At 71.2% G+C, this 51417-nt stretch carries 44 protein-coding genes (1 of these 44 cut by a window edge); 31 read left to right on the top strand and 13 right to left on the bottom strand.

Translation table 11 applies throughout. The annotated features are described in order from the left end of the window. The coding region (locus H5411_RS47685) for a hypothetical protein (RefSeq protein ID WP_246369101.1) at positions 1–756 on the bottom strand (756 nt) is incomplete at its 3' end. Here H5411_RS47685 and H5411_RS20815 point away from each other — a divergent pair. From H5411_RS20815 to H5411_RS20775, 9 genes are all read left to right on the top strand, one after another. Beyond that, entirely contained in the window at positions 721–1305 is a 585-nt protein-coding gene (locus H5411_RS20815) for a tetratricopeptide repeat protein (protein ID WP_246369100.1), read from the top strand. The two genes, H5411_RS47685 and H5411_RS20815, sit on opposite strands and share 36 nt — an antisense overlap. Then, a complete protein-coding gene (locus tag H5411_RS20810; RefSeq protein ID WP_183124729.1) occupies positions 1298–2275 on the top strand; it encodes an HAD-IIA family hydrolase in 978 nt (325 codons plus the stop codon). The genes H5411_RS20815 and H5411_RS20810 overlap by 8 nt, the downstream gene beginning before the upstream one ends. A 16-nt stretch (positions 2276–2291) precedes the next feature. Then, positions 2292–2498, top strand: a complete 207-nt coding sequence (locus H5411_RS20805; RefSeq protein WP_009079580.1) for a hypothetical protein — start codon at positions 2292–2294, stop codon at positions 2496–2498. A gap of 5 nt (positions 2499–2503) precedes the next feature. Beyond that, the gene (locus H5411_RS20800; protein ID WP_312878486.1) at positions 2504–3331 is read left to right on the top strand and encodes a TlyA family RNA methyltransferase; all 828 of its coding nucleotides are present in this window, start codon (positions 2504–2506) and stop codon (positions 3329–3331) included. Continuing rightward, positions 3328–4248 (top strand): NAD kinase, encoded by a 921-nt coding sequence (locus H5411_RS20795; protein ID WP_183124728.1) that lies wholly within the window; start codon positions 3328–3330, stop codon positions 4246–4248. Before H5411_RS20800 ends, H5411_RS20795 begins: the two co-directional genes overlap by 4 nt. Before the next feature lie 96 nt (positions 4249–4344). Then, positions 4345–6129: a DNA repair protein RecN gene (gene recN, locus H5411_RS20790; protein WP_167442064.1), complete on the top strand. Its 1785-nt coding sequence runs from the start codon at positions 4345–4347 to the stop codon at positions 6127–6129. 10 nt (positions 6130–6139) lie between these two features. Then, positions 6140–7288 (top strand): DUF1266 domain-containing protein, encoded by a 1149-nt coding sequence (locus H5411_RS20785; RefSeq protein WP_183124727.1) that lies wholly within the window; start codon positions 6140–6142, stop codon positions 7286–7288. A 102-nt stretch (positions 7289–7390) separates the two neighbouring features. Continuing rightward, positions 7391–8575: a putative cytokinetic ring protein SteA gene (gene steA / locus H5411_RS20780; protein ID WP_101439400.1), complete on the top strand. Its 1185-nt coding sequence runs from the start codon at positions 7391–7393 to the stop codon at positions 8573–8575. Continuing rightward, positions 8572–9519: a copper transporter gene (locus H5411_RS20775; protein ID WP_183124726.1), complete on the top strand. Its 948-nt coding sequence runs from the start codon at positions 8572–8574 to the stop codon at positions 9517–9519. Before steA ends, H5411_RS20775 begins: the two co-directional genes overlap by 4 nt. Before the next feature lie 341 nt (positions 9520–9860). On the opposite strand, the gene H5411_RS20770 is transcribed toward H5411_RS20775, so the two are convergent. Then, on the bottom strand, positions 9861–11738 hold the full coding sequence (locus H5411_RS20770) for a glycosyl hydrolase family 18 protein (protein ID WP_183124725.1): 1878 nt from the start codon (positions 11736–11738) through the stop codon (positions 9861–9863). A 382-nt stretch (positions 11739–12120) separates the two neighbouring features. Between H5411_RS20770 and H5411_RS20765 the strand changes: the two genes are divergently transcribed. Continuing rightward, positions 12121–13239, top strand: a complete 1119-nt coding sequence (locus H5411_RS20765; protein WP_183124724.1) for an acyltransferase — start codon at positions 12121–12123, stop codon at positions 13237–13239. 4 nt (positions 13240–13243) lie between these two features. On the opposite strand, the gene H5411_RS20760 is transcribed toward H5411_RS20765, so the two are convergent. Together H5411_RS20760 and H5411_RS20755 are read right to left on the bottom strand one after the other, a co-directional pair. Beyond that, a complete protein-coding gene (locus H5411_RS20760; protein ID WP_183124723.1) occupies positions 13244–13954 on the bottom strand; it encodes an aspartate/glutamate racemase family protein in 711 nt (236 codons plus the stop codon). After that, on the bottom strand, positions 13954–15381 hold the full coding sequence (locus tag H5411_RS20755; protein ID WP_101439405.1) for an NCS1 family nucleobase:cation symporter-1: 1428 nt from the start codon (positions 15379–15381) through the stop codon (positions 13954–13956). The genes H5411_RS20760 and H5411_RS20755 overlap by 1 nt, the downstream gene beginning before the upstream one ends. A gap of 136 nt (positions 15382–15517) precedes the next feature. On the opposite strand from H5411_RS20755, the gene H5411_RS20750 reads away from it, so the two are divergent. Next, the gene (locus tag H5411_RS20750) at positions 15518–16198 is read left to right on the top strand and encodes a GntR family transcriptional regulator (protein ID WP_101439406.1); all 681 of its coding nucleotides are present in this window, start codon (positions 15518–15520) and stop codon (positions 16196–16198) included. Between the two features lie 58 nt (positions 16199–16256). Here the strand turns inward: H5411_RS20750 and aroA are convergent, their stop codons facing one another. Then, positions 16257–17543, bottom strand: coding sequence for a 3-phosphoshikimate 1-carboxyvinyltransferase (aroA, locus tag H5411_RS20745; protein WP_183124722.1), 1287 nt, complete (start codon positions 17541–17543; stop codon positions 16257–16259). A 97-nt stretch (positions 17544–17640) separates the two neighbouring features. Between aroA and H5411_RS20740 the strand changes: the two genes are divergently transcribed. The 9 genes from H5411_RS20740 to H5411_RS20700 all read left to right on the top strand — a co-directional run bounded on the left by H5411_RS20740 (position 17641) and on the right by H5411_RS20700 (position 27077). Further along, positions 17641–19341, top strand: coding sequence for a CTP synthase (locus H5411_RS20740; RefSeq protein WP_183124721.1), 1701 nt, complete (start codon positions 17641–17643; stop codon positions 19339–19341). Beyond that, positions 19338–19970, top strand: a complete 633-nt coding sequence (locus tag H5411_RS20735) for an NUDIX domain-containing protein (RefSeq protein WP_101439409.1) — start codon at positions 19338–19340, stop codon at positions 19968–19970. The genes H5411_RS20740 and H5411_RS20735 overlap by 4 nt, the downstream gene beginning before the upstream one ends. Positions 19971–20010: 40 nt before the next feature. Beyond that, the gene (gene xerD, locus H5411_RS20730; RefSeq protein WP_183124720.1) at positions 20011–20943 is read left to right on the top strand and encodes a site-specific tyrosine recombinase XerD; all 933 of its coding nucleotides are present in this window, start codon (positions 20011–20013) and stop codon (positions 20941–20943) included. Between the two features lie 132 nt (positions 20944–21075). Next, positions 21076–22107 carry a ParA family protein gene (locus tag H5411_RS20725; protein ID WP_183124719.1) on the top strand — a complete coding sequence of 344 codons (1032 nt, stop codon included), beginning with the start codon at positions 21076–21078 and terminating at the stop codon, positions 22105–22107. Then, positions 22104–22520 (top strand): cobyrinic acid a,c-diamide synthase, encoded by a 417-nt coding sequence (locus H5411_RS20720; protein ID WP_101439412.1) that lies wholly within the window; start codon positions 22104–22106, stop codon positions 22518–22520. The genes H5411_RS20725 and H5411_RS20720 overlap by 4 nt, the downstream gene beginning before the upstream one ends. After that, complete coding sequence (locus H5411_RS20715) at positions 22520–23551, top strand: segregation and condensation protein A (protein WP_220817206.1); 1032 nt, start codon at positions 22520–22522, stop codon at positions 23549–23551. Before H5411_RS20720 ends, H5411_RS20715 begins: the two co-directional genes overlap by 1 nt. Further along, positions 23548–24402, top strand: coding sequence for an SMC-Scp complex subunit ScpB (gene scpB, locus H5411_RS20710; RefSeq protein WP_183124718.1), 855 nt, complete (start codon positions 23548–23550; stop codon positions 24400–24402). The genes H5411_RS20715 and scpB overlap by 4 nt, the downstream gene beginning before the upstream one ends. After that, entirely contained in the window at positions 24392–25144 is a 753-nt protein-coding gene (locus H5411_RS20705) for a pseudouridine synthase (protein WP_101439414.1), read from the top strand. Before scpB ends, H5411_RS20705 begins: the two co-directional genes overlap by 11 nt. 88 nt (positions 25145–25232) lie before the next feature. Further along, positions 25233–27077, top strand: coding sequence for a Xaa-Pro dipeptidyl-peptidase (locus H5411_RS20700; RefSeq protein WP_220817205.1), 1845 nt, complete (start codon positions 25233–25235; stop codon positions 27075–27077). A gap of 57 nt (positions 27078–27134) precedes the next feature. Here the strand turns inward: H5411_RS20700 and H5411_RS20695 are convergent, their stop codons facing one another. From H5411_RS20695 to H5411_RS20685, 3 genes are read right to left on the bottom strand one after another with little or no spacing between them, the layout of a single operon-like run. After that, positions 27135–28325: a cation:proton antiporter gene (locus tag H5411_RS20695; RefSeq protein WP_183124717.1), complete on the bottom strand. Its 1191-nt coding sequence runs from the start codon at positions 28323–28325 to the stop codon at positions 27135–27137. Beyond that, complete coding sequence (locus H5411_RS20690; protein WP_183124716.1) at positions 28325–28807, bottom strand: cation:proton antiporter regulatory subunit; 483 nt, start codon at positions 28805–28807, stop codon at positions 28325–28327. The genes H5411_RS20695 and H5411_RS20690 overlap by 1 nt, the downstream gene beginning before the upstream one ends. 36 nt (positions 28808–28843) lie before the next feature. Next, positions 28844–29212: a DUF4267 domain-containing protein gene (locus H5411_RS20685; RefSeq protein ID WP_183124715.1), complete on the bottom strand. Its 369-nt coding sequence runs from the start codon at positions 29210–29212 to the stop codon at positions 28844–28846. 193 nt (positions 29213–29405) lie between these two features. On the opposite strand from H5411_RS20685, the gene cmk reads away from it, so the two are divergent. From cmk to H5411_RS20655, 6 genes are all read left to right on the top strand, one after another. Beyond that, on the top strand, positions 29406–30131 hold the full coding sequence (cmk, locus tag H5411_RS20680; protein ID WP_183124737.1) for a (d)CMP kinase: 726 nt from the start codon (positions 29406–29408) through the stop codon (positions 30129–30131). Then, positions 30128–30784 carry a lysophospholipid acyltransferase family protein gene (locus H5411_RS20675; RefSeq protein WP_183124714.1) on the top strand — a complete coding sequence of 219 codons (657 nt, stop codon included), beginning with the start codon at positions 30128–30130 and terminating at the stop codon, positions 30782–30784. The genes cmk and H5411_RS20675 overlap by 4 nt, the downstream gene beginning before the upstream one ends. Before the next feature lie 15 nt (positions 30785–30799). Next, positions 30800–32281: a ribosome biogenesis GTPase Der gene (gene der, locus H5411_RS20670; RefSeq protein WP_183124713.1), complete on the top strand. Its 1482-nt coding sequence runs from the start codon at positions 30800–30802 to the stop codon at positions 32279–32281. Between the two features lie 309 nt (positions 32282–32590). After that, complete coding sequence (locus H5411_RS20665) at positions 32591–36442, top strand: Pls/PosA family non-ribosomal peptide synthetase (RefSeq protein WP_246369106.1); 3852 nt, start codon at positions 32591–32593, stop codon at positions 36440–36442. A gap of 76 nt (positions 36443–36518) precedes the next feature. Continuing rightward, positions 36519–37880 carry a M1 family metallopeptidase gene (locus tag H5411_RS20660; RefSeq protein WP_183124711.1) on the top strand — a complete coding sequence of 454 codons (1362 nt, stop codon included), beginning with the start codon at positions 36519–36521 and terminating at the stop codon, positions 37878–37880. Between the two features lie 500 nt (positions 37881–38380). Continuing rightward, a complete protein-coding gene (locus H5411_RS20655; protein ID WP_416333119.1) occupies positions 38381–38794 on the top strand; it encodes a hypothetical protein in 414 nt (137 codons plus the stop codon). Between the two features lies 1 nt (position 38795). Here H5411_RS20655 and H5411_RS20650 read toward each other — a convergent pair whose 3' ends face one another. The 5 genes from H5411_RS20650 to H5411_RS20630 all read right to left on the bottom strand — a co-directional run bounded on the left by H5411_RS20650 (position 38796) and on the right by H5411_RS20630 (position 45139). Then, complete coding sequence (locus H5411_RS20650; RefSeq protein ID WP_183124710.1) at positions 38796–40526, bottom strand: FAD-dependent oxidoreductase; 1731 nt, start codon at positions 40524–40526, stop codon at positions 38796–38798. Positions 40527–40543: 17 nt separating this feature from the next. Then, complete coding sequence (locus H5411_RS20645) at positions 40544–42451, bottom strand: maleylacetate reductase and hydroxyquinol 1,2-dioxygenase domain-containing protein (RefSeq protein ID WP_183124709.1); 1908 nt, start codon at positions 42449–42451, stop codon at positions 40544–40546. 94 nt (positions 42452–42545) lie between these two features. Further along, positions 42546–43427, bottom strand: a complete 882-nt coding sequence (locus tag H5411_RS20640; protein WP_183124708.1) for a helix-turn-helix domain-containing protein — start codon at positions 43425–43427, stop codon at positions 42546–42548. A gap of 41 nt (positions 43428–43468) precedes the next feature. Continuing rightward, positions 43469–44293, bottom strand: a complete 825-nt coding sequence (locus H5411_RS20635; protein ID WP_183124707.1) for an NAD-dependent epimerase/dehydratase family protein — start codon at positions 44291–44293, stop codon at positions 43469–43471. Positions 44294–44341: 48 nt separating this feature from the next. Then, positions 44342–45139: an IclR family transcriptional regulator gene (locus H5411_RS20630; RefSeq protein ID WP_101439424.1), complete on the bottom strand. Its 798-nt coding sequence runs from the start codon at positions 45137–45139 to the stop codon at positions 44342–44344. Between the two features lie 129 nt (positions 45140–45268). Between H5411_RS20630 and H5411_RS20625 the strand changes: the two genes are divergently transcribed. The 5 genes from H5411_RS20625 to H5411_RS20605 all read left to right on the top strand — a co-directional run. Then, complete coding sequence (locus tag H5411_RS20625) at positions 45269–46201, top strand: 5-dehydro-4-deoxyglucarate dehydratase (protein WP_183124706.1); 933 nt, start codon at positions 45269–45271, stop codon at positions 46199–46201. Continuing rightward, complete coding sequence (locus tag H5411_RS20620; protein ID WP_183124705.1) at positions 46201–47457, top strand: glucarate dehydratase family protein; 1257 nt, start codon at positions 46201–46203, stop codon at positions 47455–47457. Before H5411_RS20625 ends, H5411_RS20620 begins: the two co-directional genes overlap by 1 nt. Positions 47458–47461: 4 nt before the next feature. Beyond that, positions 47462–48610: a cupin domain-containing protein gene (locus H5411_RS20615; RefSeq protein WP_183124704.1), complete on the top strand. Its 1149-nt coding sequence runs from the start codon at positions 47462–47464 to the stop codon at positions 48608–48610. A 22-nt stretch (positions 48611–48632) separates the two neighbouring features. Beyond that, complete coding sequence (locus H5411_RS20610; protein ID WP_183124703.1) at positions 48633–50087, top strand: aldehyde dehydrogenase (NADP(+)); 1455 nt, start codon at positions 48633–48635, stop codon at positions 50085–50087. A gap of 78 nt (positions 50088–50165) precedes the next feature. Next, a protein-coding gene (locus H5411_RS20605; RefSeq protein ID WP_183124702.1) for a polysaccharide lyase 8 family protein crosses the window boundary here: on the top strand, positions 50166–51417 show its 5' portion. It continues 1067 nt past the right edge of the window; only the first 1252 of its 2319 coding nucleotides appear in the window; it begins with the start codon at positions 50166–50168; its stop codon lies off the right edge, out of view.

The following is a 51417-nucleotide window of genomic DNA, read 5'->3' as shown; positions in this document are numbered from 1 at the left end:
GAGGGCGGTTACCGCGGGGATCGTCGCGACGACCGCTCCGGCGGGTTCCGCAATGACCGTCGCGACGAGGGAGGCTACCGAGGCGAACGGCGGGACGACCGGTCCGGCGGAAAGCGGCCTGGCGGGGACCGTCGGGACGAGCGTTCGGGCGGGTTCCGGAAGGACCAGCGCGACGGTGGTTTCCGGAACGACCGTCAGGACGAGGGCGTCCGCGGGCGGCGTGCCGAGGTCGAGGAGACTTCGTCGGCTGCGGTCGAGGAATCCGCGGTAGTAGAAGAGGTGGCTGCGGGCGCTGAGCAGGGCGTCGCTGACGTCCAGTCGGGTGCGGGGGACCGGGCCGGGCAGGACGAAAGCGTCGAGGCCGCTGAGGGCCGGGAACCACGTGACCCGAGTGGCGAGCGCGCTGAGCGGGAAGACCGTCGGCAGCGCGACGACCGTGGCGATCGCGGTGACCGCGACAGCCGCGGAGACCGTGGCGGCCGCGAGAACCGGGACAGCCGTGGTGACCGTCGCGAGCGCAGGGACGACCGTCCCCGCGGCAAGCGGCCGGTGACCGTCGAGGAACAGGACGCTGCCCTCGCCCGCGAGCTGCTCGAAGCGCCGGAACTGCCCGAGGACATCGAGTTCTCCGACCTCGACGAGGAGGTCCGCCGGGAGCTGCGGACCCTGCCGAAGGGGCTCGCGGAAACCGTCGGGAAGCACCTGGTCGCCGCGGGCGGCTTGGTCGACGACGACCCGGAGGCCGCGCTCGAGCACGCTCGCTACGCGAAGACCAAGGCGTCGCGCGTGCCGATCGTCCGCGAAGGGCTCGGGCTGGTCGCCTACCACGCGGGCAACTGGCAGGAAGCGCTGTCCGAACTGCGCGCCGTCCGGCGGATGACGCGCAGCGACGAGCACATCGCGATCATCGCGGACGCCGAGCGCGCGCTCGGCCGTCCGGAGCGAGCCCTGGACCTCGCCAAGGAGACCGACAAGGAACGGCTCACCAAGGCGACCCAGGTCGAGCTGGCGATCGTCGCGGCCGGTGCGCGGCGCGATCTCGGGCAGCTGGACGCGGCGGTCGTGTCCCTGCAGGGGCCGGACCTCCAGGCGGGCAAACGCGACCCGTGGAGCGCGCGCCTGTTCTACGCGTACGCCGACAACCTCGACGCTGCCGGACGCAAGGAAGAGGCCGTGCAGTGGTTCCTCAACGCCGCCGAGGCCGACGCCGAGGACGAGACCGACGCCGCCGAGCGGGCCGCGGACCTGGCGAACGAGGCGAACGAGTCGAATGGTTCCAGCGAGCCGAACGAGTCGGATGACTGACCAGGCCTACGACGCACTGCTGTTCGATCTCGACGGCACCGTGTACCACGGGCCGCAGGTGATCGAAGGTGCCGCGGAAACCGTGACCGCCGTGCGCGAGCAAGGCACGGCGGTCCGGTTCGTGACCAACAACGCGTCCAAGGCCCCGTCGGCGGTCGCGGAGCACCTGCGGGACCTCGGGATCTCCGCGGACACCGAAGAGGTGCACACGAGCGCTCAGGCGGCTGCCGCGCTCCTTCAGGACCGGCTGCCCGCCGGGGCGAAGGTGCTCATCGTCGGCACCGCCGCGCTCGGCGACCAGATCGCCGCGGTCGGGCTGGAACCGGTGCGGACCGCGGGCGACGGCGTTTCCGCGGTGGTGCAAGGACATTCGCCGGAAACCGGATGGGCGGACCTCGCCGAGGCGAGCATCGTGATCCGGGCGGGCGGGCTGTGGGTCGCCACGAACACCGACAGCACGCTGCCCACCGAGCGCGGGCTGATGCCGGGCAACGGATCCATGGTCGGGGCGCTGCGGATCGCCACTGACGCCGAGCCGGTCGTCGCGGGAAAACCGCAGCCGTTGTTGTTCGAGACGGCCGCGCGGTCGGCGGAGGCGAAGCGTCCGCTGGTGGTCGGGGACCGGCTCGACACCGACATCGCCGGTGCGGTCGCGGCGGGGCTCGACTCCCTGTGCGTCCTCACCGGCATCGCGACTCCGGCGACGCTGCTCACCGCGATTCCGGCGGAACGGCCCACGCATCTCGGTGCCGACATCACCGCGCTGGCGCAGCCGATCGACGAACTGCGCGTCGGCAAGCGGTCCGGCTGGGAGATCAGCGAAGGAGACACGCTCACCGTCCGCGGCGAGGGCGACAAGTTCGACCTGCTGCGCGCGCTGTGCGATTCGGCGTGGCGCACCGGGGTCTCGCAGGTGCGCGCGGACGGCGACGCGGCCGCGGCGGCGGTAGCCGGGCTCGGGCTGGCCTGACTGGTAGTTTGGGGCTGTGCACCCGAACGTTCCGCGGCCGGTTCCCGGACCCCCGCCGATCCCCGGACCCGGCCCACAGCAGACTGACCCGCGGGCCGGCATCGACGAGGCCGTCGCCGGGCTCGACGACCTCGACACGCTGCCGCCCGCCGAGCACGTGGACCGCTTCGAGGCCGTGCACACCGAGCTGACCGTGGCCCTGTCCAGCATCGACAAGGTCTGACCGGCGTGGCCAAACGGGCCAGGCTCGACGCGGAACTCGTGCGGCGCGGACTCGCCCGCTCCCGCGAACAAGCCTCCGCGCTCATCACCGGCGGAAAAGTCACCGTGCGCGGCATGGTCGCCACGAAACCCGCCACCGGCGTGGAAAACGACGCGCCGATCGTCGTGAAGGACGAGGACGACCCGGGCTGGGCGTCGCGCGGCGCGCACAAACTCCTTGGCGCGCTTGACCGTTTCGGTCCCGAAGGGCTGACCGTCGAAGGCCGCCGCTGCCTCGACGCGGGCGCGTCCACCGGCGGGTTCACCGACGTGCTGCTGCGGGGCGGCGCGGACAAGGTCATCGCCGCCGACGTCGGCCGCGGGCTGCTCGACTGGAAGCTGCAGACCGACGACCGCGTCGTGGTCCTGGACCGCACGAACGTCCGCAACCTGACGCCGGACGTCCTGGGCGGCCAGGTCGACCTCGTCGTCGGCGACCTCTCCTTCATCTCGCTGAAGCTCGTGCTGCCCGCCCTCGCGGAATGCGCGCGCGACGGCGCGGATCTGCTGCCGATGGTCAAACCGCAGTTCGAGGTCGGCAAGGACCGGCTCGGCAGCGGCGGCGTGGTGCGCGATCCGGAACTGCGCGTCGAATCCGTGCTGGGCGTGCTCGCTGAAGCCGCGAAGCTCGGCCTGTCGCTGCGCGGGGTCGTGGCGAGCCCGTTGCCCGGGCCGTCCGGGAACGTCGAATACTTCGTGTGGCTCCGCAAAACGGGGCCGGAAGAAGCGGGCGGTGAAGCCGCCGGGGACGCCGAACCGCTCGTGCGCGCCGCAGTCCAGGAAGGACCCCAGTGACCGCCGAACGTGAAGTGCTCCTCGTGGTGCACCCCGACCGGGACACCACCCGGGAGGCTGCCCGCGAGGTGTCCCAGCGGTTCGCGAAGGCCGGGATCCGGCTGCGCGTGCTCGACGAGGACGTGCTCCGGCTGATCGACCCGGACGGCTGCATGGCCATGCCGTGCACGGTCGTCGCGCCCGAGCACAATCCGGCCGAGGGGGCCGAGCTCGTGTTCGTGCTCGGCGGCGACGGAACCCTGCTGCGCGCGGCGGAACTCGCCCGTCCGGCCGAAGTCCCGGTGCTCGGCGTGAACCTCGGCCGCGTCGGCTTCCTCGCCGAGGCCGATTCGGACGCGCTCGCCGACGCCGTGCAGCGCGTGGTCGACCGCGAGTACCACGTCGAGGACCGGATGACGGTCGACGTCACAGTCACCGCCGACGGCGCGGAGATCTACCGGACGTGGGCGCTCAACGAGGCCAGCGTCGAGAAATTCAGCCGCGAGCGGGTGCTCGACGCGCTGATCGAGGTCGACGGCCGCCCGGTGTCGTCCTTCGGCTGCGACGGCGTGCTCTGCGCGACGCCGACCGGCTCCACCGCGTACGCCTTCTCTGCGGGCGGGCCGGTGCTGTGGCCGGACGTCGAGGCGCTGCTGGTGGTGCCAAGCAACGCGCACGCGATGTTCTCCCGGCCGCTGGTCGTGTCACCCGAGTCGGTGATCACCGTCGGCATCGACCCGACCGGTCCGAAAGCCGCGCTGACCTGCGACGGACTGCGGACGTTCGACCTGCCGCCGGGTGCGCTGGTGCGCGTGGTGTGCGGCAAGCGGCCGGTGCGGCTGGTGCGGCTGTGGGACGGCGTGTTCACCGACCGGCTGGTGTACAAGTTCGGCCTGCCGGTCCGCAGCTGGCGCGACCGGCGCTCGGGAGACCGCTGAGCGCGACGCGCCCGCACAAGTGTTCGACCAGCGAAAAGAAGAGTTAGCGGACCTCGAACGCACAGAACGTCGGTGCGGGCCGCTACCGTATGCGTCGTGCTGGCCGAGATGCGCATCCAGGGCCTCGGAGTCATCGAGGAAGCCCTGCTGGAACTGCACCCGGGCTTCACCGTTGTCACCGGTGAGACGGGTGCGGGCAAGACCATGGTCGTCACCGGGCTGCACTTGCTGTCCGGCGGACGGGCCGAAGCGTCGAAGGTCCGGAACGGGATGCTGAAGGCATTCGTCGAGGGCCGGTTCACCGTGGGCGACGACGACGCGGCCGCCCGCATCGTCACCGACGCGGGAGCCGACGTCGACGAGGACGGGAGTGTCATCGCCCTGCGCACGGTCGCGGCCGACGGGCGCTCGCGGGCGCACCTCGGCGGCCGGTCGGTGCCGGTCGGGGTGCTGTCCGAGCTGTCCGAGCAGGTGATCGCCGTGCACGGGCAGAACGACCAGCTGCGGCTGCTGCGCCCGGCCGAGCAGCGCGCGGTGATCGACCGGTTCGCCGGCGAGGACGTCGGGCGGCCGCTCGCGGCGTACCGCCAGGTCCGCGAGGAATGGCTGGCCGTGCTCACCGAGCTGAGCGAGCGGTCCAACCGCTCCCGCGAGATGGCGCAACAGGCGGACCTGCTGAAACACGGGCTGAACGAGATCGACGCGGTCGCGCCCGAACCCGGCGAGGACGTCGAACTCACCGAGCAGATCAAGCGGCTCGCCGCGGTCGACGAACTCCGCGCGATGGCCACCGAAGCGCACGCGGCGGTGTCCGGCGCGCAGGACGGCGATCCGGACGCGCCGGGCGCGCTCGGCCTGGTCGGCGAGGCGGTGCGGCGGCTGGTGTCGGCGGAGGACTCCGCGCTGCGCGACCTCGTGCCGCGGCTGGAGGAAGCCTCCACGCTGCTGAGCGACGTCGGCGCGGAGCTGGGCAGCTACGTCGAGAATCTGGACGCCGACCCGGCGCTGCTGGAAAAGGTGCTCGCGCGCCAGGCCGATCTCAAACGGCTCACCCGCAAGTACGCCGCGGATGTCGACGGGGTGCTGGCGTGGGCCGAGGACGCGCGGCGGCGGCTCGAATCGATGGACACCTCCGAAGAAGCCTTGGCCGCATTGGCGTTGCGCCGGGACGAGCTGGCCGTGCAGCTGGTCGCGCACGCCACCGAGGTTTCCGCCGCACGCGGCAAGGCGGCCGCCGAACTCGCCACGGCGATCACCAAGGAACTGTCCGGCCTCGCGATGGGCCAGGCGGAGCTGGAGATCACCGTCGAACAGCGTCCGGCCGAACACGGCGACCGGCAGGCGCTGGCGATCGACGGACACGCGGTGCACGCTGGCCCGGACGGCGTGGACGACGTGGAACTGCTGCTGCGCGCGCACAACGGAGCGCCGCCTCTCCCGGTGCACAAGGCGGCTTCGGGCGGCGAGCTGTCGCGCGTGATGCTGGCGATCGAGGTCGTGCTGGCGCACGCGGACACCGTGCAGACGCTGGTGTTCGACGAGGTCGACGCGGGCGTCGGCGGCCGGGCCGCGGTGGAGATCGGACGGCGGCTGGCGCGGCTCGCGCGCACCCACCAGGTCCTGGTGGTCACGCACCTGCCGCAGGTCGCCGCGTTCGCCGACCAGCATCTGGTGGTGGACAAGGGAACCAGCGGCGGCGTCACGCGCAGCGGCGTGAAGACGCTCGACCAGAACGACCGGGTGCGCGAGCTGGCCCGGATGCTCGCGGGCATGGACGGCACCGAGACCGGCCGCGCGCACGCCGAGGAACTGCTTGCCACGGCGGAGAAAGACAAAGCGAAGAACGCCGGTGCGAAGCGCAAGCGCGCGAAGAAGGGCTGAGGCGGATCCCATGACCTGGGCCACGCTGGCCGATGTCGAAGCCGAACTCGCCCGCGCGCGGCGGGAGGACGATCTCGACCGTTTCCTCGAACTCCTCGGCGACGAGGAGCTGTTCGTGCCGATCCACCGGGACGAGGCGCAGCAGCTCGCGCAGGAACGGACCTGGTCGCCCGCGAAAGTGTGCTGCGCGCACGACGGCGAACCCTCGTTGCAGGTGTTCACCCGCGGCGCGCTGCCGGATTTCGGCGCGGACGTGGTGTTCCTCAGCGGCGACCTCGACTGGGCCACGCACGGTCTCGGGCCGGGGGAGCAGGTCGTGTTCAACCGCGGCACGCTCGGCGAATGGCGGGTGAGCGCGGCGGACGTGCTGCCCTGGGTCGACGCGAACCCGCACCGGGTCACCGCGGTGGAGCAACAGGTCGAGCGGCTGTACACGGCCCGGTACGGAGTTCTCGACGGTCCGGTCGCGCACGCGCTCGCGTGCGGCGCGCATCAGGCGGTGCTGTCGGCGGAACCGTGGAACGTCCTCGACGCGCGCTATCACGATTACGTCGCCGAGGTCCGCGGCCTGCGCGACTGGTGGGGCGTCGCCGACGCGGCGGGCTGGCGGGCCGCGATGGACCGGCTGCTCGGCGATTCCTACCAGCTCACCACCGGAAACCTGGTGCTCGTGCTGCGCGCCCGCAGCGGGCTGGCGCTCGACGTGTACGCGTGGGTCGGCCTGGTCCGGCAGTGGTGCGCCGAAAACGGCGCCGACGACCAGGTCGGGCCGCTCGTCGACGCGGTGCGCCGGATCGTCCGGTACGAGCAGCGGTTCCGCGCCGACGGCCTGCTCGCGCCGGACGGCGTGGTGGACAGCATCATCGGCTGGGACGTCGGGCGCGCGGTCGAACTCGCCCGCTGGGGCCTGGCGGTCGGGTACTGCGACGCGCTCACCGCGGAGCTGATGGTGCTGGAGGCCGGCGCGATCGCCCGCCGCTACCACGGTTCGTGGGCGGAATTGTCCACCGGCTACGTCCTGGGCAGGCTGCTCGCGCTCGACGGCGAGGAATTCGGGCCGGAATACGCTTCGGCCGCCCGGGTCCGGCACCGGCTGCTGAACGATCCCGCGAGCCCCTGGTCGACCCTCGATTTCGAGGCGGGCGGACCGCACAGTTAACCCCGGCTCGCCGCGCCGCGCGACACGGCTCACCACAACGAGTCATGTCCGCTTCGGCGCGTCGGCTCCGTACCCACGCACAAATTTGTCACCATCAGCCACATGAAGCTCACTGGTCTTCTCGCGCGGAACCAAGAAGCCCTCCCCGGCGTCATCGGTGTCGCGCGGGTCGACCGGCGCACGCGGGAGCTGCTGCGCCGGGTCAGCCCGGGCGACATCGTCGTGCTCGACCAGCTCGACCTCGACCGGGCCACGGCCGACGCGCTGGTCGCCGCCGAGGTCGCCGCGGTGGTGAACGCGTCGCCGTCGATCTCCGGCCGGTTCCCCAACCTCGGCCCCGAAATCCTGGTGGCGGCGGGCATCCCGCTGGTCGATTCGGTCGGTGGCGAACTGCTGCGCACCGTCAAGGACGGCACGAAGCTGCGCGTGCACGAGGGCGCGGTCTACCTGGGGGAGCGGCAGCTGGCGACCGGGGTCGAGCAGACCTCCGAAAGCGTCGCCGACCAGATGATCGAGGCCAAGGCCGGGATGTCGACCCAGCTGGAAGCCTTCTCCGCCAACACGATCGAGTTCCTGCGCCGCGAGCGGACGCTGATCCTCGACGGCGTCGGCGTGCCGGAGCTGAAGGTCCCGGTGCGCGACCGGCACGTGCTGGTCGTCGCCGCCGGGAACGGGCACGCCGAGGACCTCAAGAAGCTCAAGAAGTACATCGGCGAGCACCGGCCGGTGCTGATCGGCGTCGACGCCGGCGCGGACACCCTGCGCGCGCAGGGCTACCAGCCGGACGTCATGGTCGGCGACCCGACCGGGATCGGCACCGCGACGCTGCGCAGCGGCGGCGAGGTGGTCGTCCCCGCGCAGCCGGACGGGCACGCGCCGGGCGTCGAGCGGATCCAGGACCTCGGCATCGGCGCGGTCACCTTCCCCGCGTCGGGCAACGCCGAGGACCTCGCCCTGCTGCTGGCCGACGCGCACGGCGCGAGCCTGGTGGTCACCGTCGGGTTCCAGGCCACGCTGCGGGAATTCCTCGACCACGGCCGGTCCGGGTCGAACCCGTCCACGTTCCTCACGCGGCTCAAGCTCGGCACGAAGCTGGTCGACGGCAAGGCCGTCGCGACGCTGCACCGGGCCCGGGTTTCGCTCGGCGCGGTCGCGCTGCTCGTCCTCGCCGCCATCGTCGTCGTCATCGCCGCGCTGCTCGTCTCCGACGTCGGCTCCGTCTATCTCGAGTGGATCCAGCACACCTGGTCCACGTTCGTCGCCTGGGTGAAGGGTCTCTTCACGTGATTTCCCTGCGGTACCACATCGTTTCCATCACCGCGTGCTTCCTGGCGCTGGCCGTCGGCGTGGTGCTGGGCTCGACCGCGCTCAACGGTTCGCTGCTGTCCGGGCTCGCGGACCAGAAGAAAGACCTCGGCACCCAGGTGTCCGACCTCGAGGCGCAGCGCAACGCGCTCAACGCGCGGCTGTCCGACGCGGACGCGTTCGCCGGGACGATGGGCCCGAAGGTCGTCGCGGGCGCGCTCGACAAGCGCAGCGTCGTCATCGTCACCACGCAGGACGCGCGCCCGGCCGACCGCGACGCGCTCAAGAAGCTCGTCGGCCAGTCCGGGGCCTCGGTCACCGGCGAACTGCAGCTCACCAACGCGTTCACCGACCCGGCCAAAGCCGACCAGCTGCGCGACGTCGTCACGCGGCTGCAGCCCGCCGGGGCGAAGTTCCCGACCGCGGGCGATTCCGGCACGCTCGCCGGGGCCCTGCTCGGTTCGGTGCTGCTGCTGGACAAGGCGACCGCGAAACCGCAGTCGAGCGGCGACGAGCTCGCCGCCGCGCTCGGCGGGCTGACCGACGGCGGTTTCGTGAAGCCGAGCCAGGGCGTGCAGCCCGCGCAGCTGGCGATCGTGCTGACCGGAGCCCAGCAGACCGGCGACGGCGCGGGGGACCGGGCCGCGACGATCGCGCGGTTCGCCGCGCAAATGGACCGTTCCGGCGCGGGCACCGTGCTCGCCGGGGACCCCGGTTCGGCCGAGGGCACCGGTCCGATCGGCGTGGTGCGCGCGGACACGTCGGCGACGTCGATTCTGTCCACTGTGGACAACGCGGATTCGGCGGCGGGCCGGGTGGCGACCATTCTGGCGCTGCAGGAACAGCTCAACGGCGGTTCGGGCCGCTACGGCATCGCGGGCAACGCACAGTCGATCGCGCCGGGTGTCGCCGCGCCGAGGAACTGAGACTTTCGCCTCCCGCACAACAGCCGGCGGCGGCACCGGATTCCCTTCGTGGGTGAGGGGATCCGGTACCGCCGCCGGCTTGTGTGCGTCGTGGGCGGTGAGACACGGTGTGCGCCGGTTCTGTCCGTTGTGGACGATGCGGATCGGCGACCGGGCTGGCGTTGGCGGGAACAGCTCGACGGCGGTTTCGGCCGCTCCGGCATCGCGGACACCGCGCCGGGCGTGGTCCGCTTCGGGGAACTGAGACCTTCCGCCTCCCGCACAGCAGCCAGCGGCGGCACCGGGACCCTCGGGGTGGGATTCCGGTGCCGCCGCCGGTATTCACGCGCCTGCCGCGGGGGTCAGCAGGTGCCGTTGTCGGCCCAGACCGCCGCGCTGCCGGGTGTTTCGCCCCGGGTCCACCACTTGGCGGACCAGCGGTGGCCGATGTAGGACACCACCGCGCCGCCGTTGTAGGACTGGGAGGCGCTCCACGCCGCCGGGCACGCGGTCGTCGGACCGCCGCCGCCGGAGCAGGCTCCGTTGTCCGTCCAGACGTCCGAGGTGCCGGGCTGCTCGCCCTGCGTCCACCACTTCGCCGTCCAGGTGTGGTCGTTGTACGACACGACCGCGCCGCCGTTGTACGCCTTGCCGGAGTCCCAGGCCGCTGCCGTGCACTGGCCGCCGGGCGGGGTCGTGGGAGTGGTGGGCGTGGTCGGGGTCGTCGGAGTGGTCGGGGTCGTCGGCGGCGTGGTGGGTGTCGTCGGGGTCGTCGGCGGCGGGCCGGAGCAGCCCTCCGTCGGCGCGGCGAGCCCGTCCACCACGGCGTGGAACAGCGTCGAGTCGGGATCAAGGTCGTAGAGCGAAAACATCATCGCTCCGCCGAGGCCGTTGCAGTGGATGTAGTCCGTGCGCGCCTTGATCGACTGTTTCGACGAACCGCCGTAGAAACTCGTACCGTCGTAGAACCACGCGGATTGCGTTGTCGGGTCCCAGAACGTGTCCGCCGGGTTGTCGACCACGCCGGAGAGTTCCTTGTACATCGCGACGCCGGGCACGTTGCCGCTCAACGGATGCGGAGCGGACGGACCGGTCGCCGTTTGGTACAGCCCGTGGTTCGAGCCGGCGGGCACGCCGGTCCAGCCGCGGTAGTAGAACGGGATGCCCAGGGTCAGCTTCGACGCCGGGAACCCGCCGGGGATGCCGTACGCCGGATCGCCTTGCGTGTACGCCTTCATCACCTGGTCGATGGTGTACTTCTCGGTGCCCGGCGGGACGTTCGAGGACGGGTCGTTCGGCGAGGGGTAGAGCGGGTCCTGGAAGTTCGTCGGGCCGGTCTTGTCCCACGCGCCGTGCATGTCGTAGGTCATCGGGTCGGCGAAGTCCATGTACTGGTGGATCTTGTCGGTCTGGATCTTCGCGATCTTGTCCTGGCCGCCGGGCAGGGCGGCCGAGAGCGCGTAGTGCTTGCCCAGCGCGTCCAGCTGGCCGCGGAACTCGGCGAGCAGCGCGGTGAAGTTCTGGGTGTCGTTCGGGCTGTAGTGGTTGCCCGTGTGCCCGCCGGGGTGCGCCGGGTACTCCCAGTCGATGTCGAACCCGTCGAAGATGTTCGCGGCGGTGCCGGGGCCGCCGAAGCCGCCCGCGGCCGGGATGTTGCCCTTGATGAACATGTCGATGCAGGAGCTGACGAACTTCTTGCGCGAGGCGTCCGTGGCCGCGGCGTCGGAGAAGTACTTCGAGTAGGTCCAGCCGCCGAGCGACAGCAGCACCTTCAGGTTCGGGTGCCGCGCCTTGAGTTCCTGCAGCTGGTGGAAGTTGCCGACGATCGGCATGGTGTAGGCGTCGGCGGTGCCGTCGACGCTGATGTCCGAGCCGAACGACTTCTGGTAGTCGGCGAACTGGTCGCCCGCGCCGTCGCCGGCGTTCGGGTCGTCCTCGCCGCCCGGGTCCGGCGTCGTGGCCTTGGTCGTCTCGAAGCAGGTGAGGTTGTTCGGGTCGATGTTCTCGAAGTCGTAGAGCAGGTAGTCGATGTTGTCGGCGATCTTGTCGACGTTCTTCAGGTAGTACGCGTTCTGGTAGATGCTCCATTGGTCGAAGTAGGCGATGCGCATCCCTCCCGAGGAGGGCGCGGGCGTCGCGGTGGCCGGGGCGGGCCGGGCCAGGATGGCGAGACCGGCCACGACCACGGCGGCCAGGGCGGCGCAGGCCACGGCCAGCGGTCTCAAGGTCCGGTGGGGCATGAGCGTTTCTCCCTCGCACAAGCGAAGTCCGCTCGCCGCACCGGAATGCGCGGCAAGCGTCGGACTTCGGGTGATCACTGCAGGAGCGGGGGCCGGCCCGGGTTCGAATGTGAACCAGCGCACAGCCGGAGTCAAGACTGTGGACTAGACCAATTTCCCGGCGTGGGCGGATTGCGGTGAAGTGTCCGGAAAGGCCCGACGAACGGCCTGTTCCAGGCGGGGCGAGTGGTCCGGACCACAGGTTCACCCGGACGGGTGTGGCTGACCCGACATCCGCGCCGCACGGCATCAGCCGGGTCTCAGGAAGATCATGGGTGGCTCACAGCCGCGGACGAGAGCCTGGCACCATGAGCGCCAACGACCCCGGGAGCACGGCCGAACGATGACCACTACCGAGATCCCGCTCGTCCGTGCGGACGAGCCGGCGCCCGCCAGATCGCCGCACCTGCGTCAGCTCGATCTGTACCGGGTGATCACCTTCGCCCTGGTCATTCTCATCCACGTGATCGGCTCCACGACGTTGCCGCAGGACGTCGTCGCCGACGCGTTCCAGACGCCACTGCACCTGACCCGCGAAGCCTTCTTCGCGCTGACCGCGTTCGTGCTCGTGTTCCAGTACCGCGACCGGCCGGTGCAGCCCGGGAAGTTCTGGCGCAGGCGGTTCCCGCTGGTCGCCGTTCCGTACGTGGTGTGGACGGTGATCTACCGCGTCTATTCGCTGATCACCTCGGACCAGCCGTTCGGGTCGATCAATGCGCAAGTGCGCACGCTCGGGCTGGACCTGCTGACCGGGAACGCCTGGTACCACATGTATTTCATGCTGGTGACGCTGCAGGTGTACCTGCTGTTCCCGCTGCTGCTGAAGCTGATCGGCCTGATCCGCCGCCGTCCGTGGACCGTGCTGGCGTGCTCCGGCGCGCTTCAGGCGGCGGTGGCGGTCTTCATGAGCTATCCGCCCGCCGCGCTGGGCTACGGCTTCGTCAGCAAGTTCTTCGCGACCTTCGTCGTCTACCAGTTCTACATGCTGCTCGGCACCGCGGCGGCGGTGCACTTCGAGGCGATGCACGCTTGGCTGCGCACGCATTCGCGCTGGGTGCTGCTGGCGATGGCGGGCGGGCTGGCCGTCGCGGAGACCGGCTATTTCGTGAGTGTCCACTTCGGAGAGTGGCCGGAGATGGCGTCGGACGCCTTCCGCCCGTACCTGATCCCGTGGTTCGTCGCGGTGATCGCCGGGATTTACCTCGCGGGCGCGCGCTGGGCGGAGGGCAGGCAGCGCGGCGGGCGGTTCGTGTCCTGGGCGGTGAACCGGTCGTTCGCGGTGTTCCTGACCCACCCGATCGCGATCGCGCTGCTGGACCCGCTGTTCGTCTTCGTCGGCGACCGGTACGGCGCGCCGTGGACGACGCTGGTGGCGTACCCGGCGACAGTGGCGCTGACCTTCGGGATCGTCGAGGTGCTGAGGCGGCTGCCGTGGAGCAAGGCGCTGACCGGGCGCGCCTGAACGGTCATTCGCCGGGCCAGGCCCGGTGTTTCTCGATCGGACGGGCGTAGGACCCGGCCCGGCTGGTGCGCAATCCCAGCGCCACCAGCGATTCCGCGAGCCGGACCGCGGCCGCGACGCCGTCGACCACCGGAACGTCGAGCATCGCTGACATCTTGCGGTCCAGCCCGGTCATCCCGGCGCAGCCGAGCACGAGCACCTCGGCTCCGGCGTCGCGGGCCCGCAACCCGGCGGTGAGCAGCGCGGATTCGGTTCGTTCCTCGTCGCGAAGCTCCAGCACGCTCAGCCCGGTCCCGACGACCGCGACGCAGTTCCGGTCCACTCCGGCGGAGTGCAGGCTGTCCTCGATCAGTCCGCAGGTGCGGTCGAGCGTCGTCACCACTCCGTACCGGCGGCCGAGCAGCCCGGCCAGATGCGCCGCGGCCTCGGTGATGTCGACGACCGGCACGTCCAGCAGTTCCCGCGCGCCCTCTCGGCCGTGCTCGCCGAACCCGGCGAGCACGACCGCGTCGAACGTTTCCTCGGTGGTGCGCAACAGGTCCAGCACCGCCGCGGCGGACAGGAAGCTGTCCAGCCAGCCTTCGGCCGATTCCGGGCCCCACTTCGGCGTCCGGGCGACGATCTCGGTGCCGGGGCTGGCCGCCGCCCGTGCCCCGGTCTCGATCTCCTTAGTCATGGCCTCGGTGGTGTTGCAGTTGGTGACGAGGATCCGCATCAAGCCCTCCGCTGGCGGTACGAAACGGCGTAGTAGAGCAGCCCGGCGCTGGCGGTGCCGAGGAACCAGGAGTACGGCGCGGCCGGCGCGAAGAACGGCACCAGCGCGACTACCGCGGACAGCACGGCGCACGGGAAGAAAGCCGCCATCGCGCGCGGATTCACCTTGGGGTACTTGCCGTCGCGCACGAACAGTTGCTCGACGTCGACCTTGCCGCGGCGGATCAGGTAGTAGTCGACGATCATGATCCCGAACAGCGGCCCGAGGAACGCACCGAGCCCGCCGAGGAAATAGTTGACCACCACCGGCGACGAGTAGAGCTTCCACGGCAGCACGCACAGCGCGGCGACGGCGCTGATCATGCCGCCGACGGTGAACGAGATCCGCTTGGGCCAGATGTTGGCCAGGTCGTAGGCGGGGGAGACGAAGTTCGCGACGATGTTCACGCCCATGGTGGCGATGGCGAAGGTCAGCGCGCCGATGATCAGCACCGGGGTGTTGTGCACGCGGGCGAGCAGTTCGGCCGGGTCGGTGATCGCCTCGCCGAACACCTGCAGGCTGCCCGCGGTGACGATCACCGACAGCAGCGCGAACGCTGTCGAGTTCACCGGAAGGCCCCAGAAGTTGCCGCGCCGCACCGTTTTCTGGTCGGGGGCGTTGCGGGAGAAATCGCAGAAGTTGAGCATCAGCGTGCCGTAGGTGGACAGGATCAGCCCGGCCGCGCCGAACCACTGCCGCACCTGCTCGCCGCCGGACAGGTGCCGCGGGCTGCTGGTGAACGAGATGTGCCAGTGGCTCGCCGCGAGGATCCACACCGCGAGCGCGATCATCACGATCCAGATCAGCGGGCCGCACCAGTCCTGGAACTTCCGCACCGCCTCCATGCCTCGGGTGAGCACGAGCGCCTGCACCAGCCACAGTGCCACGAAACAGATCCAGCCGAGCGCGTGCAGGCCGAGGAAACTGTGCTCGGTCAACGGTTTCAGACCGGGGTCGATCGCCAGCACGAGCAGTGTGATGGCGACGCTGGCGAGATAGGTCTGGATGCCGTACCAGAAGATCGCGATCACCGCGCGGATCAGCGCGGGCAGGTTCGCGCCGAACGTGCCGAAGCTGATCCGCGCGACCACCGGGAACGGGACGCCGGTGCGCTGCCCGATCCGGCCCATCAGGTTCATCCCGAAGAAGATGATCACGAACCCGAACAGCAGCGCGGTGAACACCTGCCAGGCCGACAGCCCGAGCACGAACAGCCCGGCGGCGAAGGTGTAGTTGCCGAGGTTGTGCACGTCCGACATCCAGAGCGCGAAGATGTCGTAGACCTTCCAGCGCCGCTCCTTCGCGGGCGCGAGGTCCTCGTTCCACAGCCGCGGGTCGGGTTCCCGCTGGACGGTTGCGCTGGTTTCGGTGGACGGGGCGTGCGTCATTGCAGACCTCCGGTCGACGTGCCGGCAGCTTTGGTATCCCAAACTTGGAATCCCAAATATCGCCCCGCGCGGCTGCTGAGTCAACCCTCTTGCCGATAAACTCGGCGATTGTCCGGTACCGGCGAGAGGGGGACAGGTGGACGCCACGCAGCAGCGGCAGCCGCTCGCGGCGACGCGCCGCCGGGTGCTCGACGAACTGCGGGAGCGGATCCTGACTGGGCGGCTGAAGCCGGGAGACCGGCTGGTCGAGCGCGAATTGGCCGAGGATCTCGGGGTGTCGCGGGTGCCGGTGCGCGAGGCGATCCGCAGCCTGGAAGCCGAGGGGTTCGTGGTCGTGCCCTCGCCCCGGCGGGTGGTGGTGCGGCAGCTGGCGCGGACGGACGTCGAGGAGCTGTTCGACGTCCGCGAGGCGCTGGAGAGCCTCGCCGCCGCGCGCGCCGCCGAGCGGGCTGGGAAACCGGAGATGCGCCGGCTGGAGCGGCTCCTCGCCGAGTCCGCGCGGGTCACCAAGGGCGGCGACGGCGCGCGGATCTCCGAGGTCAACAGCAGGCTGCACGACGAGATCATCGCCATCGCGGGCAACCGCCTGCTCACGACGATGCTGCATCCGCTCGAAGGTCAGCTGCGGTGGCTGACCAGCCAGAACGAGCATTGGGACGAACTGCTGGAGGAGCACCGCCGCCTGGTGGAGGCGATCGGGTCCGGCGAGGTGGAGCGGGCGCGCGAGTACGCCGCCGAGCACGTCCGGGTCAACCGCGAGGTCACCCTGCGCGACCTGTTCGGGGACGACGAGCAGGACGAGCGTCCGGCGGGCTGAGCGGTGCGTCGTGAGCGTTCAGCCCGGGGAGCAGCAGCACTCGCCGGGCGCGGATCGCTCAGCTGACGACGTCGCTCCACGTCTCGACGAACTTCGGGAACGTCTTGCCGACCGTCTCCGGGTTCTCGACGAGCACGCCGGGCACGCGCAGGCCCAGCACCGCCGCGGCCATCACCAGCCGGTGGTCCTCGTAGGTGTGGAAGACGCCGCCGTGCATCGGGGCCGGGGTGATTTCCAGGCCGTCCTCGAGTTCGGTGACGCGCGCGCCAAGACCGGACAGCTCGGTCGCCAGCGCGGTGAGCCGGTCGGTCTCGTGGCCGCGCAGGTGCGCGACGCCGGTGATGCTCGACGGGCCCTCGGCGAAGCACAGCATCGCCGCGATGACCGGCGTCAGCTCGCCGACCTCGTGCAGGTCGAGGTCGATGCCGGGGAACGCGCCGCCGCCGGTGACTACCAGGCCGTCGTCGTCGAGCGTCGCTTTCGCGCCCAGTTCGGCGACCAGGCCGCGCAGCCAGTCGCCCGGCTGCGTGGTCTGCTTCGGCCAGCCGTGCACCCGGACCGTCCCGCCGCCGACCACCGCGGCGGCCACGAACGGGGCCGCGGTGGACAGATCCGGCTCCACGACGTACTCCGGGCAGGACAGTTTCGCCGGCTCCACGCGGAATTCCGTGCCGGAACGGTCCACTGCGGCCCCGAACCGGCGCAGCATGTCGAGCGTCATCGCGATGTGCGGTTCGCTCGGCGGGGCGCCGCCGACCAGCCGCACCGTCACGCCCTGCCCGAACGCCGGACCGGCGAGCAGCAGCGCGGACAGGAACTGGCTGGAGGCCGACGAATCGAGGTCCACCCGGCCGCCGCGCAGCCCGCCGGTGCCGTGCACGGTGAACGGCGGCGCGCCGCGTCCGCCGTCGTCGATCCGAGCGCCGAGCTTGCGCAGCGCGTCCAGCAGCGGGCCGATCGGACGGCGGCGGATCGCCTCGTCGCCGTCGAACAGCACGGAGGCGTCGCCGAGAGTGGCGAGCGCGGGCGTGAAGCGGGCGACGGTCCCGGCGTTGCCGAGGGTGACGGTCGTCGCGTCGCCGCGGCCGCCGATGGTGCCGAGCGGGTGGACGAGGAAGCCGTCGATGGTCTCTTCGGAAAGCGCGCCCAGCGAGGCGAGCGCGGCCAGCATCAGGCGGGTGTCGCGCGAATCGAGCGGATGGCGCACCCGGGTGGGGGCGCTCGCGAGCGCGGCGAGCACATAGGCCCGGTTGGTGATCGACTTCGATCCGGGGACGCGCACCGCGGCGTCCAGCGAGGCGCCCGCGACCGGGGCGGTCCAGTGGTCATCGCGGAGGTTCGGCACGCCGCGAAGCCTAGCGCGAAGCGGGTGAACCGATTCCGCCGCGCCGGGAAGAGGCGTCGGCGAGCGATCTGCCCGGAGTGGGATATGCTGGCGGCCCGTGGGACTTCAGTCGCGGGCTACCAAGTATGTCTTTGTCACCGGAGGCGTTGCCTCCTCTCTGGGTAAGGGTCTGACGGCGTCCAGCCTCGGACAGCTCCTCACCGCGCGCGGACTTCGCGTCACGATGCAGAAGCTCGACCCGTACCTCAATGTCGACCCCGGGACGATGAACCCGTTCCAGCACGGCGAGGTGTTCGTCACCGACGACGGCGCCGAGACCGATCTCGACATCGGGCACTACGAGCGCTTCCTCGACCGCTCTCTCGACGGCAAGGCGAACGTCACCACCGGCCAGGTGTACTCGGAGGTGATCGCCAAGGAACGCCGCGGCGAGTACCTCGGCGACACCGTCCAGGTGATCCCGCACATCACCGACGAGATCAAGGCGCGGATCACCGCCGCGGCCGGGCCGGACGAGAACGGCGTCGCGCCGGACGTGGTGATCACCGAGGTCGGCGGCACGGTCGGCGACATCGAGTCGCTGCCGTTTCTCGAGGCGTGCCGCCAGGTGCGCCACGACGTCGGCCGCGACCAGTGCTTCTTCCTGCACGTGTCGCTGGTGCCGTACCTCGCCCCCTCCGGCGAGCTCAAGACCAAGCCGACCCAGCACTCGGTCGCCGCGCTGCGCAACATCGGCATCCAGCCGGACGCGCTGGTGTGCCGCGCGGACCGGGAGATCCCGGACGACCTCAAGCGCAAGATCGGCCTGATGTGCGACGTCGACACCGAGGCGGTCATCGCCTGCCCGGACGCGCGCTCGATCTACGACATCCCGAAGGTGCTGCACGGCGAAGCTCTCGACGCGTACGTCGTGCGCCGGCTGGGCCTGCCGTTCCGCGACGTCGACTGGACGGTGTGGGGCGACCTGCTCGACCGCGTGCACAACCCGAGCGAGATCGTCCGGGTCGCGGTGGTGGGCAAGTACATCGACCTGCCGGACGCGTACCTCTCGGTCACCGAGGCGCTGCGCGCGGGCGGGTTCGCGCACCGCGCCAAGGTCGAGATCGTGTGGGTCGCCTCGGACGACGCGCAGACCGAATCCGGCGCCGCCTCCGTGCTGTCCGATGTGGACGGTGTGCTGATCCCGGGCGGGTTCGGCATCCGCGGCATCGAGGGCAAGGTCGGCGCGATCCACTACGCGCGCACGCACGGCGTGCCGCTGCTCGGGCTGTGCCTCGGCCTGCAGTGCATGGTGATCGAAAGCGCCCGGAACCTGGCCGGCATCGAGGGCGCCAACTCGGCCGAGTTCGACGAGGCCACCCGGCACCCGGTGATCTCGACGATGGCCGACCAGCGCGACGTCGTGGCGGGCGAGCGGGACATGGGCGGCACGATGCGGCTCGGCGCGTACCCGGCGAAGCTCAAGCCGGGCTCGCAGGTGGCGAAGGCGTACGGCACCACCGAGGTGTCCGAACGGCACCGGCACCGCTACGAGGTGAACAACGCCTACCGCAAGCAGATCGGCGACGCGGGCCTGGTGTTCTCCGGCACCTCGCCGGACGACCGGCTCGTCGAGTTCGTCGAACTGCCCGCGGACGTGCACCCGTTCTTCGTGGGCACCCAGGCGCACCCTGAGCTGAAGAGCCGTCCGACCCGGCCGCACCCGCTGTTCAGCGCGTTCGTGAAGGCCGTCGTGGACCGCAAGGTCGCCGAGCGGCTCCCGGTCGAGCTGCCCGAGACGCCCGTGGCGGCTCGGTGAGCGCGCCCGGCACGCACGAGTTCTCCGTCGCCGGCACGACGGTCGTCCACGTGGGACGCGTCGTCGGCCTCCGGATCGACGACGTCGTGATGCCCGGCGGGCAGACCGCCAAGCGCGAGGTGGTCGAGCACCTCGGCGCGGTGGTGATCGCGGCGCTGGACAGCGAGGACAACGTCACGCTCGTCCACCAGTACCGGCATCCGCTCGGGCGCAGGCTGTGGGAGCTGCCCGCCGGGCTGATCGACAAGCCGGGGGAGGATCCGGTCGACACGGCCCGGCGCGAGCTGGCCGAGGAGGCCGGGCTGGCGGCGGCCCGCTGGGAGACGCTGGTCGACGTCGCGGCGTCGCCTGGGTTCACCGACGAGGTGGTGCGCGTCTTCCTCGCCCGCGATCTGTCCGAAGTGGACCGCGAGGTGCTCGGCGACGAGGAGGCCGACCTGGTGGTGCGGAAGTTCCCGCTCGCCGAGGCGGTCCGGATGGCGCTGGCCGGCGAGCTGGTCAACGGCGCGACGGTGTCCGGGGTGCTGTCGGCGCACGCGGTCGTGACCGGGGCGGCGGAGACCCGGCCGGCCGACGCGCCGTGGCAGGACCGGCCTTCGCGGTTCGCCCGCCGACTGGCCGAGGGCTGAGTTTCCGGATTCTGTCGGTGTGCCGTCCTAGAGTGGCGGCGTGAACGATGCGGGTGTCGAGGTGCGGGCCGCGATCGCCACGTACCTCGACCACCTCGTCGTCGAACGCGGCACTGCCCGCAACACCCTCGACAGCTACTCCCGCGACCTCCGCCGCTACGCCGCCCATCTGGAAGCGGCGGGGGTCGCGCGGCTCACCGAGGTCACTCCCGCGCATGTCACGTCGTTCGGGGCCGCTCTGCGCGAGGGCGACGAGGAGCACCAGCCGCTGGCGGCGTCGTCGGCCGCTCGGGCGCTCGTCGCGGTGCGAGGGCTGCACAAGTTCGCGCACGCCGACGGTCTCACCGAACACGACCCGGCCCGCGACGTCCGTCCGCCGGCCGCGGCGAAACGGCTGCCCAAGGCGCTGCCGGTCGCGGATGTCTTGAAGCTGCTCGACACTCCGCCGCCGGACGGCGAACGCGCCTTGCGCGACCGTGCGCTGCTGGAGCTGCTCTACTCGACCGGTGCCCGGATCTCCGAGGCGGTCGGCCTCGACGTGGACGATGTGGACGACAACGAGCGCACCGTTCTGCTCGACGGCAAGGGCGGCAAGCAACGGCTCGTGCCGATCGGCCGTCCCGCGCTGGAAGCACTCGACGCGTACCTGGTCCGCGCCCGCCCGGCGCTCGCCGCGAACGGACGGGGCACATCGGCGATCTTCCTCAACGCCCGCGGCAGCCGGCTTTCCCGGCAAAGCGCGTGGCAGGTGCTCAAGGACACCGCCGAGCGGGCCGGGATCACCGCCGCGGTGTCGCCGCACACCCTGCGCCACTCGTTCGCGACCCACCTCCTGGAAGGCGGCGCGGACGTCCGGGTGGTGCAGGAACTGCTCGGCCACGCCTCGGTGACGACGACCCAGGTGTACACGCTCGTCACGGTCACGACGCTGCGAGAGGTCTACGCCACCGCGCATCCGCGCGCCCTCGGCTGAACCCTCGACGCGGCCAAGAGCCTTCCCACGCTGCGGTGACTCGGCCCGTGCGGCCCGGCGCGGCGCTTTGCCGGGGCTCCGGAATCCCGCATAGGCTGCCGGAGACCCCGCCGAGCAAGGAGCTTTCGCGCCATGTCGACACCGACACCGAACCAGCCGGAGGACCCGGCAGCGTCCGCAGGGCCAGCCGGGTCCGCCGGGTCCGCCGGTTCGGCCGCGGCGAGCCTCGAGCACGCGCGGATCGCCGCCCCGGCGGACCACGAGGGCGACGAGCCGCAGCGGCCGGCGACCCGCGCCGAACGCGCCCGGATGCGGGCGAAGGAGCGCGCGGAGAGCGGGATCGGGCCCACCGGGCGCCCGCTGCGCGAGATCCCCGAGCCGCCGCCGCTGGAGCGGCACGGCCCGGCGAAGGTGCTCGCCATGTGCAACCAGAAGGGCGGCGTCGGCAAGACCACGTCCACGATCAACCTCGGGGCCGCGCTCGCCGAATGCGGCCGCCGGGTGCTGCTGGTCGACTTCGACCCGCAGGGCGCGCTCTCGGTCGGGCTCGGCATCCAGCCGCACGAACTGGACCAGACGGTCTACAACGTCATCATGGAGCGCTCGGTGCAGATCTCCGACGTGCTCCGGAAAACCCGGGTCGACGGCGTTGACCTGCTGCCGAGCAACATCGACCTGTCCGCGGCGGAGGTCCAGCTCGTCGCGGAGGTAGGGCGCGAGCACACGTTGTTACGGGTCCTTCGTCCGGTGATGAACGACTACGACTATGTTCTTGTCGACTGCCAGCCCTCGCTCGGCCTGTTGACGGTGAACGCATTGACCGCCGCGGACGGTGTGATCATCCCCCTGGAGTGCGAGTTCTTCAGTCTGCGAGGCGTCGCGCTCCTGATCGACACGATCGAGAAGGTGCAGGAACGCCTCAACCCCAAACTGGACATCACGGGGATTCTCGCCACGATGTACGACCCGAGAACCCTGCACTCGAAGGAGGTCATGGCTCGCGTGGTCGAGGCATTCGGCGACACCGTGTTCGACACGGTGATCAACCGCACCGTCCGGTTCCCCGAGACGACGGTCGCGGGCGAACCCATCACGACCTGGGCCCCCAAGTCCGCCGGCGCCGCGGCCTACCGCGCGCTGGCCCGCGAGGTGATCGCTCGGTGAGCAGGCGCGCTTCCCTGCCCGGAGCGTCGGAGCTTTTCCGCCTCACCTCCAGTCCGGCGACCCCCGCGCTCGAACGCCCCGCCGTGCCCGCTCCCGCGGAACCGGTGCAACGCGGCGGCAAGCCCGCGGGCGGCGCGGAAGCCGACCAGCTGGCCCGCAACGCGGCGCGCAGCGGGTCCGGGCGCACCAAGCACGACGCGAAGATCACCGTGTACGTCTCCGGCGAGGAACTGCTCGCGATGGAGCAGGCCCGGCTGAACCTGCGCGCCAAGCACGACCTGGTCGTCGACCGCGGCAGGCTGGTCCGCGAGGCGGTCGCCGTGCTGCTCGCCGACTTCGACCAGCGCGGCGAGGATTCCGTGCTGGTGCAGCGATTGCGGGCGGGCAGCGAGGACGGCGGAACCGAGGGCTGATGGACGAACCGGCATCGGCCGAGCTGCCGGAGCCGGAAGCGGCAGTCTCGGACAGCACTCCGAACCCGGAAAGCGCGGCAGGCGAGGAAGTCCCGGAGAACACGGCCGAAGAAGTCCCGGAGGCGGCGGACTCCGCGGCGGCTCCCGCCGACGCCGGGCCCGCTCCGGCGGAGCACGAGACGGTGCACGGCGGCACCATCCCCGAGGGATACGCCGCCGCCGAGGAAGGCTCCTCGAAGTTCAAGGTGCGGCTGCAGAACTTCGAGGGCCCGTTCGACCTGCTGCTGCAGCTGATCTCGCAGCACCAGCTGGACGTCACCGAGGTCGCCCTGCACACGGTCACCGACGACTTCATCGCCTACACCCGCGCGCTCGGCCCGGACTGGAACCTCGACGAGACCACCGAGTTCCTGGTGATCGCGGCGACCCTGCTCGACCTCAAGGCCGCCCGGCTGCTGCCCGCGGCCGAGGTCGAGAACGAGGACGACCTGGCGTTGCTGGAAGCCCGCGACGTGCTGTTCGCGCGGATGCTGCAGTACCGCGCCTACAAGCAGGTGGCCGCGCTGTTCGGCGAGCTGGAGGAAGGCGCGCTGCGGCGGTACCCGCGGTCGGTGGCGCTGGAGGAGCGGTACCTCGGGCTGCTGCCGGAGGTGATGCTGGGCGTCACGCCGGAGCGGTTCGCGGAGATCGCGGTCGCGGTGTTCCGGCCGAAACCGCCGCCGCAGGTGTCGATCGCGCACATCCACATGGGCCGCGTGTCCGTGCGCGAGCACGCCGCGCTGCTGCGGCTGAAGCTCGCCGAGGCCGGGCAGGCGACGTTCAAGGAACTGACCTCGGACTGCGAGCACACGGTGGAGATCGTGGCCCGGTTCCTCGCGCTGCTGGAGCTCTACCGCGAATCGTCGGTGCAGTTCGACCAGCTGGAGGCGCTGGCGGAACTGCACGTCCGCTGGACCGGCGGCAGCGTGGCCGAGGCGTCCGCCGCCGCCGAGCAGGACCGCGCGGCGGCCGAGGAGGAGGAATACGGGTGAGCACCGAAGACGACCGCGCACCGGAGCGGGAGGAGACTCCGGCCGCGCCGGACGCTCCGGCGGAAGAGGCTCAGGTCGAGGCCGAACAGGCCGCGGCCGAGCCGGTCGGGGAGCAGGAACCGGCCGGGGAGACGGAGCCGGAAACCGCGCCGCAGCCGGAAAACGAGGCCGAGCCGGAGTCCGTCGACGCCGTCGAACCGGAATCCGCGGAAGCCGAAGCCGCGCCGGAGTCCGACGGGGTCCCCGAAGCGGAGCCCGCGCCAGCCGACGACGAAGGCCTGGTCGCCGTGGACAGCGGCCTGCCCAGCGTCGAGGACGACGAGGCGCTGGAAGCCGCTCTCGAAGCGCTGCTGCTCGTCGTGGATTCGCCGATCGCGGAGGATTCCCTCGCCGAAACGCTGGACCAGCCGGTCGCCCGGGTGACCGTCGCGCTGCGGACGATGGCGCAGAAGTTCACCGAGCGGGCCAGCGGGATCGACCTGCGGCGCGTCGGCGAAGGGTGGCGGTTCTACACTAGGGACACCTACGCCCCGTTCGTGGAGAAGCTCCTGCTGGACGGCCAGCGGTCGAAGCTGACCAGGGCCGCGCTGGAGAGCCTCGCCGTGATCGCGTACCGGCAGCCGGTCACCCGGGCCCGGGTCGCGGCGGTGCGCGGGGTGAACGTGGACGGCGTGATCCGGACCCTGCTGGCGCGGGGGCTCATCGAGGAGATGGGCACCGACCCGGAGACCACGGGCACGCTGTACGTGACGACCGAGCTGTTCCTGGAGCGACTGGGGCTGTCGTCGCTGAACGACCTGCCCCCGATCGCTCCGCTGCTACCCGAAGTGGACACCATCGATGACATCTGACGAACACCCCGACGGCATCCGCCTGCAGAAGGTCCTGTCGCAGGCCGGCGTGGCGTCGCGCCGGGCGGCCGAGGACCTGATCGCGGCCGGCCGGGTGGAGGTGGACGGCGAGGTCGTCACCGAGCTGGGCCGCCGCGTGCACCCGGACGAGGCGGTGATCCACGTCGACGGGACGCGGGTCAACCTCCGCGACGACCTCGTGTACCTCGCGTTCAACAAGCCCAAGGGCGTGCACTCGACGATGTCGGACGACCGGGGCCGCCCGTGCGTCGGCGACTACCTGCGCGGCCGGTGGGAGGAGACCCCGGGCGTCGTGCACGTCGGGCGGCTCGACGAGAACACCGAGGGCCTGCTGCTGCTGACCAACGACGGCGACCTCGGGCACCGGCTGATGCACCCGTCGTACCGGGTGCTCAAGACCTACTTCGCGGAGGTCGAGGGCCTGGTGCCGCGCGGGCTGGGCAAGGAGCTGCGCGCGGGCTGGGAGCTGCCGGACGGGATCGTGAAGGTCGACCAGTTCCGGGTCAAGGACATGCATTCCGGACGCAGCATGATCGAGCTGGTGATCCACGAGGGGCGCAAGCACATCGTGCGCAGGCTGATGGCGGCCACCGGGCATCCGGTGCGCAAGCTGGTCCGCACCGCGGTCGGCGACGTCCAGCTGGGCAACCAGCGCCCGGGCACGATCCGCAGGCTCAACCGCGGCGAGGTCGGCACGCTGTACCGCACCGTGGGACTCTGACCGGTTCCCCACTTTCGGCCCTGCTGCCGGGCATCGGCGCCCGGCCAGAGTTGTCGGCACCCGACGACGACTCTGGAGGGCGACGGGAATGCGTGTGCTGACAGGGCTGTGCGCCGCCGCGGTGCTGGCCGCGGGAGTGGTGGCGCCGGCGGCCGCGACGGCCGCCCCGGCGGGAACGGCGACCGAACCGCGGTACGACTACGCCGGGGCGATCCGCGAAACGGTGTGGGTCGACCTCGGCCGCGACGGCGACGGGGACGGCGTGCCGGACCGCGTCGCCGCGGACATCGTGCGGCCGAAGGAACCGGCCGAGGCGGGCAAGAAGATCCCGGTGATCATGGACGCCAGCCCGTACTACTCCTCGGTGGGGCGGGGCAACGAGACCCAGTTCAAGACGTACGACGCGCAGGGCCGCCCGGTCGGCTTCCCGCTGTTCTACGACAACTACTTCGTGCCCCGCGGGTACGCGGTGGTGCTCGTGGACCTGGCGGGCACCAACCGGTCGACCGGCTGCGTCGACGTCGGCGGGAACTCGGACGTCCAGTCGGCCAAGAAGGTCGTCGACTGGCTCAACGGCCGCGCGACCGGCTACACCGCGAAAACCGGCGGCACGACGATGTCGGCGAGCTGGAGCGACGGCGGCGTCGGCATGATCGGCAAGTCCTACGACGGCACCATCGCCAACGGCGTCGCCTCGACCGGCGTCGAGGGGCTCAAGACCATCGTGCCGATCTCCGCGATCAGCTCCTGGTACGACTACTACCGCTCGGACGGCGCGTCGTTCGGCTTCAACCCGGACGGGCTCGCGCAAACCGTCGAGCGGCGCAACGGCGGCCAGGATTGCTCGGCGCAGAACCGGAAACTCGCCGAGGGCGCGACCGCGAACGGCGACTACGGGCCGCTGTGGGCGGAGCGCGACTACGTGGCGAACGCGAAGAACGTGCGCGCCAGCGTGTTCATCTCGCACGGCGTGAACGACCTGAACGTCATGCCGATCAACTACGGCCAATGGTGGGACGCGCTCGCCGCGAAGGGCGTGCAGCGCAAGATCTGGCTCGCGCAGACCGGTCACGTCGACCCGTTCGACTACCGCCGCGCCGAGTGGGTCGACACTCTGCACCGGTGGTTCGACCACTACCTGATGGGCATCGACAACGGCATCGACAAGGAACCGATGGCGACCGTCGAGCGGCAGCCGGACCAGTGGGTCGACGAAGCGGCCTACCCCGCGCCGGGCGCGAAAGCCACGGTCCTGCGGCCGCAACCCGGTCGTACGCCGGGCGTCGGCACGCTTGGCACCTCGGGCGGCCGGGGCACCGCGTCGTTCACCGACGACCCGAACGTGGGGGAGAACGCGTGGGCGGCGAATCCGTCGGCCACGTCGGCGAACCGCGTCCTGTACAGCACTGGTGCGCTCGCTTCGCCGGTGCAGGTCTCGGGCACCTCGTCGATCACCGTGACGGCGACGCCGAGCACGTCGACCGCGCGGCTGTCGGCGATGCTGGTGGACTACGGCCCGGCGACGATCCGCAATTTCTCCGGCTCCGGCGAAGGAATCGTGACCGGCACGGACCGCACGTGCTGGGGTTCGAGCACCGACGGCGACAGCGCTTGCTACAAGGTGACGAGCGCGGACACGAAGAACGTGGACTACACGATCATCAGCCGCGGCTGGGCGGATCTGGCGAATTACCAGTCCCTGAGCCGGGAAGCGCGGCTCACGCCGGGCAAGGCGTACACGATGACGTTTCGGCTGGCGAGCACGGACCACATCGTCCCGGCCGGGCACCGGCTGGCGCTGGTGATCGGCGGCACGGACGCCGACTTCATCACTGGACCGGCGAATCCGCCGAAGCTGACCATCGACCTGGCCAAGACGTCGGCCCAGGTTCCGTTGGTCGGCGCGGTTCCGGCGCGCTTCGACTTGCGTTGAAAGCCGTGAAGGGCCCCTCGAGGGAATCAGATTCCCTCAACGGGCCCTTCACGGACGTCAGCTGGCGGTGACGGTTTCCTTCGCGGCGGCCTTGCGCTGCAAGGCTTTCGCGATCGGCTCGACCACTCGCGCCGCGGTCGGGCCGAGGATCGCCATCAGCAGCACATAAGCCGTCGCGAGCGCGGCCAGTTCGCCGTCCACCGCGCCCGCGGTGACGGCCAGCCCGGCGATGACGATCGAAAACTCGCCCCGCGCGACCAGAGCCGCACCGGCGCGGGCTCGGCCGAGCCGCCCGATCCTCTGCCGCCGCGCGGCCCACCATCCGGTGGCCACCTTCGTCAGCGTCGTCACCACCGCGAGCACCGCGGCCCAGCCGAGCACCGGCGGGATCGACGACGGGTTCGTGTTCAGCCCGAACACCACGAAGAACATCGCGGCGAACAAGTCCCGCAACGGTTCCAGCAGCCGGGTCGCGTTGTGCGCGGTCGACCCGGACACCGCGATGCCGAGCAGGAACGCCCCGACCGCCGCGGACACCTGCAGCGCCGACGCGATCCCGGCCACCAGCAGCGCCGCGCCGAGGATCTTGAGCAGGAACACTTCCCGGTCGTCGCTGTCCACCAGCGCCGAGACGTACCGGCCGAACTTGAGCGCGATCACCAGCACCACGGTGATCACCAGGAGCGAGATGCCGACCGCTTCCAGCCCGCCGAGCAGGCTGACCCCGCCGAGGATCGCCGTGAGGATCGGCAGGTACAGCGCCATCACGAGGTCCTCGAACACGAGGATCGACAGCACCACCGGCGTTTCCCGGTTGCCGAGCCGGCCGAGGTCGCCGAGGACCTTCGCGATGATGCCGGACGACGAGATGTACGTGACGCCCGCCATGACGGTCGCGCCGATCGGGCCCCAGCCGAGGATCAGCGCGACCGCCGCGCCGGGCGCGGCGTTGAGCACGATGTCCACCAGGCCCGCGGTCCACGACCGCCGCATGCCGGTGAACAGTTCGGCCGCGGAGTACTCCAGGCCGAGCAGCAGAAGCAGCAGCACCACGCCGATTTCGCTCGCGAGGTGGGCGAAATCGCCGATGTCGGCGAGCGGGATCAGGCCGCCGGAGCCGAAGCACAGGCCGCCGAGCAGGTACAGGGGGATGGGGGAGAGGCCGATCCGGCCGGCGAGCCTGCCCAGCGCGCCGAGCACGAAGAAGACCGCGCCGAGTTCGACCAGCGACAGTGCGGTGTGGTCCATCAGCCGTGCTTGAGGATCTTGGCGGCGGCTTCCAGTCCCTCGGACGTGCCGACCACGACGAGCAGGTCGCCCGCGGTGAACAGGAAGTCCGGCGCCGGCGACGGGTGCACCTGCCCGGCCCGCATGACCGCGACGATCGAGACGCCGGTGCGCGTGCGCATCGCGGTGTCGCCGAGCGAACGGCCGTCGAACGGGCTGTCCGCGGTGATCGGCAGCTGTTTCGTGTTGATGCCCGGCAGCTCGCGGTGCTCCTCGTTCAGCTGCGCCACCAGCTGCGGCGCGCCCAGCAGATTCGAGAGCGCGCCCGCCTCGTCCGCGGTCAGCGGCAGCGACGCGAGGCAGGCGTCCGGGTCGTCCGATTTGGACACGATCAGCTCGATCTTGCCGTCCCGCTGGGTGACGACGCCGATGCGCCGTCCCGCGCGGGTGGCGAAGTCCTTGCGGACACCGATTCCGGGAAGAGGGGTGACTTCGACGTTCACGGTCGCCACGGTAACCCATTGTCCGATTCGCGGAGTTCAGCCCAGCAGGAACAGAACCGAGGTGGCGGCCATGAACGCGGCGGTCGCGCCGTGCACGCCGTAGGCGATCCCCTTCTTCCCCTGGTGCCGCAGGATGATCAGCATGTCGCAGAGCGGCATGACGGTCGCGGCCAGCAGCAGCCAGCCGACCAGGTGCGGGCTGCCCGCCAGCATCGCGACGCCGAGGATCAGCCCGGCGCCGAGGTCGCGGTCCCCCTTGATTTCGAAGAACGCCGTCGATCCGGTCGGGATCTCCCGGAGGCCGAACGTCGCGGCGGTCTTCGCCGGGGCGAACAGGTACGCGAACCCGATGTAGACGATGCCGAGGACGGGGACGCAGGCGAGGACGTAAGCGGTGATCAGCATGGGAACCCCAGGTAGTTAGCAGTGCTAGGAACAGGTGCAACGCTAGACTAGCGACGCTAGGCTGTCTAGCAGTGCCCGATCTTTCGCCGCGGGCACCGCCTGAGCCGCCGGGACCGGCTACGGGCAGAATGAGCCGGACCGGGTGTGCGGGACGAACGTGAGGAGAAAATCGGTGACGGGAGCCCTACGTGGGGTGGTCGCGCTGGACGGCCCGTCGGGAACCGGCAAGACCACGGTGGCGCGCAAGCTCGCCGGACGGCTGAGCGCCCGCTACCTCGACACCGGAGCGATGTACCGCGTCGTCACGCTCGCCGCGCTGCGGGCCGGGGTCGATCTCGCCGACGAACACGCGGTCGGCGCGCTCGCGCACGACGTCGACTTCTCGCTCGGCACCGACCCGGAGCGGCCGGACGTGCGGCTGGCCGGCGAGGACGTGGCCGCCGAGATCCGCGGCCCCGAGGTGACCGGCGCGGTGTCGCCGGTGTCGGCCGTGCCGCAGGTGCGCGAGGTGCTGGTCGCCCGCCAGCGCCGGATGATCGCCGACGCGGTCGAGGACGACGGCGGGATCGTCGTGGAGGGCCGCGACATCGGCACCACCGTCGCGCCGGACGCGCCGCTCAAGATCTACCTCACCGCCTCGGCCGAGGTCCGCGCCGCGCGCCGGAACACCCAGGACTCCGCGGCGGGACGGGCCTCGAGCGTCGAGTCCGCCCGGGAATCGGTGGAGCGCCGCGACCGGATCGACTCCACCCGCGCCGCCTCCCCGCTGCGCGCGGCCGGGGACGCGGTCCAGGTGGACACGTCCGAGCTGACGATCGACCAGGTGATCGTCGCGCTGGCCGAACTCGCCCGCGGGCGGGGGCTGCTCGGCGACTGCCCGGCCGAACCGGCGGCCGCCGAGGCCGGGGTCAGCCGGTGAGCGGCGCCCTCCCCGAGGGGGCGAACGGCCTCCTGCTCGACATCGGGCGGACGGCGGGCCGGTATTATCTGCGTCCGGCGTTCCGGATCCGGGTGCACGGCCGCGACCGGGTGCCCGCCGACGGCCCGCTCGTCGTGATCGCGAACCACAGCTCGAACGTCGATCCGCAGCTGGTGATCGGAATGCTTCCGCGGCGCAGCGCGTTCCTGGCCAAGGCGGAGTTGTTCACGGGGATCGGCGGCCGGTTCCTGCGGGCGATCGGCCAGATCCCGGTCCGCCGGGGCGAGATCGACCGGACGCCGCTGACCACGGCGGTCGGCGTGCTCAAGGCGGGCGGTGCGGTCGGGATCTTCCCCGAGGGCACTCGCGGCGAGGGCGACGTCGGGGCCGCCGAACGCGGCGCGGCGTGGCTCGTGCGCGCTTCGGGAGCCACCGTGCTGCCGATCGCGATCCGCGGGACGCGCAAGCCCGCCGACGGCAAACGGCGGTGGCGGCCGCGCGTGGACCTCCTCTTCGGGGAGCCGTTCGCGCTGAAGGTCGGTCCGGGCCGGAAAGGGCTCGACCAGGGCACCGAAGAGCTGCGCGCGCAGCTCGCGGCGCTCGTACAGGCTTTGGACGACTGGCGCGGCGAACACGGGTTCGCCACGCCGTAGGTGAAGTGGGAAACAATGACAGGGTTTGACGCCGCCGACAGTGCGGTGGACGGTCTCGGCGAGATCGACGGGACGTGGGCCGACGAGTCCGAGTTCGCCGCGCTCGACGCACGGATCGAGGCCGACGAGGCCGAGGGCCGGGCGGCCGCCGCGCAGCCGGTGCTCGCCGTCGTCGGCCGGCCGAACGTGGGCAAGTCCACGCTGGTCAACCGCATCCTCGGCCGCCGGGAAGCGGTCGTGCAGGACGTGCCGGGCGTGACCCGCGACCGGGTCGCCTACGACGCGTTCTGGGCCGGCCGCCGCTTCACGCTCGTCGACACCGGCGGCTGGGAGCCCGACGCCACCGGCCTGCAGGCCTCGGTCGCGACGCAGGCCGAGATGGCCATGCAGACCGCGGACGCGGTGCTGCTGGTCGTCGACGCGACGGTCGGGGCCACCGCCACCGACGAGGCCGTCGCGCGCGTGCTGCGCCGTTCGAAGAAGCCGGTCCTGCTGGCCGCGAACAAGGTGGACGACGACCGGCTGCTGGCCGACACCGCGTCGCTGTGGTCGCTGGGCCTCGGCGAGCCGCACCCGGTCAGCGCGCTGCACGGGCGCAGCTCGGGCGACCTGCTCGACGCCGTCATGGCCGCGCTGCCCGAAGCGCCGCGCGAAGCCGGCACGGTGACCGCCGGGCCGCGCCGCGTCGCGCTGGTCGGCAAGCCGAACGTCGGCAAGTCCAGCCTGCTCAACCGGCTTTCCGGCGAGCAGCGCTCGGTGGTCGACTCGGTCGCGGGCACCACGGTCGACCCGGTCGACTCGCTGGTCGAGCTGGACGGCGAGGTCTGGCGGTTCGTGGACACCGCGGGCCTGCGCAAGCGCGTCAACTTCGCCGACGGCGCGGAGTACTACGCCTCGCTGCGCACCAAGACCGCGATCGACGCGGCCGAGGTCGCGATCGTGCTGCTGGACGCCTCCGAACCGCTGACCGAGCAGGACCTGCGGGTGCTGACGATGGTGGTCGAGGCGGGCCGCGCGTGCGTGCTCGCGTTCAACAAATGGGACCTGGTCGACGAGGACCGCCGGCACGCCATGGTGCGCGAGCTGGACCGCGGCCTCGTGCGCGTGCCGTGGGCGGAGAAGGTCAACATCTCCGCGCTCACCGGGCGCGCGGTGCGCAAGCTCGCGCCCGCCCTGCGCACGGCGCTGTCGTCGTGGGACCAGCGCGTGTCGACCGGTCAGCTCAACGGCTGGCTGTCCGACCTCATCGCGGCCACCCCGCCGCCGGTGCGCGGCGGCAAGCAGCCGAAGGTGCTGTTCGCGACGCAGGCGGGCATCCGGCCGCCGACGCTGGTGCTGTTCACCACCGGGTTCCTCGAGGCCGGTTATCGCCGGTTCATCGAGCGGAAATTCCGCGAGCAGTTCGGCTTCGCCGGCAGCCCCGTTCGGGTGAATGTGCGCGTCCGGGAAAAGAAGCAGAAGCCCAAGGCGGGCGGAAAAGCGGCCCGCAACCGCTGATTCCTTTCCCGGCAAGGGAATTCCCGCCGCCTCGGGTTTCGGGGAATTCCCTTGCCGGACCTGCGGACGGTGACGTCCGACACGCGGCCGTTACCCTGACGCGACCTCGGCTTCATTGCCGCGTAAGGTAGACGGTCGCTACGGGCGCCTCATTCGGATGGCCAGCCCGAATGACGCTCGCGAAAGGTGAGTGATGGGCTTGCGCGCCCAGAGTTCGACCCTGTTCCCGTCGTTCCGGAATACCGGAACGCGCCCGGCCGCCGAGGTGGCCCGGTGACGCTGACCGCCGATTCCGGCAGTGCCGACGCCCTGACTCTCGCCGTCGAGGCCGCGCTCTCGCCGGCCCTGTTCGAGACCGCGGCTCCCGCGGCCGAACGCACCCTTCTGGACATCCTCGCCGCGACCGCGGAGAAGCACCCGAACGCCGCCGCGCTCGACGACGGCACCGGCCCGCTGAGCTATCGCAGGCTGATGGAAGAGATCGACGCGTACGCCCGCAAGCTGCGCGAGCACGGCGTCGGCCTCGGCGACCGCGTCGGCATCCGGATCTCCTCCGGCACCGCCGAGCTGTACGTCGCGATCCTGGCGACCCTGTCGGTCGGCGCGGCGTACGTGCCGGTCGACGCGGACGACCCCGACGAGCGAGCCGAGCTGGTGTTCGGCGAGGCCGGCGTCGCGGCGATCGCCACCGACGGCGAAATCACCGTGGCCGGGACGCCGAGCGGCGCCACCGGCCGCCCCGGTCCGGGCGACGACGCGTGGATCATCTTCACCTCCGGCTCCACCGGCAAGCCCAAGGGCGTCGCGGTCACGCACGCGTCGGCGGCGGCTTTCGTGGACGCCGAAGCGCAGCTTTTCCTGACCGACGAGCCGATCGGCCCCGGCGACCGGGTGCTGGCCGGGCTGAGCGTCGCGTTCGACGCCTCCTGCGAAGAGATGTGGCTGGCCTGGCGGCACGGCGCGTGCCTGGTGCCCGCGCCGCGCGCGCTGGTGCGCACCGGCGTCGACCTCGGCCCGTGGCTGGTCGCGCAGGGCATCACGGTCGTCTCGACGGTGCCGACGCTGGCCGCGCTGTGGCCGGCGGACGCGCTGGAAGACGTGCGGCTGCTCATCTTCGGCGGCGAAGCCTGCCCGCCGGAGCTGGCCGAGCGCGTGGCCGTCGAAGGCCGCGAAGTGTGGAACACCTACGGCCCGACCGAGGCGACCGTCGTCGCCTGCGCCGCGCAGATGACCGGCGAAGGCCCGGTGCGGATCGGCCTGCCGCTGGTCGGCTGGCAGCTCGTCGTGGTGAACGAAGAGGGCGAGCCGGTCGCCATGGGCGAGACCGGCGAACTGGTCATCGGCGGGGCCGGGCTCGCCCGCTACCTCGACGCGGAGAAGGACGCGCAGAAGTTCGCGCCGCTGCCGTCGATGGGCTGGGAACGCGCCTACCGCAGCGGTGACATGGTCCGCGCGGAGCCGGAAGGCCTGCTGTTCCTCGGCCGGCTCGACGAGCAGATCAAGCTCGGCGGCCGGCGGATCGAACTGGGCGAGGTCGACGCGGCGCTGCAGGCGCTGCCCGGCGTGCGCGGTGCGGCCGCGGCCGTGCGCCGCACCAAGGCGGGCAACCAGGTCCTGGTCGGCTACATCGTCCCGGAGGACGGCGAAACCCTCGACACGGACGACGCCGCGACCCGGCTGCGCGCACAGCTGCCCGCCGCGCTGGTGCCGCTGCTCGCGACGATCGACGACCTGCCGACTCGCACGTCCGGCAAGGTCGACCGCGCCGCACTGCCGTGGCCGCTGTCCACTGTGGACGCCAGCGCGGCCGGATTGTCGCCCACCGAGGCATGGCTGGCGGAAGGCTGGAGCGAGATCCTCGGCGTGTCGGTGAGCAACGCCGGCGCCGACTTCTTCACCAACGGCGGCGGCAGCCTGACCGCGGCGCAGCTGATCGCGCGCATCCGCACCCGTCACCCCGAGGTGTCGGTCAGCGACATCTACCAGAACCCGAAGCTCGGGGCGCTGGCCGCGAAACTGGACGCGCTGCGCGGCGAGGAGACCGAGCGCCGCGAGATCGCGCCGACGCCGCGCCGCGCCGGGCTCGTGCAGTCCCTGCTGATGGTCCCGCTGATGGGCCTCGTCGGGCTGCGCTGGACGACGCTCGCCGCCGCCTGCTCGAACGTGCTGGCGCTGCTGGGCGTTTCCTGGGCGCCGACGCTGAACTGGGCGTGGCTGGTGCTCGCCTACCTGGTGCTGTTCACCCCGGCGGGCCGCATCGCCCTCGCCGCGGGCGGTGCGCGCGTGCTGCTGTCCGGGGTCCGCCCCGGCAGCTACCCGCGCGGCGGGAGCGTCCACTTGCGACTGTGGACCGCCGAGAAGCTGGCCGAGTTCAGCGGCGCGGACAGCGTCGCGGGCGCGTCGTGGATGACGACGTACGCGAAGGCGCTCGGCGCGCGCATCGGCAAGGACGTGGACCTGCACTCGCCGCCGCCGGTCACCGGTTTCCTCAAGCTGGGCCGTGGCGCGGCGGTGGAGCCCGAGGTCGATCTGTCCGGCCACTGGGTCGACGGCGACGTCGTGCACATCGGCAAGGTGCGGATCGGGGCCGAGGCCCGGGTCGGCTCGCGCAGCACGCTGTTCCCCGGCGCCCGGATCGGCAAGGGCGCGGAGATCGCCGCCGGGGCGACCGTGCGCGGCGCGGTTCCGGCGGGCCAGCGCTGGGCCGGTTCGCCCGCGGTGCGCTCGGACGTCAAGGACGCGCTGAAGTGGCCGTCGAGCCGTCCGCCGCGGTCGCGGTTCTGGGCCTCGGTGTACGGCGCGACCTCGGTGTTCCTCGGGCTGCTGCCCGGGATCGCCGCGCTGCCGGGCGTCGCGGTGATCGGGTACGCGGTCGCTGGCACCTCTGACTGGGGCGCTGCGCTGGGCCAGGCGCTGCTGTTCGTGCCGGTCGCCACGGTCGCCTACTTCCTGACGTACGCGCTGCTCGTGCTGGCCGGTGTGCGCGCGCTCGGCGTCGGCATGGTCGAGGGCTACCACCCGGTGCACGGCCGCGTCGCGTGGCAGGTCTGGGCGACCGAGCGGCTGATGGGGATGGCCCGCGAAGGCCTGTTCCCGTTGTACGCCAGCCTGTTCACGCCGGTGTGGCTGCGGCTGCTGGGCGCGAAGGTCGGCCGCAACGTGGAGGCGTCGACCGTCCTCGCGCTGCCCAAGATGACCAAAGTGGACAGTGGCGCGTTTCTGGCCGACGACACCATGGTCGCCACCTACGAACTGGGCCACGGCTGGCTGCACGCCGCCCCGGCGCGGATCGGCAAGCAGGCGTTCCTCGGCAACTCGGGGATGACCGCGCCGGGCCGTTCGGTGCCGAAGCGCGGGCTGGTCGGGGTGCTGTCCTCGACGCCGGCGAAGGCGAAGAAGGGCTCGTCGTACCTGGGCATGCCGCCGCTGCCGGTGCGCCGCGCGGTGGAGGAGAGCGACACCAGCCGCACGTACACGCCGCCGCTGCACCTCAAGGCGGCGCGGGCGCTGGTCGAGCTGTGCCGGATCCTTCCGGTGATGTGCGCGGTCGCGCTCACCGTCGGCGTCGCGGTTTCGCTGCTGGCGCTGGCGGCGTGGGGCGGCTTCTGGGTCGCCGCGCTGCTGGCCGGGCCGGTGCTGCTGGCCGCCGGGATCGTCGCGGCGCTCACCGCGACCGCGGCGAAGTGGCTGCTGGTCGGCAAGTTCCGCGAGATCGACCACCCGTTGTGGAGTTCGTTCGTGTGGCGCAACGAGCTGGCCGACACGTTCGTCGAGGCGCTCGCGGTGCCGTGGCTGATCGGGTCGCTCGGCGGCACGCCGCTGCTGCCCGCGTGGCTGCGCACGATGGGCGTCAAGATCGGCCGCGGCGTCTGGCTCGACACCTATTGGCTGCCCGAGTCCGACCTGGTCGAACTGGGCGACGGCGCGACGATCAACCGCGGCTGCGTGGTGCAGACGCACCTGTTCCACGACCGGATCATGACGATGTCGCGGGTGACCCTCGCCGAGGGCGCGACGCTCGGCCCGCACGGTATCGTGCTGCCGGGCGCGAGCATCGGTGCGCGCACCACGGTAGGCCCGGGCTCGCTCGTGACGCGCGGAGACGCGGTTCCCGCGGACACGCGCTGGCTCGGCAATCCGATCTCGGCCTGGCGGCGGTGAGGGCGGAAGCGTTGCGGACGCCGCCCCGGCGCCTCATCCTGGAAAAGATCACGGCGGCGGGCGAAAGCGGGTTTCGGTGCGGGTGAACGGGAAAGCGGCCGAGCCCGGAGCGGACACCTCGGGCGACGGGTACCTCCCCGAGCACGGGAACGGCGGCTATCGGGTAAGGCACTACGACCTCGATCTCGACTACCGCATCGGCCCGAACCGGTTGTCCGCCACGGCGGTGCTGACCTGCGAGGCCACCCAGGCGCTTTCCCGGCTGACGCTCGACTTCGGCGAGTTCCGGGTGTCGCGCGTGCTGGTCGAGGGCAAACCGGCGAAGTACGTGCGGCGCGGGCTGAAACTGCAGGTCAAACCGGCGCGGTCGCTGCCGGCCGGGACCGAGTTCCAGGTGGAGGTCCGCTACGCGGGCAACCCGCGGCCGGTCCGCAGCCGGTGGGGAGACATCGGCTGGGACGAACTGACCGACGGCGCGCTGGTGGCGAGCCAGCCGGTGGGGGCGCCGTCGTGGTTTCCGTGCAACGACCATCCGGCGGACAAGGCGAGCTACCGGCTCGCGGTGGCCACGGCATCGCCGTATCTCGTTGCGGCGACGGGGAATCTCGTGTCGCGCTACCAGTCGGCGAGCACCACGAAGTGGGTGTTCGAACGGCCGGAGCCGACCTCGACGTACCTGATGAGCGTCCAGATCGGCCGGTACGAAGACCTCGAATTGTCCGACGGCGCCTGGGTTCCGGAGCTCACGGCCGACCGTCCGACCGGCATCGTGCAGCGAGCCGCGGTGCCGCCACGGTTGCGGCGGGCGTTCGCGCGGGACTTCGGCCGGCAGGGCCGGATGATGGAAGCGCTGGAGGAGTGGTTCGGGCCGTACCCGTTCGGCGAGTACGTGGTGGTCGTGACCGATGACGACCTCGACGACCCGATCGAGGCGCAGGGGATGGCGATCTTCGGGGCCAACCACGTGGACGGCAAGCGCACGTACGAGCGGCTGGTGGTGCACGAGCTGGCGCACCAGTGGTTCGGGAACAGCCTGACGGTCGCGGACTGGCAGTACATTTGGCTCAACGAGGGCTTCGCGACTTACACCGAGTGGTTGTGGTCTGAGGTTTCCGGCGGCGAACCGGCGGAGGTGTTGGCCCGAGCGTGGTACGAGCGGATGCGAGCGAAGCCGGCGGACGTGACGATCGGTGATCCCGGCGTGGCGCGGATGTTCGACGAGCGGGTGTACAAGCGAGGCGGGCTGACGCTGCACGCGCTGCGCGGCGAGATGGGGGATCCGGCGTTTTTCGCGCTGGTGAAGGCATGGGCGGTGGAGAACCGGCACGCGGCGGTGACTACGGAGCAGTTCGTGTCGCTGGCGGAGTCCTACGCGGGGCGGTCGTTGGGGGAGTTTTTCGCGGGGTGGTTGGAGAGGGTTGCGTTGCCGCCGTTGTGATGGTGTGGCGGCTCGTCGCCTGGGGCGACATTGCTGTGGGTTGCGTGGGGGCACCCCGAAGCTGAGTGTGACGACGGCGCGGGGGTGTTTGTCAAGGCGGGAAAGATGCCTTGACAAGCACCCCCGCGCCGCGTTTTTGGCTTCGTATCGGGGTGCGGGGGGTGTGTGGGTGCGGGGTGGGTTGGGTGCGCGGGCTGCGGTTAGGGCACCGATGTGGCGTTGAGTGCATTGCGGCGACGGCGGGGAGCGGCTGCCCGTGAAGGGACTTTGAGGGAATCTGAGTACGTGCAGGGTCCCTCACGGGACGGGACGGGCCGGTGGGCCGTGGGGGCGCTGATTCTCTCAAGGTTCCCTCACGGAACTTCACGTATCTGAACGCGCACCCGCCTGTTCCCAGTCATTAGATGTCTATGCGGCTTTCCGGGTGAACAATCTTGGCTTTCGCCTGCTCTGGCTGGATATATTCCGCTCACCTCGCGCCAGCGAGGGTGAAACGTAATATGAATCCGGAGGGCGTCATGGTCGGAGTGTCGCGACGGACGGTGCTCCGATCCGTGTCGATCGCCGCCGGGGCGGCGGCGATCGGCGGGCTTTCGGCGGAGGGTGCGCCGCCGGGGTTGGCTTCGGGGCGTAGTGCTTACCGGGATGTCGCGATGGATGCGCGGATGCTCTGGCGGCGGCTGCCCAAGAACTGGCAGGAAGCGCCGTTCCTGGCCAACGGTTACCTCGGCGTGCAGGCCTACGCCGGGCAGGCGCCGCAGGTGCTGAAGTTCATGCTCAGCCACACCCAGGTTCAGGATCAGCGCATTGGACCCGGTCAGGACGCGTACGTGTACCGCCGAGGCGACCGGCCGGACTTCACGGTCCAGCCGGTCGCGCCGGGCGGGGCGAGCGACCCGTGGGGGACGCCGTGACCTAGCGGTCGAGGAGGCTGCGGAGTGCTTCCACCAGACCGGTTCCGGCAGTGGTACGACGCCAGGCGACGTAGCCGTCCGGCCGGATCAGGAGGCAGCCGTCCTCCTCGATGCCGCTGATCCGGGCCCAGTCGCCGTAGGAATCGCGCGCCTCGGGCGACCCGATGGTCACGACCCGCAGGTCCAGACCGAGGTCCGCGCCGGCTTTCGCGGCGGCGTCCCGCCAGGTGCCGCCGGTGAGTCCGGTGAGGACAGTCCACCGGCCGCGGCCTACGAGGTCCAGTGTGGACAGTCGCCGACCGTCCGGGCCGACGAGCCAGACGTGCGGCAGCTTCGCGCCCGGCGCGGTCGCAGGCCGGTGGTACAGCTCGGGATCCCGTACCGCCGCGGACTCGGCACCATCCGGGAGCACCGCGTTCGACACGTACCGCTGGTCCATCTCCACGCCGTGCGCGTTGAACTCGTAGTTCTTCAGCTCGATCGCGGCCTGCAATTGCTTCCGCCGCAGGGCTCCGTCCTCGGTCGGGGCGGTGCAGGCGGCGAGACCGGCGGCGATGGCGTCCGAATCGGTGTCTCCGTCGATGCCGAGCGCGGCGAAGATCGGCCCGAACTGGTCGCGGCTGAGGTTCGCGCGGTCCACGATCTGCTTGCCGACCGGGGCTCGCTCGGCGCTGTAGCTGTCGAGAAGTCCTTCGCCTGCCTCGCCGCGGATGACCATAGCGAGCTTCCATGCCAGGTTGTACGCGTCCTGCACCGAGGTGTTGGACCCGAGCCCGTTCGACGGCGGATGCCGGTGCACCGCGTCGCCCGCACAGAAAACACGGCCGGATGAGTACTGTGTGGCGTAGCTGTGGTTGACCGTCCACAGTGACGTCGAGGTGATCTCCACTGGCAGGTCGGGATCTCCGACGAGGTCGCGGACGATCCGCGTTGCCTCGGCATCGTCCACTTCCGGCGGCGGCTGGGCGATGTCGTACCCCCAGGTCAGCAGCCATTCGTTCCACGGCCGGACCATTCGCACCAGGCCCATGCCGATCCCGCCGAGATGCGCGCCCGGCCGCATCACCCAGTACAGCACGCTCGGCCGGTGCGCGACGTAGGCGGAAAGATCGGCGGTGAAGGTGATGTTCATGCTGCCGGCCTTGCCGGACTGGCCGTCGATCGGCAGCCCGGCCTGCTCGGCGACGCGGCTGCGAGCGCCGTCCGCGCCGATCAGGTAGCGGGCGCGGAGCGTGAACTCGTCGCCGCGGACCCGGTCTCGCAGCCGGGCGGTGACGCCGTCCGCATCCTGGGTGAAGTCGAGGAATTCCGTGTCGAGACGCAGTTTCGCTCCGCGCGCGGCGGCGTTCGCGGCCAGGATCGGTTCCAGGTAGGTTTGCGGAAGGTCGATCATGTGGCACGGGCTCGCCGCGCCGTACTCGGTTGCCGACCGGTCGGCGGTGCCCCAGCTGGCGATCCGGCCGATCTCCTCGCCGGCGAGCGACGTGCACAGCACGGTGTCGCCCATCAGCTCCGGGGGAGTGCCTTGCGCGAGCGCCTGGTCTTCGATGCCGAGGTCGCGCAGGACTTCCATCGTCCGCTGGTTGGTGATGTGCGCGCGGGGGGTGTGCGCCATCCAGCCGTATTTGGTCGCGAGCACGGTGCGGACGCCGTACGTCGCGAGCAGCAGCGCGGCGGAACCGCCCGCCGGGCCGCTGCCGACCACGAGGACATCGGTGTCGTAACTGGTCATGGTGAGTTCCCGGGGAGTCAGGCGGGGGAGATGCGGAAGGTGAAGCCGAGGCGGCGCCAGGGTTCGCGCCCGTCCGGTGCGGGGCCGGTCTGCTCGGCGAAGTCGACGATCAGGCCGTCCTTCACGCCGAACACGGTGTCGGAATCGAGGTAGTCGCCGCCGCGCACGAACAGCTGGGTGACCAGCGTGCGGTAGCCGGGTTTGGCGATCATGAAGTGCACGTGCGGCGCGCGGTACGGATGCCGTTCGGTCGCTGCCAGCATGCTGCCGACCGGGCCGTCGTCCGGAATCGGATACGCGGACGGCACGATGGTCCAGAAGCGCAGCCTGCCTTCGGCGTCGGTGCGGAACCGGGCGCGCAGCACCGGACCGTCGAGATCGGGCAGCTGGACGTCGTAGAAACCGTCCTCATTGGACTGCCAGACGTCGACGACGGCGTCCGGCACCGGCGTTCCGTCCGGTTCGGTCACCTGGACGTCGGTCCACAGCGGAGTCCCCGGCAGTCCTTCGGCGAGATCCGCGCCCTGTTCGGCTTCCGGCGGTCCTTCGACATAGAACGGGCCCAGCACGGCCGACGGCGTCGTGTCCGGCGTCCGCGAGTTCGTGAGCACGTCGACCACGCTCGAAACGCCGAGGGTGTCCGACAGCAGGATGAACTCCTGCCGGGTGTCCGAGCTGATCTGCCCGGTGCGGGTGAGGAAGCCGATCGCGTACTCCCATTCCTCCTGGGTGAGGTCGGTGCGCACGACGTACGAATGCAGCGTCCGCACCAGCTCGGTCAGCAGTTCGCGCAGCCTCGGGTCCGGCGTTTCGGCGAAACTGTCCACGACCTCCTGCGTGAGCCCGCGCAGATCCGGCGGTGTGCCCGCCGCGGGGGCCGGACGGGTGCCCGACCACGCGTGCCGCAGCAGGTCTTCGATGCCGTCGCGGGTGAGTTCGCGAGGATTCGGATACGGCGCGGCGGTGGCCAGCTCGGCGGCCTTGGCGAGATCGCCTTCGGCCAGACCGATTTCGGCGAGCGAATGCGGCACCGGCAGGCTCGCGATCAGGTCGAACACGGCGGTCGGCGCGTCCGGTGCGCCGAGTGCTTCGGCGATCCGCCGCATCGCGTCGGTGGAGTTCGGCGCGTTGTACGCCATGGCGTGCGGCAGGACGATCGTGTGCGTTTCCGCGTGCGGCAGCCCGAAACTGCCGCCGAGGGTGTGGCACAGCTTGTGGTGCAAGCCCATCCCGACCGAACCCAGGCACGAACCGGCCAGCCACGCGGCACGCAACGCGTCGGTCCGAGCGTCCGCATCGGACGGATCGGCGGCGATCCGCGGCAGCGCGGCGGCGAGCAGCCGGATCGCCTCCAGAGCGAACTGGTCGACGATCGGGTTGGCCTGCGCCGAATAGAGCGCCTCGACCGCGTGCGCCATTGCGTTGACACCGCTGGTCAGCGAGGTCGGCACGGGCAGGCCGAGGGTGAGGTCGACGTCGTAGACGACCACCTCGGGCAGCACCTTCGGCGACGACTGGGTGGTCTTGCGGCCGTTCTCCGTTTCGCCGACGACCGGCGTCATCTCGGACCCGGCATAGGTGGTCGGCACGATGATCTGCGGAATGTCGGTGCGCAGCGCGAGCGCCTTGGCCAGCCCGGTCGCGGATCCGCCGCCGATCGCGACCACACAGTCCACGGAGTGCTCGGTGACCAGGGCGAGCGCGCGTTCGGTGACCTCGACCGGCGTGTGCATGGCGGGCTCGCCGAAGCGGGCGGCGAGCTGCGGGCCGAGCGCCTCGGCGGTCCGGTCGGCTGCCGCGGTCGCGGACTTCCCGGCCACCAGCAGCACGCGGCTCGCGTTGAGCCGCCGCACCTCGTCGGGGACGACGGCGAGCGTGCCGCTGCCGAACACGACCCGGGCCGGGTTGGCGGTGTAGGTGAACATCGACGGTCCTTCCACGCGGGTACGTCGAGTATCCGGGCGAAGGAGAAGCCGCGCCTGCACAGACGTGCTGAGCGGGCTGCACGAAACGCGCGCGTCAGCCGTCCCGGCGAAGCGCGGCGGGCGTGGTGCCCAGGTGGGTGCGCAGCACCCGGGTGAGGTGTTCCTGGTGAGAGAAACCGCAGCGCACGGCGATGTCCGCGATCGGTTCGGTGCCGGTCCGCAGCAGCAACCCGGCTTGCTCCAGGCGCAGCCGCAACAGGTAGCGGTGCGGCGGCAGCCCAGTGCGCGCCTTGAACCGCCGGGTGAACCGGCTGACGCTCAACCCGGCCGCCGCGGCGAGTTCGGCCAGTCCGAGCGGTTCGGCCAGGCGTTCGTCCATCAGCTCGCGGACCTGGGCGAACTGCCGGTCCGTCAGCGCCTCGACCGGCCGCGCCGCCGCGGGAACGCTCCGACCCGCCCGGTGCTGACGCGCGAGCTGCGCGGCGACGAGCGTGCCGAGCTGGTCCGCGTACGCGCGAGCGCCCGGCTCCCACTCCCGCACGACGCGGTCGAGCGCGAGGACCAGCTGTTCGAGCAGCGGATCGACGCTGCCGAGTTCGTCGGCCAGCCGGACCGGAGCGTCCGATCCGGCGGCCTCCTGCACGGCCGAATCCGGCAGGTACACGTGCACCGTGTCCAGTTCGCCGCCGAGTTCCACCGACAGTTCCTGGTGCGAAGGCTGGAGGAAGAGCCCGCCCGCCGGGATGCGCCGGCTGCGCTCGTGCGCCGACCCGATGCCGCGGCGGACCGTGACCGGACCGGCGAGGTGCAGGATCAGCTGGTGCGTGCGGGCGGGCCCGAACTCCGCGCGGTACGGCCGTTCGCGCTGTTTGGACAGGTAGATCCGGTCCCAGCCGAGACCCGCGCTGGTGCGTTCCGGGCGGATCCACGGCAGGGAAAGGATGCCGTTCGTGTCGGCAGGCCCGAGCTCGCCCACGGCGTCCTCCTCCTCGAGGGTCCCGTGGGCGAGGGTACCTCTCAGAGCGGGTTGAACACGCCCAGCGGCGCGGTGCAGAACGGCCCGCCCAGGTATTCGGCGGCGGCGCCGGTCGGCGCGGGCTGACCGGCCAGCTGGTCGGCGTAGACCTCGGCGTTGTCGTGGGACTTGTAGCCCAGCGCCTCGGCCTCGGCGAGCGAGTAGACGCGGCGGGTGTTGTCCGAGACGCCCCAGATCAGCCGGTAGCCCGGCGACGGAGCGCTCAGGCACGCCTCGAACAGCCGCGCCCCGTCGTCCGGCGACAGCCAGGTGGCCAGTCCGCGCGGGCCGAGCGGCAGCGGCGTCTCGAAGCAGGAGCCGATGCGGATGACGATCACGTCCATGGCGAAGCGCGACGCGTACAGGCTGCCCAGCGCTTCGATGGCGGCTTTGCTTACGCCGTAATAAGTGTCCGGCCGCGGGCTGGAGTCGGCGGGATGACCGCTCTCGCCCGCCTCGTCGTTCCGGCGGAAGCCGACGGCGTGGTTGCTCGACGCGAGCACGACCCGGCGGATCCCGGCTTCGCGCGCGGCTTCGAGGACGGTGTGCGTGCCGTTGATGTTGACGTCGAGCGTGGCGTCCCACGAGGCCTCGCGGCTGAGCCCGCCCAGGTGGATCAGGGCGTCCGCGCCCGCGCAGGCGGCGGCCATCGCCTCGGGGTCGGTGACCGAGCCGGTCACGATCTCGACCGCTTCGCCGTCCTCGGCGGCGGGCTGGTCGGCGAGGTCGAGCAGCCGCAGCACCCGGCCTTCACGGCGCAGCCGCGGCCGCATCAGGGTGCCGACGACGCCGGCCGATCCGGTGATCAGCACACGCTGGTCTGGCATGGATTTCCTCTCACGAAAGCCCGCGGGCGGGCGACACGGTGGCGGCGGTCAGCGGATTCCGGCGCGGCGCAGCTGCTGGCCGAGCTCGGCGGTGGTTTCGGCCAGCAGTTCGCCGACGCGTTCGGCGTCGGCGTCGGTGACCTTGCCCAGCGGCATCGAGCAGCTCATCGCGTCGGTGCCGGGAATGCGGTACGGGATCACCGCGGCGACGCAGCGCACGCCGAGCGTGCCCTCTTCGATCTCGGCGGCGTACCCGCGTTCCCGGGTGCGCGCGAGGTCGGCGTGCAGCGCGTCGAGCGTGGTGATCGTGTTCGGGGTGAGCGCGACCAGCTCCTCGGGCATGAGCGCCTCGACCTCTTCGTGGGTCAGCTCGGCGAGCAAGGCCTTGCCCAGCGCGGTCGCGTGCGCCGGGAGGGTGCGGCCGACGCGCGAGATCAGGTGCGTGGAGTGCTGCGACTCGCGCGTCTCCAGATAGACGACCTCGGTGCCGTTGCGGCGCGCGAAATGCGCGGTGAAGCCGGTCTTCTCGCGGATGCGCTCCAGCGCTTCGGTGGCGTAGGGGACGATCGCGTCGCGGTCGAGATACGCGGTGCCGCAGATCAGCGCGCGCACGCCGAGCCGGTAGCGCGCGGAGTTCGCGTCGGCCTCCAGCCAGCCCGCGTCCAGCAGAGTGCGCAGCAAACCGTGCAGACTGGAGCGAGGGAACCCGGTGCGCGCATGGAGATCCGACAGCGAAAGCCACACGTCGTTCGCGGCGAACGTCTCGATCAGGTCGATGGCGCGCCGCGCCGACTTCACGCCCGCGGACTCCGCGGGAGCGGTGGCGGGGTCCGTCTTCTGCGCCATGCGCGTCCTCCAACCGGGCCGTTGACTTGTGAGTCCGGCCATATTAGCGTCCCGAACAGCGTTCTTGTGGGTGAACATAGTCACGATAACAGACTCCATTCAAGAATGTGAACATTGGAGCAGACACTGATGGCACAGACCGAGATCGAGCTGGACGGCTTGCTGGCGTTCCCGCTGACCCCGTTCACCGAAGACCTCGAGCTCAACCTCGACGGGTTCGCGGAAAACGTGGAGAGCCACATCGCCGCCGGTGCGGGCGCGCTGTTCGTCGCGTGCGGCACCGGGGAGTTCAGCTCGCTGTCGGTCGACGAGGTCGCCGCGCTGCTGGCCAAGGCGCGCGACGTGGCGAACGGCCGCGTGCCCGTGTGGGTCGGCGCGGGCGGCGGCGCGGCCGGTGCGCGCGCGGGGGTCGCGGCGGCGCGGGCGGGGAACGCCGACGGGGTGCTGCTGCTTCCGCCGTATCTGGTCACCGGGCCGCAGGACGGGCTGGTCGACTACGTGCGCTACGCGGTCGGCGACACCTCGGTGCCGGTGATCGTCTACCACCGCAGCACCGGCGTATTCACCGCGCCGGCCGCGGCGAAGCTGCTGGACATCCCGTCGGTGGTCGGGATCAAGGACGGCTACGGCGACGTCGAAACGATGACCCGGATCGTCACCACGATCCGCGCGCTCGGGACGCAGCGTGCCGCGGACTTCTTGTTCTTCAACGGTTTGCCGACCGCGGAGGTGTCCGCGAAGGCGTATGCGGCGATCGGCGTCGCGCGCTACTCCTCCGCGGTGCACTGCTTCGCCCCGGAGATCGCGCACCGGTTCCACCGCGCGCTAGCCGAGGACGACAACGCGACAATGGACGCGCTGCTCGCCGGGTTCTACCTGCCGCTGGTGGCGTTGCGCGACGAGACGCCCGGCTTCGCCGTGTCGCTGGTCAAGGCCGCCGCCCGGCTGCGCGGGGACAAGGTCGGCACCGTCCGGCCGCCGCTGATCGAGCCGACGCCCGAGCAGATCGACCGGCTCGGCAAGGTCGTCGAAAACGGTTTCGCCGTGCTGAAAGGCCTCTGATGAAGATCCGGGACGTGGTGCTGACCCCGGTCGCGTTCGCGGACGCGCCGCTGCTCAACGTGATGGGCGTGCACGAGCCGTTCGCGCTGCGCGGCGTCGTCCAGGTGGTGTGCGACGACGGCGTGGTCGGCCTCGGCGAATCGTACGGCGACGCGGCGTTCCTCGGCGAGGTGCGCAAGGTGCTGCCGGAACTGGCCGGACACGACATCTTCGACCTGCCGGGCCTCAAGCGGATCATCGCGCGCGCACTGGCCGGCACCGTGCTGACCGACGAGCACGGCCTGATCGGCGGGTTCTCCATCCGCAAGACGATCGCCAGCGTGTACTCGCTGTTCGAGGTGGCCTGCCTGGACGCGCAAGGACAGTTCCTCGGCCGTCCGGTCGCCGACCTGCTCGGCGGGAAAGCCCGCGACGCCGTCGACTTCTCCGCGTACCTGTTCTACAAGTACGGCGCGCACCTCGGCGCGGAAGAGGACAGCTGGGGCGAGATCCTGACGCCGGAAGCGCTGGTCGGCTCGGCGAAGCGGATGGTCGACGAGTACGGGTTCGGCTCGATCAAGCTCAAGGGCGGGGTTTTCGCGCCGGAGCAAGAAATCGAGGGGATTCGCGCGCTCGCCGAAGCGTTCCCCGGGCACCCGCTGCGCATCGATCCGAACGCGGCGTGGACCCCAGCGACGAGCATCCGCGTGGCGGCCGAACTCGACGGCGTGCTGGAGTACCTCGAAGACCCGACGCCGGGCATCGAGGGCATGGCCGAGGTCGCGCGCGAGGCGAGCATGCCGTTGGCCACCAACATGTGCGTGGTCAATTTCGGCGACCTGGAGCCGGCTTTCCGGGCGCGGGCGATCGGCGTTCTCCTGTCCGATCACCATTTCTGGGGCGGTATGCGCGACACGCAGGCGCTGTCGGTGGCCTGCGAGAGCTTCGGCGTCGGGCTGTCCATGCACTCCAACAGCCACCTCGGGATCAGCCTCGCCGCGATGGTGCACGTCGCGGCGGCGACGCCGCATCTGACGTATGCCTGCGACACGCACTGGCCGTGGAAGACTGCCGACGTGATCGAGCCGGGAGTGCTGAACTTCGTCGACGGAGCCGTCGCGGTGCCGGACCGGCCCGGGCTCGGGATCACGCTCGACCAGGACGCGCTCGCCAGGGCGCACGAGGACTATGTCCGATGTGGACTGACCAAACGGGACGATGTGACGTACATGCGCAAGTACACGCCCGGCTTCGAACCGAACACGGCGAGGTGGTGAGCGGGTGAAGGTGACCGGATACGCGTATCCGTGGGACGTGCTCGGCGACACCGCGTTCGTCGAGCGGGCGCAGGACCTCGGCGTGGACGAGGTCGCGGTGGCGCTGGCCTATCACAGCGCCCGGGCCGCGACGCCGTGGTCGACCGAGCGGACGTCGGTGGTCGCGCGGACCGCCGCGCTTTACCGGCCGGTGCGCGCGGAAGCGTGGGAAGGCCGGGATCTCGTCCCGGCCACCCCGGACTGGGTCTCCGCGGAGGACAGCGGCGGTGACGCGGTCCGGCGGCTCACCGAGGCCGGAATCCCGGCGGCCGCGTGGATTGTGCTCACGCATAGTTCTCAGCTGGGCACCGAATTCCCGCAGTACGCCGTGCGCAACTGCTTCGGCGAGACGTACCCGTGGGCGTTGTGCCCGGCGCAACCCGCGGTACGTGAGTACGCGGCGACGCTGACCGCGGAATCGGTTGCGGGACTGAAGCTTTCGTCGGTGGTGCTGGAGGCGTGCGGTCCGCTCGGGGCCGTGCATCAGCACCAGCACGAGAAAACCGACGGCGTGTGGGCTCCGGCGACTGCGCGGCTGTTGTCGATCTGCTGCTGCGCCGCTTGTGCGGAGGGCTGGACCGGGCTCGACCCGGCGGACGTCCGGGAGAAGTTGCGCGCTGAGGTGCAGCGGCTGATCGCGACCGCGGATTTGTCGGTGGCCGAGGATAGGCTTCCGGCTGGATTGAAGGAAACGCTGCTTTCCAGTCGGCAGCAGGCGACCGACGCGTTGCGCGCCGCGGTTCTGGCCGTGCTGGAGCCTGGTACGCGGATTGTGCTGCACGGCGCGCTCGACCCGTGGGTCACCGGCGCGCTGCCCGGGTTGACCCCGACGGCCGCGGACGACGCGGAGACGGTGGTGCTGCAGAACTGGGCACCGGGCCAGGGCAGTGTCGACGCGGTCGCGGCCGCGCGGCGGGCGTTGCCGGAACGGGTCGCGATCGGCAGCTATATCACCGCGGTCGCGGCGAGCCCGGTGCCGGACATCGAGGCGTACGTGGCCGAACTGGCGAAAGCCGGAGCGACCGAACTGCACCTGTACCACTTGGGCCTCGCCGGGCCCGCGCGTTGGCCGGACCTGCACGCCGCCACCGCCGCCGCGCACTCGGCGTCCTGAACCTGTTTGACGAGGAGATCCATTGAGCCGCGAAACTTCCGCCACGGAACTGGAAAGCGTGCTGGTCGCCGCCGCGTCCGCCGCCCGGCCGTTCGCCGAAAGCACCCCTGCCGAACGGGCTGCGTGGCTGGCCGCCGCCGCGGACGCGCTCGACGCCGCCGCCGAGGAACTGATCCCGTTGGCGCACCAGGAAACCCGCCTTCCGGCCGCGCCGCGGCTGAAGGGCGAACTCGCGCGCACCACGTTCCAGCTGCGGCTGTTCGGCGAAGTGCTGCGCGACGGAGAATTCCTGGGCGCGACCGTCGATCACGCTGACCCGGCCTGGCCGATGGGCGCCCGGCCGGACCTGCGCCGCGTGCTGGTGCCGATCGGTCCGGTGCTCGTGTTCGCCGCGAGCAATTTCCCGTTCGCGTTCAGCGTCGCGGGCGGCGACACCGCCTCCGCGCTGGCGGCAGGGTGTCCGGTGGTGCTCAAGGCGCACCCCGGCCACGAAGAACTCTCGACGCGGACCGGAGAGATCGTCGCGCAAGCGTTGACCGCCGCCGGTGCGCCGGAGGGTGCGTTCGCGGTGATCCACGGAGTCGAACAGGGCGTCACCGCGCTCAAGGACCCGCGGATTTCCGCTGCCTCGTTCACCGGTTCCGTGCCGGGCGGGCGGGCGCTGTTCGACATCGCGGTCTCGCGGCCGACGCCGATTCCGTTCTACGGCGAGCTGGGCAGCGTCAACCCGGTCGTCGTCACGCCGGGTGCGGTCGCCGCGCGCGGCGAGGCGGTGGCGAAGGGCTACGCCGGGTCGTTCAGCCTCGGAGCGGGCCAGTTCTGCACGAAGCCGGGTCTGCTGTTCCTGCCCGAGGGGCACGGGTTGGACGACACCCTGCGCGAGGCGGTCAGCGCGGTGGCTCAGCAGGAAATGCTGAACGACCGCATCGCGGCCGGGTTCGCCCGGAAGCTCGCGGACCTGCGGGCGGTGTCGGGCGTGCAGCCGGTCGTGGAAGGCACGCAGGACGGCGACGCGTTCACTCCGTCGCTGCTCGCGACTACCGCGAAGGAGTTCCTGGCGGGCGGCGAGGCTGTCCGCGAGGAGCATTTCGGACCCGCGTCGCTGATCGTCACCTACACCGCCCAGGCCGAGCTGATCGAGGTGCTGGACAGCCTCGAACCCGGTCTCACCGCGACGATCCAGGGCGAGGAGAGCGACGCCGACTTCGTGCGTCCGCTGCTGCCGTCGCTGACCCGGCTGGCCGGACGGCTGCTGTGGAACGACTGGCCGACCGGCGTCACGGTCAGCTGGGCGCAGCAGCACGGCGGCCCGTACCCGGCGACGACCGCGCCGACCACGACGTCGGTCGGAACCGCCGCCATCGAACGTTTCCTGCGCCCGGTGGCGTGGCAGGGCTTCCCGGACGCGCTGCTGCCGGAAGCCCTGCGGGAAGCGAACCCGTGGCAGCTGCCGCGCCGTGTCGACGGAGCGCGCTGAGCAGACCCCCTCGTGAGTGGCAATCCCGGTTCTAACCGGGATTGCCACTCACAACCAACCCCACTGGGAGGCACCGTCATGCCCGTGAACCGCAGAACCGCACTGCGTGGCGGTGCCGTCGCCGCCGCGTCGGCCGCGCTCCTCGCCACCGCGCGCCCGGCCTTCGCGGCGTCGGCCCCGGATCCGTTGAAGTCGATCGTGGCTGGCTACCGCGAGCTGCAGACGGGCATCAACCGTCCGTCGCCGGAGCGCACGGCCGCGCTGAAGAACCTCGGCCGGGTCGCGAAGTCGTACTACGACAGCATGTCGGTGTCCGGCAATGGTCCACTGTGGACTGACCTGCCGCTCGGTCCGGGCAGCGACTACACCACGTCGATGTACGCCCGGCTGCGGGCGATCGCGGTCGACTGGGGCACCCCGGGCAGCACGCTTTCCGGCGATCCGAAGGTGCTCGACGGGATCAAGAAGGCGCTGGAGCTGATCTACGCCAGCCAGTACAACCCGCAGGTCGGCGAGATCGGCAACTGGTACACCTACGAGATCGGCGTGCCGTATTACCTGCTGCACACCCTCGTCACGGTCGCCGACCAGCTGACCGCCGACGAGCTGGCGCGGTACGTCAGCCCGATCAAGCGGTTCGTCGGCAACCCGAACCTGCGCGCGAACAACCCGAAGATCGTTGAAACCGGCGCTAACCGGGCGGACAAGGCGCTGATCTCGATCGTCTCCGGCGCACTCGTCGGCGACACCGCGTGGATCCGCACCGGCATCGACGCGATCACCGACGTCGCCGGCGGGGGAGCGGCCAGCGTCCTGGCGAAGCTGAACCGCGCGGCGGGCGACGGCTTCCACACCGACGGCTCGTTCATCCAGCACGACACCATCCCGTACCCCGGCCACTACGGCATCGTCCTGCTGACCGCGCTCGCCGGGACGATCCACGTCACCGAAGGCACCGAGTACGCGCTGCCGGACGAGCTGAAACAGAAGGTGTACGCGCTGGTCGGCGACACGTACGCGCCGTTCGTGTACGCGGGTGCGCTGATGGAGCCGGTGCGCGGGCGGATGCTGTCGCGGCAGGGCGAAACCGCGCACGACATCGGACACCAGCTGACTGTCGCGACTTTGGTCCTCGCGCGGTCGGCGACCGGGACGGTCAAGACCGAACTGTCCGGGCTGGCCGCCAAGTGGATCAAGGAAGGCACCTACGCGCCGTTCCTGGAAATCCCCGATCCCGAGCGGTTCGCGCCCGGCCCGGACCTCGTCGCGACGCCGGGCATCGAGTTCGCGCAGGAGATGCTCGCCGGACGCGTGCGGCCCGCGCCGATCG

The organism is Amycolatopsis echigonensis (genome assembly GCF_014174495.1).
Taxonomy (GTDB): Bacteria; Actinomycetota; Actinomycetes; order Mycobacteriales; family Pseudonocardiaceae; genus Amycolatopsis; species Amycolatopsis echigonensis.
Note: the sequence above shows the minus strand (reverse complement) of the source record. Positions and strands in the feature narration are given on the sequence as shown.

Excerpts from the sequence above, each read along its gene's own strand:
- H5411_RS20765 (WP_183124724.1), top strand. The coding sequence starts at position 12,121 with ATGACCACTACCGAGATCCCGCTCGTCCGTGCGGACGAGCCGGCGCCC.
- H5411_RS20630 (WP_101439424.1), bottom strand. The coding sequence starts at position 45,139 with ATGGCGCAGAAGACGGACCCCGCCACCGCTCCCGCGGAGTCCGCGGGC.
- H5411_RS20625 (WP_183124706.1), top strand. The coding sequence starts at position 45,269 with ATGGCACAGACCGAGATCGAGCTGGACGGCTTGCTGGCGTTCCCGCTG.
- H5411_RS20715 (WP_220817206.1), top strand. The coding sequence starts at position 22,520 with ATGGACGAACCGGCATCGGCCGAGCTGCCGGAGCCGGAAGCGGCAGTC.
- H5411_RS20700 (WP_220817205.1), top strand. The coding sequence starts at position 25,233 with ATGCGTGTGCTGACAGGGCTGTGCGCCGCCGCGGTGCTGGCCGCGGGA.
- H5411_RS20620 (WP_183124705.1), top strand. The coding sequence starts at position 46,201 with ATGAAGATCCGGGACGTGGTGCTGACCCCGGTCGCGTTCGCGGACGCG.
- H5411_RS20645 (WP_183124709.1), bottom strand. The coding sequence starts at position 42,451 with ATGTTCACCTACACCGCCAACCCGGCCCGGGTCGTGTTCGGCAGCGGC.
- H5411_RS20770 (WP_183124725.1), bottom strand. The coding sequence starts at position 11,738 with ATGCCCCACCGGACCTTGAGACCGCTGGCCGTGGCCTGCGCCGCCCTG.
- H5411_RS20695 (WP_183124717.1), bottom strand. The coding sequence starts at position 28,325 with ATGGACCACACCGCACTGTCGCTGGTCGAACTCGGCGCGGTCTTCTTC.
- H5411_RS20755 (WP_101439405.1), bottom strand. The coding sequence starts at position 15,381 with ATGACGCACGCCCCGTCCACCGAAACCAGCGCAACCGTCCAGCGGGAA.
- H5411_RS20785 (WP_183124727.1), top strand. The coding sequence starts at position 6,140 with ATGACCTGGGCCACGCTGGCCGATGTCGAAGCCGAACTCGCCCGCGCG.
- der (WP_183124713.1), top strand. The coding sequence starts at position 30,800 with ATGACAGGGTTTGACGCCGCCGACAGTGCGGTGGACGGTCTCGGCGAG.
- H5411_RS20725 (WP_183124719.1), top strand. The coding sequence starts at position 21,076 with ATGTCGACACCGACACCGAACCAGCCGGAGGACCCGGCAGCGTCCGCA.
- H5411_RS20760 (WP_183124723.1), bottom strand. The coding sequence starts at position 13,954 with ATGCGGATCCTCGTCACCAACTGCAACACCACCGAGGCCATGACTAAG.
- H5411_RS20810 (WP_183124729.1), top strand. The coding sequence starts at position 1,298 with ATGACTGACCAGGCCTACGACGCACTGCTGTTCGATCTCGACGGCACC.
- H5411_RS20650 (WP_183124710.1), bottom strand. The coding sequence starts at position 40,526 with ATGACCAGTTACGACACCGATGTCCTCGTGGTCGGCAGCGGCCCGGCG.
- H5411_RS20635 (WP_183124707.1), bottom strand. The coding sequence starts at position 44,293 with ATGCCAGACCAGCGTGTGCTGATCACCGGATCGGCCGGCGTCGTCGGC.
- H5411_RS20655 (WP_416333119.1), top strand. The coding sequence starts at position 38,381 with ATGAATCCGGAGGGCGTCATGGTCGGAGTGTCGCGACGGACGGTGCTC.
- H5411_RS20685 (WP_183124715.1), bottom strand. The coding sequence starts at position 29,212 with ATGCTGATCACCGCTTACGTCCTCGCCTGCGTCCCCGTCCTCGGCATC.
- steA (WP_101439400.1), top strand. The coding sequence starts at position 7,391 with ATGAAGCTCACTGGTCTTCTCGCGCGGAACCAAGAAGCCCTCCCCGGC.
- H5411_RS20705 (WP_101439414.1), top strand. The coding sequence starts at position 24,392 with ATGACATCTGACGAACACCCCGACGGCATCCGCCTGCAGAAGGTCCTG.